Below are 45317 nucleotides of genomic sequence, written 5' to 3'. Positions count from 1 at the left end.
CCACCTCCCCCGCCGGCCCCAGGGCGGGGTGGTGGGGGTGGTTCTCGGGGACCCCGGGGGGGCGCGGGGCCCCCGCCCCCCCCGGGGGCCTGCGCACGAGCGGGCGGCCACCGACCAGGGCGCCGGGCGCTCGTGCTCTGCCCACCAGGGTGGGCAGAGCACGAGCTCTCGCGGGGACACCTGCGCCGGGGGCCGGTTCACCGCTCCGCCACGTCGAGCAGGTCGATGCCGACGAGCTCCGACAGCTCGGCCAGCGCCGCCGCCGGGTCGACGACCTTGATCGTGTGCATCCCCATGGCCCGGGCCGGCTTGAGGTTGATGCCGAGGTCGTCGAGGTAGGCGCAGTCCGCCGCGGCGACCGGCCGGCCCACGGCCTCGGAGAGCCGGGCCAGCGCGCGCCGGTAGATCTCCGGCTCGGGCTTGCGCACCCCCTCCAGCGAGGACTCCACGACCGCGTCGAACCGCTCGAGCAGTTCCCCGAGGGCACCGGTGCGCTCCATGGGCGCGACGTTGTTCGACAGCAGCGCCAGGGGCAGGCCGGCGTCCCGCAGCCGCCGTACGGCCCGCACCATCTCCGGCCGCACGGCCCCGGCCAGGGCGGCGAGCACGCGGCGCGCGTCGAGCCGGTGCCCGGCGGCGAGCGCCTCGGCCTCGAACGCGTCGACGAACCCCGCGGCGTCGAGCTCGTTGCGCTCGTAGCGGGCCCAGGCGTTGGTGTCCGGGTCGACGCTGTTGAGCTGCCGGATCAGCCCGTCGGGCAGCCCGGCCTCGGCCTCGTAGGCGGCGAACGCCGGCATCGGGCTCTCGGTGATCACCCCGCCCAGGTCGAGGACGACGGCGGAGACCCGGCCGCTCACGACCGGACCGCCGCGGCCAGCTCGTCGGCGAAGCCCAGCCGGGCGGCGATGGCGGCGACCATCTCGTCGGCCCACAGGTCGTCGGCGGTCACGATCGTCCGCAGTTGCTCGGCGGGCAGGCCGTCGTCGGCGAACACGTCCAGATCACCGCCGGGCCAGCCGGTCTCGTCGTCGTCGAAGGCCCCGTCGGAGTCCACCGCGATGCCGTAGCGCTCCACCACCTCGGCGGCCAGGATCCACTCCTGCATCGTCGCGTCGGAGATCAGCGCCCGCACCAGCCCGCCGGGACCGTGCCGGAGGACGACGAAGTACAGCCGCGAGTCGACGACGACCACGAACGGGCCCGGCCAGCCCCCGGCACCGGGCTCGCCCAGGGCCCGCTCGAGGACCGGCAGCTCGTCCCCGGCGTCGGCGGCGAGCAGCTCCACCTGCCAGCGCCCGTCCGGACGGCTGACCCGCACCGCCCAGCTGGCGCGCACCTCCGGGTCGGTCATCGCCTGCGCAGCATCGTCAGCCCGTCGGAGAGCGGCAGCAGCACCGTCTCCCACCGGGGGTCGGTGGCCAGTGCGGCGTTGAGCTCGACGATCGCCCGCTGGTTGTCGTTCTGCGGGGCGAGCACCCCGCCGCCGGCCAGGGTGTTGTCGAGCAGCACCACACCGTTGGCGGTCATCCGCGGGTGCAGGTCGTCGACGTAGGCGGCGTACCCGGTCTTGTCGGCATCGACGAACGCCAGGTCGAAGGTGGGCTCCGCCGGCAGCGACCGCAGCGACTCGTGGGCGTCGCCGAGCCGCAGCTCGATCCGGTCGGCCACCCCGGCCCGCGCCCAGTACCGGCGCGCGATCGCCGTCCACTCCTCGCTGACGTCCAGGCACAGCAGCGAGCCGTCGGCGGGCAGGCCGCGGGCGACGCACAGCGCGGAGTAGCCGGTGAAGGTGCCGATCTCGATCGCCCGGCGGACGCCGAGCGCGCCGGTGAGCAGCTGCATGAAGGTGCCCTGCTCGGGTGCGATCTGGAACGTCGGCGGCACCTCCCCGCGGTCGGCCAGGGCGGCGGTCTCGGCGATCAGGTCGGCGACCACGTCGTCCGGCCGCTCGGACGAGGCGCGCACGTACTCGGCCAGCTCCGGGGTGAGGAGGAACGAGCGCGGCGTCATGGCGTGCCGGAGCGGAGGGGCTCGTAGGTCATAGCCTCTGATCATGGCCGATCCCGCACCCGACGACGGTGCCGACGTCGACCCCGCGCTGTTCGCCCGGCTGGCGGCCGACCCGCTGGCCGGGCACCTGGGCATCGTCCTCGAGCAGGTGCGCCCCGGGTACGCCCGCGCCGCGATGACGGTCGGGCCGCAGCTGCTCAACGCCGTCGGCACCGCCCACGGGGGCGCGACCATGGCGCTGCTCGACGTGGTCCACGCCGCGGTCAGCAACAGCCACGGGACGGTCGCCGTCGCGCAGGACGTGCACACCGAGTTCCTCGCCCCCGGCCGCCCCGGCGACCGGCTGGTCGCCGAGGGCACCGAGGTGCACCGCAGCAGCCGCACCGCGGTCTACCGCATCGACGCCCGCGCCCAGGACGGCCGGCTGGTCGCCACCGCGCTGGCCCGCGTGTTCCGCACCGAGCGCCCCTGGGGGACCGCGTGACCGCCTTCCCCGTGCCGACGATGCCCGCGCCGCCGGTGGGCGTCGTCGGCCTGGGCCAGCTCGGCGGGTCGCTGGCCGCCGCCCTGGTCGCGGCGGGGCGCACGGTCACCGGCTGGGACGTCGACCCCGCCGCTCGGGACGCCGCCGCCGCGCGCGGGGTGCGGATCGGCCGGGAGATGACCGGCGTCGTCGTCCTCGCCGTCCCGCTGCCGGCGATGTCCGTCGCGCTCGACGGGCTGGCCGTCGACCCCGACGCCACGGTCACCGACCTCGGCTCGGTGAAGCTGCCGGTGCTGGCCCAGCTGGGGCCCGCGTACGGCGGCCGCTACGTCGGCGGGCACCCGATGTGCGGCACGGAGCGGTCCGGCCACGAGGCCACCGACCCCGCGCTGTTCACCGGCGCGCGGTGGGCGGTGTGCCTGGAGCCGGACACCGACCTGGCGCGGTGGCTGCGGGTCGCGGAGGTCGCGCTGGCCGCCGGCGCGGAGGTGGTGCCGGCCACCGCGGCCGAGCACGACGACGCCGTGGCCGCGGTCAGCCACGTGCCGCACCTGCTGGCCGCCGCGCTGGCGGCGGCGGCCGGGGAGGCCGGCCCCCTGGCGCTGGCCCTGGCCGCGGGGAGCTTCCGCGACGGCACCCGCGTCATCGCCAGCGACCCCGCGTTCGTCACCGCGATGGTGGAGGGCAACGCCGGGCCGACGGCGGCGGCGCTGGCCCGGGTGCAGGCCCAGCTCGCCCGGCCCTGGCCGGAGCTGGTCGCCGCCGGGCACGCGGTCCGGAGCGGGTCCGCGCCGGGGCGCCGCGAGGTCCGCGTGCCGCTGGAGCGGGCGGCGCTGCTGGCCCTGGGTCGGGCGGGCGGGGCGGTCACCCGGCGGCTGGCGGCGTTCGTCGAGGGGTACGTGCCGGGGCGGTGACTGTTTCGCCCGCGCCGCGGAGGGCAGGGAGCGGGCATGGACGACAGCGAGATCCGCAGCCGCATCGAGGCACTGGTCGAGGAGGAGCGCCGACTGCGCGACAGCGGCGAGCACACCGACGAGGAGCGCGCCCGGCTGCGGCAGATCGAGGAGGACCGCGACCAGCTGTGGGACCTGCTCCGCCAGCGGGACGCCAAGCGGCAGTACGGGCAGGACCCGGACGAGGCCACCCCCCGCCCGGAGCAGCAGGTGGAGGGCTACCTGCAGTAGGAGGGCCCCGTCCGCCGGCTCGCCGCGGGCTCTGGACCGGACGCGGAAAGACACTTAGACATCGAAGTGTGTCCCGATGATCTCCGGGTATGCCGCGCCTCGGCGCGGATCGTCGCGCGCCCGGCGATGGGAGCAGACATGGTGCACGCGGCACGGACGATCCGGCGGGCAGTGGTCACCGGCGGGGCGGGGTTCCTCGGGTCCCACCTGTGCGAGCACCTGCTGGACCGGGGTGTGGAGGTGGTCTGCCTCGACAACTTCCTCACCGGCTCACCGCAGAACGTCGTCCACCTCATGGAGCACCCCGGGTTCCGGCTGGTGCGCTGCGACGTCACGGACTTCGTCCACGTGCCCGGCCCGGTCGACCTGGTGCTGCACTTCGCCTCGCCGGCCAGCCCGCTGGACTACCTGCGGATGCCCATCGAGACCCTCAAGGTGGGCAGCCTCGGCACGCTGCACACCCTGGGCCTGGCCCACGAGAAGGGCGCCCGCTACGTCCTGGCCTCCACCTCCGAGGTGTACGGCGACCCGCTGCAGCACCCGCAGGACGAGGACTACTGGGGCAACGTGAACCCGGTCGGCCCGCGCGGGGTGTACGACGAGGCCAAGCGCTTCAGCGAGGCGATGACCACGGCCTACCGGACGTCGAAGGGCACCGACACCGGGATCGTCCGGATCTTCAACACCTACGGGCCGCGCATGCGCCCGGACGACGGGCGGGCCATCCCCGCGTTCGTCGGCCAGGCGCTGTCGGGCCGGCCGCTGACCGTCGCCGGGGACGGCTCGCAGACCCGGTCGATCTGCTACGTCGACGACACGGTGCGCGGCGTCCTCGCGATGGCGTTCTCGGCCGAGACCGGCCCGGTCAACATCGGCAACCCGGACGAGCTGTCGATGCTCCGGCTGGCCGAGTGGATCCGCGAGCTGACCGGCTCCTCCTCGCCCATCGAGTTCATCGACCTGCCCGTCGACGACCCCAAGGTGCGCCGTCCGGACACCACCCGCGCCGAGCAGCTGCTCGGCTGGCGGCCGGAGGTCCCCTCGGAGGAGGGGCTGCGGCGCACGGTGGCCTGGTTCGCCGCGCAGCGGGAGGCGGCCGACGCCCAGGCGGTGTGACCGCACGGTCAGCGGACGCATCTACTCTGTGATGGGCGGTCGCGGGGGTCTCCGACGGCGCCCTGACCGACCGACCGACGGGGAGCTGCGCGCATGGGCCGCCACGCCGACACATCTGCCGGCCGGGGGTTCTCGGGCCTGACACCGCAGGTCCTCATCGCCGTCGCGGTGGCGGCCGTGGTGCTCGTCGCCGCCGGCATCACCTGGTGGGCGGTGGGCTCCGGCGACGGCGACTGCGCGCGCACCGACGTCGTCCGGGTGGCCGTGGCCCCCGAGCTCGCGGAGGTCGCCGAGCAGCTGCTGTCCGGCGCCGAGGGGCTGCGCGCGGAGGACTGCGCCGCCGCCGAGGTGACCGCGCAGGAGCCGCTGCAGACCGTCGGCGACCTGGGTGCCCTGGAGGCCGGCGACCTGCCGCACCTGTGGGTGCCCGACTCCTCGCTGTGGCCGGCCCGGGCCGGCGAGGCGGCGCTGGAGACCGCCGGGTCGGTGGCGACCTCCCCGGTCGTGCTGGCGACCAGCCGCGCCGCCGTCGACGCCCTCGGCTGGGCCGGGGCCGCTCCCGGGTGGGGCGAGGCGCTGACCGGCGGGCAGGCCCTCGCCGTCCCCGACCTGGCCACCAGCGCCGAGGGGCTGGCCGCCCTGAGCGCCGTCCGGACCGCCCTGGGTGCCGACGAGGACGCCGACAACGCCGTCGTCCAGGCGGTGCTGGCCGCGGAGCGGGGGCCGTCGACCTCCCCCGCCGAGGCCCTGGAGGCCGCCGGGGCGAACGCCGCCGACGCACCGCTGGTGCCGGTGAGCGAGCAGGAGGTGGTCGCGACCAACACCGGGGTCGAGGACCCCTCCCTGGTCGCGGTCTACCCGCGCGAGGGCAGCCCGTCGCTGGACTACCCGCTGGTGCGGGTCGGGTCGGCGTCCGGCGCCGATGCCACCGCGGTGGACGCCGCGCTGCGCGCCCTGACCTCCGACGCGGCGCGCGCCGCCGTCCGGGACGCCGGTTTCCGCGACGCCGACGGCGCGGCGCCCACCGGCGCCGGGGCCGCGACCGGCACCCAGGAGGCCGCCCCCGAGGCCCTGCTGCTCGACCCCGCCCAGGTGCAGGCCCTGCTCGGGCAGCTCTCCGAGCTGGCCGCGCCGTCGCGCATCCTCACCGTCTTCGACGTGTCCACGTCCATGGAGGCCCCGGCCGGCGGCGGCACCCGCGCCACCCTCGCCCGGGACGCCGCGAAGAGCGCGCTGTCCCTGGTGCCGGGCAACTTCGCGCTGGGCCTGTGGGTGTTCGCCGACGAACTCGACGGCGAGGAGGACTGGACCGAGCTGGTGCCCACCCGCGCCCTGGAGGCGCAGGCCGAGGGGCGCGAGCAGCGGGAGCTGCTCGACGAGCAGCTCGACACCATCCCGGACCGGCTCACCCCGGGCGGCACCGGCCTGTACGACACGACGCTGGCCGCCGTCCGCGCCGCGCGGGCCGACTACGACCCGACCGCGGTCAACAGCGTCCTGCTGGTCACCGACGGCACCGACGAGGACGACGGCATCCCCCTCGAGGAGCTGCTGGCGACGCTGGCCGACGAGGCCGACCCCGAGCGGCCGGTCAAGGTGATCGGCGTCGCGCTCGGCCCGGACGCCGACCTCGGTGCGCTGGAGCAGATCGCCGAGGCGACCGACGGCGCGGCGTACTCCGCCGTCGACCCGACCGCCCTGCAGACCGTCCTCTTCGACGCCCTCCGCCAGCGCGAGGGCTGAGAGCGCCGCCGGCTCCCCGCCGGCACACCTGTTCCGCGCGCAGTCGTGCTCTGCCCACACGAGTGGGCAGAGCACGAGCATCCTCAGAGCAACCCGTCGAGGGCGGCGGTCACCTCGTCGACGGTGATCCTCCCGAGCGCGGGGTCCAGCTCGGTGCCCCACGGGTCGCCGGTGCCGTCCCCGTGCCAGAGGACGACGTGCAACGGCCCCCCGCCCCGCCCGATCCGCGGCGGCGGGCCCCACAGCGCCGGGGAGACCGGTCCGAACAGCACCACCGACGGACGGCGGTAGGCGGTCGCCAGGTGCGCCATCCCGGTGTCACCGCTGACCACGACGCGGGCACCGGCGACCACCGCGGCCAGCTCCAGCGTCGACGTCCGGCCGGCGAGCACCGCCTCCTCCCCCAGCCCGGCCGCCCCGGCCACCTCCCGGGCCAGCGGCACCTCGGCCGGGCCCCCGGTGATCCGGACGTCCAGCCCGGCCCGGGCCAGGTGGCGGGCGACGGCGGCGAACCGGTCCGGCGGCCAGCGCCGTCCGGGGAACGCCGCCCCGGGGTGCACCAGCGCGACGCCCTCCGGTGCCGGGGCGGCGACGTCGGGCACCGCGAGGTCCAGGGCGTCCGGGTCGACGGCCACCTTCAGCCCCTCGGCGATCAGCCGGCACCAGCGGCGCACCTCGTGCTCGTCGGGGTACCAGGTCGGGCCGGGGTAGCCGGGGCTGGCGAAGGTCAGCAGCCGCTCCGGGTGCAGGTCGGCGACGACGACGTGCGACGCGGGGCCCTTGCCGTGCAGGTCGACGGCGAGCTCGGGGGGCGGGCCGGTCCAGTCCAGCGGCTCCAGCTCGCGGGCGGGCAGCACCTCGTCGACCGCGTCGACCAGCCCGGCGAGGGGCGCCAGCGCGGTCGTCGTCGCCAGCACCAGCCGGTGCCCGGGCACGGCGGCGCGGACCGCACGGATCGCGGGGACGCCGGTGAGCAGGTCACCGAGCCCCAGCGGCCGCAGCACCACCGCGACCGGCCGGTCGTCCCGGCCGATGTGGCCACGAAGGCCTTCTCCGACCGGGCCCTCGTGGCCACATCGGCCGCGGGGGGTGGCGCTCACACGCGGGAGCGCTCGACCAGGGCGGTCGTGGAGTGACCGTCCAGGTAGGGCAGCACCACGGCCTGACCGCCCCAGCGGCGCAGCACGGCCGCCTCGGGCAGGTCGGCGCCCGCGTAGTCCCCGCCCTTGGCCCAGACGTCCGGGCGGAGGCGGTCGAGCACCTCGGCCGGGGTGTCCTCGTCGAACACCACGACGGCGTCGACGAACTCCAGCGCCTCCAGCACCCGCGCCCGGTCGGCGGCGGTGACCAGCGGCCGCGACGGGCCCTTCAGCCGGCGCACCGACTCGTCGGAGTTGATGCACACCACCAGGCAGTCGCCCAGCCCGCGGGCGGCGCGCAGCGTGGCCACGTGCCCGGCGTGCAGCAGGTCGAAGCAGCCACCGGTGGCCACCACCGTGCCGCCGGCGGAGCGGACCCCGGCCAGCAGGACGTCGACGTCCCGGCCCGCTCCGGCGTCCGGCACCGGCTCGGGCCGGGCACCCGGCCGCGGCCGGTCCCAGGACGAGGCGCCACCGCGGCCGACGAACGCCGAGGCCGCGGCCACCGCCGCGGCCACCGCCTCCCCGGTGACCGCGCCGTCGGCCAGCGCGAGCGCCGCCGCGGCGGCGAAGGAGTCACCGGCGCCGCACGGGTCCCCACCGGTGACCGGCACCGCGGGCACCACCATCGGCGCACCCTCGCCGTAGGACAGCAGCGCGCCGCGGGACCCCAGGGTCACCGCGACCGCGCCCACGCCCCAGTGCCGGATCAGCGCCTCGGCGCGCGCGCCCACCGCGGCCAGCCCGTCCCCGTCGGCGGCCACGCCGGCCGCCGCGGCCACCCGGGCCGCCTCGGACCCGTTGGGCGTGACCAGCCGGGTCTGCGGGACCGGGTCGGCACCGCGCGGGTGCGGGTCCCAGACGATCGGGCCGCCGGCCCGCGCCAGGGCGGCCCGGACGTCAGGGGCCGCCGTCGTCCCCCGCCCGTAGTCGGCCACCAGCACCGCCGCGGCGTCGCGGAGCACCGCGGCCGCCTCCTCCGGCAGGGCGCCGAGCGTGGCGACGGGGTCGCCGCTGTCCAGCCGCACCACCGAGTGGTCGCCGACGCGCACCCGCTGCTTGACCGCGGTGCCGCCGGAGGCCGGGATGGCCACCAGCCGCACCCGGCCGTCGAGCAGCGCCCGCAGCCGGGCCGCACCCTCGTCGTCGGCCATCGGCGCGACCAGCACCACCTCGCGGCCGGTCAGCCCCGCCGCGACCACCCCGGCCAGCGCGGCACCGCCGGGGCGCTCGCGGGTCTCGACGTCCTCCACGACGGGCACGGGGGCGTCCGGGGTCAGCCGGGACGCCGTCCCGACCAGGTCGACGTCGAGCAGCGCGTCGCCGACCACCACCAGCGGCCCCGTCACTGGACCACCCCGATCCGGCTGGCCGGCACGCGGGCGGGCTCGGCCAGCACCGCGGCGTCGAAGGCGGCGCAGACCAGGTGCAGGGCGACCAGGTGGCACTCCTGCACGGTCGCCGTCCACGGGGAGTCGATGCACACCGCGTCGTCGGCCGCCGCGGCCAGCGGGTTGGGCGCCGGGCCGGTCATCGCCAGCACCGTGATGCCGCACTCGCGGGCGCGGCGGGCGGCGGCGACGGCGTTGGGCGAGCGGCCGGACGTCGACAGCAGCACCAGCACGTCACCGGCCCGCCCGTGCGCCTCCACCTGCCGGGCGAACAGCTCGTCGGCCGGGTAGTCGTTGGCGATCGCGGTCAGCGAGGAGGTCTCCGCGGTGAGGCAGATGGCGGAGAACGGCGGCCGGTCGGCGCGGTAGCGGCCGACCAGCTCGGCGGTCAGGTGCTGGGCCTGCGCGGCGCTGCCGCCGTTGCCCGCGGCCAGCAGCCGGCCGCGGGACTCCCCGCACAGGACGTCGGCGATCAGCCGGCCCCACCGGTCCAGCGCGTCCAGCTGCCCGTCCAGCGACCCCAGCGCGGCGGTCAGCGAGGCGACGTGGTCGGCGCCGGTGAGGTGGGTGCAGGTGTCCGGTGACACGACCTCGCGGGCCTCCGACAGCGGGGCGGGGTTCATCGGGCGACCTCCACGGGGCGGCGGCTGGCCAGGACCTGCCGGTAGACGGTTTCGGTGTCGGCGACCACGCGGGCCCACCGGTAGCGGGAGCGGGCGCGGCGGACCCCCGCCGCGCCGTAGGCGGCCCGGCGGGCGTCGTCGGCCAGCAGCGCGGCGAGCACCGCACCCAGCTGCTCGGGGTCCCGCGGCGGGACCAGGTCGCCGGTGACGCCGTCGGCGACGGAGTCCTGCAGCCCGCCGACGGCGGTGGCGACCACCGGCCGCCCGCACGCCATGGCCTCCAGCGGGGTGATGCCGAACGGCTCGTACCAGGGCACCGCGAGGACGACGTCGGCCGAGCGCACCCACGCCGGGACGTCGGCCCGCGCCACCGCCCCGGTGAACACCAGGCGGTCGGCGACGCCGATCGACGCCGCCAGCGTCCGCAGCCGCCGCACCTCGGGGTCGGCGTCCAGCCGGTCGGCGGGCGGGCCGCCGACGACGACCAGCTCGGCGCCGGGTACCGCGGCCAGCGCGCGGACGGCGTCCTCCTGGCCCTTGCGCTCGACCAGCCGGCCCAGGACCAGCAGCCGCTGCCGGCCCGGGGTGCGCGGGGCGACCGGGCCCTTGGGCGTGAAGACGGCGGTGTCCACGCCGCAGGGCACGATCGAGGCCCGGTCGCTGTCCAGGCCCAGGCGGCGCAGCTCGAAGACCTCGTCGGTGCACGTGGCGACCACGTGGGTGACGGTGCGGCACAGCGACCGCTCGAGCTCGATCCGCTGCGGCGGCGAGGTGTCGGCCGCGCCCTGGTGGCGGCGCTTGACCGAGCCCAGGGCGTGGAAGGTCTGCAGGACCGGGATCGCCCCGGCGGCCGCGACCGAGGCCAGGCCGCTCATCCAGAAGTGCGCGTGCACCAGGTCCGGCGGGTCGGCCGCCCAGCCGCGGCGCAGCACGGCGGCGAACTCGGGCATGTGGCGCAGCAGGTCGTCCTTGGGCAGCACCCGCTCCGGGCCCGCGGTCACGTGCGCGACGGTGTAGCCGTCGACGGTGGGGACGCGGTCGGGCTGGTCGGGGTCCTCCCGGCGGGTGTGCACGGTGACGTCGTGCCCGCGCTGGGCGAGCCCGGCGGCCAGGGCCGCGACGTGCACGTTCTGCCCGCCGGCGTCCACGCCGCCGATCGCGGCCAGGGGACTGGCGTGTTCGCTGACCAGGTCGACCTTCATCGGCCAGGCGCCCAGCAGGTCGGTCTTCACCGCGTCACCTCCTCGAGTAGCGCATCCCAGTCGGAGAGGAACCGGGCCAGCCCGTACCGCTCCAGTGCGGCGGCGCGGGCCGCCTTGCCGGCCAGCCGGGCGGCGTCCTCGTCGTGCAGGTACGTGCGCACCGCCGCCCAGAGACGCTCCGGGTCGGTGGAGAGCACGCCGGCCTCGCGCGGCACCGCCTCCACCGCCTCGGTGGTGGCCAGCCCGACGACCGGCATCCCCAGGTGCATCGCCTCCAGCAGCGACAGCCCCAGCGACGTCCACCGGACCGGGTGCACGTAGACGCGGCGGCGGGCCAGCTCGGTGTGCATGGCCGCCTGGGGCGGGTCGTCGTGCAGGGCGACCCGCGCGGGGTCGAGGCCGTAGCGCTGGTGCAGGCCGGACAGCCCCATGCCGAAGACGTCGACCGGTGCGACCGCGGCCAGCCCGGGCAGCAGGTCCGCGCCGACGGTGCGGCCCCGCCGGACCGGCTCGTTGGTGACGACGGCGGCCCGGGCGAGCTCACCGGTCCAGCGCTCGCCGGGGTCGACGATGCCGTGCTCGACCACCGTCGTCGGGGCCCGGCCGTTGTCGTAGAAGAGCCGGTTGAAGTGGGTGACGTGCGCGATCGGGATGTCCGAGCGGTCCGCGAGGGGGTGCCGGGTGTGCGGGACCGGTCCGTCGTCGGGCTCCAGCCCCGGCGCGTTGTGCTCGAGGAACACCGCGGGCAGGTCGCGGCCGGGCTCGCGCCCGAGCCACTCGCGGACCAGCTCCAGGTCGCGCACCCGCTGCAGGACGACGACGTCGACGTCCTCGTCGCGCAGCTGCTCGGGCGTCACCTCGCGGGCCGAGGCCGGCCAGTCCCAGGTGCGCGCCCGGCCCAGCCCGTCGGGGCTGCGACTCCCCCCGGGACCCGCCACCACCGGCAGCAGGTACTCGTGCGTCCCCTGGACGAACGCCGTCGTCCACGACCCGTGCACGTGCCAGAGCAGGACCTTCACCGGGCGACCACCTTCTCGACGGCTGCGACGACGTCGGCGGCGCGCACCGACGACAGACAGGGGTGACCGGGCACGGGGCACTCGCGGGCCCGGGTGTCGCGGCACGGGGCGGACTGGTCGCCGAGCAGCACGGTGGGCACGCCGTAGGGCGCCCAGCGCGCGGCGGGGACGACCGGGGAGAACAGCGAGACGACCGGCGTCCCGACCGCGGCGGCCAGGTGCGCCGGGCCGGTGTTGCCGACGACGACCGCGGCCGCGCCGTCGAGCAGCGCGGCCATCTCCGCCAGCGACGTGCCGCCGCCGAGGTCGACGCCGTGCGCGCCCGCGACGGCGGCGGTGAGCTCCCGCTCCCCCGGGCCCCCGGTGACCAGCACCCGGTGGCCGGCCGCGGTCAGCGCCTCGACCGCCTCGGCGCAGCGCTGCGCCGGCCAGGCCCGCGCCGGCACCGACGCCCCCGGGTGCAGCACGACGTACCCGGGCTCGTGCGCGGCCGGGGGCAGGGGCCGGCGCACCTCCAGCCGGCCGTCGTCCCCCGGCGGCAGCTCGAACCCGGCCGCGCGGGCGAGGGACAGGGCCCGCTCCGGCTCGGGCAGGTCGTCGTCCACCCGGTGGCGGACGTCGAGCAGCGCGCCCGGGTAGTCGACGCTGATCGCGGAGATCCGTGGGACACCGGCCGTGCGGAGCACCAGCGCCAGGGGCAGGGGCGACTGGTGGAAGGACGTGGAGACGACCGCCTCGTCGGGCGCGAGGGCCCGGACCCGCTCGGTGAGCGCGGTGAGGTCGGCGGCGTCGACCGGGGGCGGGTCGCCGAGGATCCAGGGGCAGGACCAGGTCCAGACCTCGTCGACCCCGGGGAGCAGCCCGGCGGCCTCGGCGCCGGCGGGCCCGGCGAGGAGGACGACGCGGTCGGCGCCGGCGGCCACCGCCCGCACCATCGGCCCCTGCACGAGCACGTCGCCGGCAGAGTCCAGTCGCGCGACGAGCACGGTGCGGGTCATGGGCCCGCCCCGCTCACCACTCGCCCGCCAGGACGAGGTCGACCGCCTCGGTCAGCGTGCCGGCGCGGCGCGGGGCGGCGGCGACCTCGGACCTCCGGGTGACGGGGGTCGGCACCATGATCGCCGACGCGCCGGCGGCGGCCGCGGCGTCGACGTCGGCGGCGATGTCGCCGATCACCACGCACCGCTCGGGGAGGACGCCCAGCTCGGCGCACGCCGCCTTGACCATGCCGGGTGCGGGCTTGCGGCAGTCGCACCCGTCGTCGGGGCCGTGCGGGCAGACCTGGAGGGTGTCGAAGGGCCCGAGCAGCTCGGCCAGCCGTGCCATGCAGGCGTCGACCTGCTCGCGGGTGATCAGCCCGCGCGCGACGCCGGACTGGTTGCTCACCACGCCGACCCGCACACCGCGGGCGCGCAGCGCGTCGACCGCCGCCTCGGCGCCCGGCACCGGCCGCACCAGCTCCGGGTCGCCGTTGTACGGGTAGTCGCGGACGAGGGTGCCGTCGCGATCGAAGAGGACGAGGTCCGGCAGCCCCCGCCAGGGCCGCACCCGGCGGTGCCGCACGACGCCCCGGAGGAAGTGCCAGGTGGCCAGCGGGGGGATCGCCGCGCTGGTGGCGAGCATCGTGGCCACCTCCGCGCGGTCCCGCGGGCCGGGGGCGATCCGGGCCCAGGCGAACTCGGCGGTGCCGGCGGCCCAGGCCAGCGCGGCGGCAGCCGCGGCCCGCGGCCGGCGGGCGGCCGCCAGCCCGACGGCGGTCAGGCCGGCCGCGGTGACCGCGAGGTGCTGCGGACGGCGGCCCAGCGGGGCGTCGGCGCGGTCGCGCCAGTCCGGCCCGTGCAGCCGTCGCATGAGGACGTCGTCGGCGTTGCCCGCCTGGACCCGCAGGCTCACCCACCGGTCCACCGGCCGCACCGGGTGGGTGATCCAGCGGGTGCCGCGGGTGAGCCGGGCGCCGGTGCCCATGACCCGAAGCGCCAGATCGGAGTCCTCGCGGAAGGCACGGGGGAAGCGCTCGTCGAAGCCGCCGACCGCGGACAGTGCGGCGCGGCGGTAGGCGAGGTCGGCGGTGATCCAGGAGCTGGTGGCCAGGCCGGCGGTGCCGCGCTCCCAGTCGGTGGGCCGACGGTCCGCCGGCAGCGGCACGCGGACCCGCCCCTGACTGCCCGCGACGTCGGCGGGCAGCGCGGCGAGGTCCTCGGCGAGCCGCTCGTACCAGTCGGGGTCGGGGACGACGTCGTCGTCGAGGAAGGCGATCCACTCGGTGCGGGCGGTGCGCCAGCCGAGGTTGCGCGCCCGGGCCGGGCCGCCGCCCCCGGTCCGCACCACGCGCACCGGCGGGAGCCCCGGCCGGTCCGGCTCCAGCGGGGCGCCGCTGGGACGGTCGTCGACCAGCACCAGCTCGGCAGGGCGGGGGCCGGGCGCGGCCGCCAGGGCGTCGAGCAGCACGTCCAGCGACGGCCGGCCGACGGTCGGCACGACCACGGAGCACTGCTCGATCCCCACCTGCATGATCACGTCCCTGCCCGGGTACCCGTGCCGGGAAACACTACGAGCTCGAAGTGTTCTCCGGGCAGGCTGCGCCCGCTGGCCATCCGGCCGGCGTCTGCGCAGGTCAGCGGCGGATACGGGTGGCCGCGGAAACCCTGGCGAGGGCGTCGGTGACCACCGCGGCGTCGTCACCCAGGAGGGTGAGCAGGTGCGCGACGAGGTCGTCGTGCGTGGGCGCGGCCTCGGCCACCCGGGCCCGACCGGCCGGGGTCAGCCGGGCGTGCAGCAGCCGCCGGTCGTCCGCGGCCCGCTCCCGGACGACGAGCCCCTCGGCCACCAGCCGGCTGACGGTGCTGGTCACCCCGGCCCGGGACAGGCCGAGCGCCTCGGCCACCTCGCTCATGGTGGCGCGCTCGCCCGGCGCCTCGGCGATCCGGCGCAGCGCCTCGAACCCGGTGAGGGAGATGCCGTGCTGGCGGTGCAGGGCGGAGTCCACGCGGTGGGTGATCCGGTCGTGCACCTGCACGATGCGCAGCCACGTCTCGGCCGGCCGCGGCCCGGCACCGGGCACCCGGGCGACGTCGGCGGGAGGGAGGTCCTGCGTGACGGCGTCCTCGGGGCGGGGCACCGTCCCATCGTCGCCGACGACGCGCTCAGGCGCTCCCGGGAGACGTGGGACCCGGGCTCCGCCGGGCCCGCCGGCCGGTGACGGCGGCCAGGCCGGCACCCGCCCCGAGCAGGACGATCCCGGCGACGACGACCGGCAGCGCGACCCCGTCGTCCGGCCGCGGGAGGGCGGTCGGCTCCGCGGCGGCCGCCGGGAGCACGTCGAGGGCGTCCGCGGGGCCGGCGTCGTCGGGGACCGGGACACCGGGCACCGGTGCCGCCTCCACCTCGGGCAGCTCGGTCCCCGGGATCGCCGCCCCGGCCGGGGCCGCGGGGGACGGCACGGCGGCGGCCGCGGTCGGCGGGGCGATGGCCGCGCAGTCCTCGGCGGCGGGGCGGGTGAAGCTGTAGCCGTCGAGGTCGTCGACGTAGTGCGTGCCGGATCCGTCCAGAGCGGTGTACTCCAGGCCCGGGTCGATCGTCTCGCCCCAGTCGACGTCGCCGGTGCCGAGCACGACCACCTCGCCGGGCCGCACCTCCGCGTCGTCCTCCCCCGCGGGCAGCCGGGTCGTCGTCAGCGTGACGGCGTAGGCGACGGTGCCCCCGGTGACCTCGACGACGACGCCGCCGGGGCGGCAGCTGGGCCCGTGGGTGACCCGGGCGTCGGGGCGGGTGGGGTCGTCGACGGCGAGCGCGGGTGCGGCGGCCACGACGCCGGCGCAGGTGAGGAGAGCGAACAGGCCCGCGATGTTCGCGGCCCTGGTGAGGACCGGCACGTGTACTTCCCCCTGGATCGTGCTGACCCGCGTCATCCGCGATGCGCCGGTGCGGCTCCCATCATGACCGGCCGAACACCCCGCTGACCGGGGGTTACCGACCAGTCGCGCGTGTCGCTGCGGCGTGTCGACAAATATCCTCCGCGGCGCCGTCCCGGGGCCTGTGACCGCGCTCTCACTACGGTGGCCGGGTGGACTCAGCAGCGGGTACCGGTCGCCGCCGGCAGGACGAGGTCTACCGCGCCGGGGTGTACGGCCGGCGGCCTCGGGTGCCGACCTCGGCCCGGGAGCTGCAGCGCCGCGCGCGCCGGCACCTGAGCGCCCGCGGGTACGCCTACGTGGCCGGCAGCGCCGGCGACGAGGCGACCGACCGGGCCAACCGCGCCGCGTTCGACCGGTGGGCCGTGGTCCCGCGGGTGCTGCGCGACGTGAGCGTCCGGGACACCTCCGTGGAGCTGCTCGGACGGCGGCTGCCCGCGCCGCTGCTGCTCGGCCCGGTCGGCGCGCTGGAGCTGGTGCACCCGGAGGCCGACCTGGCGGTGGCGCGGGCGGCGGCGGGGCTGGGCGTGCCGATGGTGTTCTCCAACCAGGCGTCGGTGGCGATGGAGGAGTGCGCGGCGGTGATGGGCTCCTCGCCCCGCTGGTTCCAGCTGTACTGGTCGACGTCCGACGAGCTGGTGGAGAGCCTGGTGGCCCGGGCCGAGGCCAGCGGGTGCGAGGCGCTCGTGGTCACCCTCGACACCACGATGCTCGGCTGGCGCCCACGCGACCTCGACCTCGGGCACCTGCCCTTCGCACTGGGCAAGGGCATCGCGCAGTACACCTCCGACCCGGTGTTCCGGCGGCTGGTGGAGCAGCGGGCCGCCGCGGCACCGGCGCCCGTCGAGGCCGGGGCCGCCGCCACCCGGGACCGGCAGCCGCGGCCGACGGTGGCGGCGGTGCGGGCGCTGGTCGGGATGGCGCGGGCGTGGCCGGGGCCGCTGCGGGAGAACCTGCGCTCGCCGCTGCCGCGGGCCGCCGTCGAGACGTTCCTGGCCATCTACTCCCGGCCCTCGATCACCTGGGCCGACCTGGCCTGGCTGCGCGGCCGCACCCGGCTGCCGATCCTGCTCAAGGGCGTCCTGCACCCGGACGACGCGCGGCGGGCGCTCGACGAGGGCGTGGACGGCGTCGTGGTGAGCACCCACGGCGGGCGCCAGGTCGACCGGTCGATCGCCGCGCTCGACGCCCTGCCCGACGTGGTGGCGGCCGTCGCCGACCGCGCGCCGGTGCTGCTCGACAGCGGGGTGCGCAGTGGCGCCGACGTCCTGACCGCGGTCGCCCTGGGTGCCCGCGCCGTCCTGCTGGCGCGGCCGTTCGCCTACGGCCTGGGGCTGGCCGGTGAGGAGGGCGTGCGCCAGGTGGTCTCCGACGTGCTCGCGGAGTTCGACCTCACCCTCGGTCTCACGGGGCACACCGCGGTCTCCCAGCTCGGCCCCGAGGTGCTCCGCCGGGTGGGCTGAGCCCGCTCTCCGCGCGCCGCGCCGGGTCCGGGACGACACGCCCGGCCGCCCTTGACCCCCCTCTGTGGCGTGAGTCACAGTGGGTCCGGGCGGGGGCAGCCGGCAACGAGTGGCCTCCCACTGCTGGGAGGACCGACCAACGCGGCCAGACCGTCAGGACCGGCCCCCCGCCCCTCATCCTTCCCAGCGCGGGCGCGCCCCGCGCCCCGGCATCTCCTTCCGCGCACGCTCGTGCTCTGCCCACCAGTGCGGGCAGAGCACGAAGGGCTCGGCCGGACACCTCCCCCGCGGACGCTCGTGCTCTGCCCACCAGCGTGGGCAGAGCACGACCTTGCCGAGAGGGAGGTCCCGGCTGCCCGGCTCGCGGGCACCCCCGGCTCAGGTGCGGACGGCGGCCACGACGTCGTCAGCTGGGCGCGGAGCCGGCAGGGCCGGCGCCGGGACGGCGGCCGGCTCGTGCTCCAGGCGCGGCAGCCAGCGCAGCCACCGCGGCAGGTACCAGTTGGCCTCGCCGAGCAGCCGCATGACCGCCGGCAGCAGCACGGCCCGCACCAGGGTCGCGTCGAGCAGCACCGCGATCGCCAGGCCCAGCCCGATCTGCTTCATCGACGTCATCGACAGCGCGACGAAGCAGAGGAAGACCAGCACCATGATCCCGGCGGCGCTGGTGACCACCCCGGCCGACGAGGTGATCCCCGCCCGGACCGCCTCCCGGGTGGACAGGCCGCGGTCGTACCCCTCCCGGATCCGGCTGAGGATGAACACGTGGTAGTCCATCGACAGGCCGAAGAGGACCACGAAGAGGAACAGCGGGATCCAGTTCACGATCGGCCCGGTGGCGTCAAGCCCGATGAGCCCGGCGCCCCAGCCCTCCTGGAAGACCAGCACCAGTGAGCCGTAGGCCGCCGCGACCGACAGCAGGTTGAGCACGATCGCGGTGACCGCGGCGACCACCGACCGGAACGACACGAGCAGCAGCAGGAACGCGAGCACCAGCACGAAGCCGAACACCCACGGGGTCCGGTCGGCCATGAGCTCCTCGAACGCCACCGAGTAGGCGGTGCTGCCGGAGGTCACCACGGTGACGTCGTCCAGCGCGCCCACCGTCGCGGGGACGACGTCGTCGGCGAGGGCGGCCAGCGCGTCGCGGGATGCCTGCTCCTCGCCGTCCCCCACCAGCGGCACGGAGACGACGGCGACGGTGCCCGCGTCATTGGCCTCGACGGTGATCGGCTCGTTCATGCGCCCCGTGGCCAGCGCCGCCGTCCGCAGGTCGGCGATCGCCGCCTGCACGGCCGGTGCGGTCACGTCGTCGGCCTCGATGACCACCTCGGCGGGGTCCGAGCCACCGGGGAACGCCTCGGCGATGCGGTCGTGGGTCTGGATGACGGCGAGGTCCTGCGGCAGGTCGGTGATGCCCTCGTTGCGCAGCGACAGCCCGAACGCCGGCACGGCGAGGCCGACCAGCAGCGCGCCCGAGACGACCGCAGCGACCAGCGGGCGGCGCAGCACGACGCCGAGCACGACCGGCCAGAACCGGCCCTCCGCGGCGGCCCGGCCGCGGCGCAGGAACGGTAGCCGGCCCTTCTCCACCCGGTCCCCCAGCCAGCTCATCAGCGCCGGCAGGACCGTCAGCGAGCCGAGCACCGAGGTGAGGACGACGAGGATGGTCGCGACCGCCATGCCGGTGAACACCGCGAACCCGGTGAGGAACATCCCAGCCATCGCCACCACGACGGTGATGCCGGAGATCAGCACCGCCGGGCCGGAGGTGGCCGCAGCGACGTCGAGGGCGGCCTCGGCCGACCGCCCGCGGGCCCGCTCCTCCCGCTCGCGCTTGAGGTAGAACAACGAGTAGTCCACGCCGACGGCCAAGCCGATGAGCAGCATGACGGTCTGGGCGTTGCCGTCGACGTGCCACAGCTGGCTGGCGAACCCGAGCAGCCCGAGGGCGCCGACGAACGCGGTGAGCGCGAAGACCAGCGGGAGGACGGCGGCGACGAGCGCGCCGAAGGTGAGCAGCAGCACCGCGAGGATGATCGGGATCGAGAGGTACTCGGCCCGCTGGAAGTCCGCGTCCAGGGCCGCGTCCAGGGCGAGGTCGGCGCTGGTGCCGCCGAACTGCTCGACCCGCACGTCGTCGTGCCGGTCGGAGACCTCGGCGACGACGTCGGCGATCGGTCCGATCCGGTCGGCGGCGGTCTCCGGGTCGCCGGTGATGTCGAAGGTCACCAGCGCCGAGCGCCCGTCCGCCGAGGTCAGCGGGGCGCCGTCCAGCGGACTGACCAGGTCGGTCACCTCGGGGGTGGCCGCGAGCCCGGCCACGAGGTCGGTGAGCGCGGTGGTCGCGGCGGCCTCGGGGACGCCGTCCGCCCGCTGGACCAGCACCATCTCCGAGGCCGGCTCGCTCCACCCGTTGCGGTCGAGGATCCGCTGGGCCTCGGCCGGGGCGCCGACCATCTGCTCCGCGCGGGTCAGCTCGCCCTGGGGCAGCATCCCGCCGAGGACGACGGCGGCGACCACGAAGGCCAGCCAGCCGGCGATCGCCGTCTTCCGGTGGCGAGCGCTCCACCGGCCCACGCGGGCGGCGAGGTTGCCGCGTCCGTCCACTCTCGTCTCCTGTCAGCTGCATGCGGGCGTGCGCGTCCGCGGACACGCACCGTGTCGTCGTCGAATCTGCTGGTCAGCCGGCGCGGAGCCGATCCCGCCAGCTGGCCTGCGGGTGTCGGGCCAGCCCGACAACCGACCGGAGGCAGCCTCCCCGCGCACCGGGGCCGGGCACATCAGGGACCACCCGGAGGTCACCCCTGGTCCTGACCTCCGGCCGCCCCCGGGGGCTCAGGCGGCGGCGGTCCGCAGGTCGCCGCGCTCCAGCAGCACGGAGACGACGCCGCCGGCGACCAGCCCCCAGAACGCCGAGCCGATGTTCAGCAGGGTCACGTCGGCCACGGTGACCAGGAAGGTGACCAGCGCCCCCAGCGTCAGGTGGCCGGCGAACGCGGTGACGAAGGAGGCCTGCAGCACCCGGAGCATGGCCAGCCCGGCGAGGGTGGCGACGAACGCCGCCGGCGTGCCCAGCAGGAGGTCGGTGAACAGCGGCGCGAGGACGCCGAAGACCATCGCCAGCAGCCCGCAGACCAGGCCGGCGGTGTAGTGCCGCGACCGCTCGCCCGAGGCCGACAGCAGCGCGTTGGTCGGGCCGGTCAGGCAGGTGGACACGCTGCCGACGGCGGCGGTGAGCAGCGACCAGACGCCGCAGGCGACGGTGACCACGGTGACCGGCGGGGTGTGCCCGGCCGCGCGCAGGACGGCGATGCCCTGCCCGTTCTGCACGACGATGACGGTGATCGCCAGCGGGACCACCAGCTCCAGCAGCGCCTGCACCGACCAGGCCGGCGCCTGGAACACCGGCGCGGCCACCCACGAGGTCGCCGCCGGCCCCGCATCGAACCGGCCGGAGACCGCCACCGCGGCCGCGCCGACGACGAGGACGGCGATCAGCGGCGGCACCCTCCGCGCGAGCCCGGGCAGGGCGCTGACGAGGAGGAAGGTGAGCACCATCGGCCCGGCGAGGGCGAGGTCGTCCTGCAGCGCGTGCACGAGGTCCAGGCCGAAGCGCAGGAACACCCCGGCGACCATCGCCATCACGATCGGCATGGGGATGACCGCCATGAGCCGCCGCACCCAGCCGGTGAGCCCGAGGACGACGATCAGCAGCCCGGTGGCGACGAAGGCGCCCACCACCTCCGGCCAGGGGAGGTGGGTCAGCGCCGGGCCGACGAGGACGGTGCCGGGGATGGTCCAGAAGAACGACAGCGGCTGCCGGTAGAGCCAGCAGGCCAGCACGGTGAGGACGCCGTTGAGGAAGAAGCAGCCGAACAGCCAGGACGCCAGCTGCTCGCGGGTGAGCCCGCCGGCGCTCCCGACCGCGAGGATGACCGCGACCGGGCCGGTGGCGGCGAAGACGAAGCCGATGAGGCCGTTGGCCGCGTAGACGGTGCCCAGGTCGCGGGCCACCTGCCGGAGACCGGGCAGCGGTCGGGCGGGGCGCTCGAGCAGGTGCTCGGGATCCGCCATGCCCACCCCCGGAGGTCCGCGTCGGTCCCGGGCATCATTGCGCGCGCCCGACCCCCTCAGGGGGCCGAGACGTCGCGCCGCAGCTGCTCGAGGGTGGCCGCCACCCGGGCGACGTCGCCCGGGTCGAGGCCGGCGCCGGCCTTCCCTCCGCCCCGGGGGACGGGTACCTGCGCGGATGCTCGTGCTCTGCCCACCACGGCGGGCAGAGCACGAGCATCCGCAGGAGAGGTCCTGGAGCGGCTCCGGGAACGCCGCGGCGCCCGACCGGGTCCACCAACACATCGCGGCCCCGACCTCAGTGAGGGCGGGGCCGCGGTGCTGTCTCAACCAGACGTGCACCCGAAGGGATTCGAACCCCTAACCTTCTGATCCGTAGTCAGATGCTCTATCCGTTGAGCTACGGGTGCCTGGTGTTCAGTTGTCGTGCGCGGAGGCTCCGGGATTTGAACCCGGGATGGGGATTAACCCAAACCGCATTAGCAGTGCGGCGCCATAGACCGGACTAGGCGAAGCCTCCCGGGGTCCGAGTCCCCCCGGAACCACCGAGGAGAGAGACTACCAGCGCCTCGGACGGCGGTTCACGGGGGGGCCTCCCCGGCCGGTCGGTCAGGCCGCGACCGGCTCGGCTGCCACGGCCCGGCGCCGGCCGGGCAGCAGGGTGACCGTCACGGCCAGCGCCGCCCCGGCGACGGCCAGCAGCAGGCTGCCGGTGACGCCGGACGGGCCGTCGATGAGCGCGCCACCCAGCGCCGCGCCGACCGCGGAGGCGCCGGTGGCCATCGTGGACAGCCAGGTGAACGCCTCGGTGGTGGCGTGCGCGGGGGCCAGCGTGCCGACCAGCGAGCTCTGCACGGTGAGGGTCGGCGCGATCGCCGTCCCGCCGAGGAAGAGCAGCGCACCCAGCACCCACGGGCCGGACGCCGCGGTCAGCGGGGCCAGGCCGATGGTGACGCCGAGCAGCAGCCAGCGGTACTGCCGCGGCAGGGAGACGCTGACCACGCGGGCGCCGAACCACAGCCCGCCCGCGACCGAGCCCAGCGACCACAGGGCCAGCAGGACGCCGGACATCCCCGGGCTGCCGGCCTGGTCGGCGTACGCCGGGATGGCGACCTCGAGGGCGCCGAAGCCGAGCATGAGGGCCGCACCACTGCCCAGCAGGCGGGGCATGCCGGGGCTGAGCACCGTGGCCAGCGGGTGCGCCCGCTCGGCGGCCGGCGCGGGCACCCAGCCGCGCATCGCCCGGGACGTCGCGATGCCGAGGGCGCCCGCGACGGCCAGGACCCCGGCGACGCCCAGCGCCCACGCGGGGGCGGCGAGCACGGCGAGCGCGGCCACCAGGGTGGGGCCGGCGACGAAGACCAGCTCGGTGGCCGTGGCGTCCAGCGCGTAGGCGGTGGTGCGCACCCGCGGGTCGACCCGCGACCACAGCGCCCGGACGGTGCCCGACACCAGCGGCGTGCCGGCGCCGGCGAGGGCGGCGGCCGCCACGATCACGGCCGTGGGGGCTCCGCCGAGCACGACGGCGACCAGCAGCGCCAGCAGCAGCGGGTAGGCCGCGGCCTGGACGAGGAGGACCGGGCGCGGTGTGCGCTGGTCGGCCAGCCGGCCGAGGACCGGGGCCATGACCGCCATCGCCAGGCCGTAGGCGGCCGAGGCGACGCCGGCGACGGCGTAGGAACCGGTCTGCTGCTGCACCATGAGCAGCAGTCCCAGCGGGACCATCGCCGACGGGAGGCGGCCGGCGAAGCCGGCCACGAGCAGCACCGGGGCGGACGGCAGCCGCCAGACGCTGAGGTACGAACGCACGACGAGATCCACTTCGGACGAGCAGGCACGGAAGAGTAGGTGGCCAAACTGCGTTGGCCCCCTACAGGTTAGAGACGCGGCAGTAGGGAGTCAAATGAGATACGCCACCTACGTGTCGCGCGGAGCCCGAGGGGAGCGGAGAGCCTGATGGACTACGACACCTACGGGTCCAGCGCCGTGGAGCTGGCCATCGACCTGGCCAACGCCGACCGGGACGCCGACTGGCTGGCCGGGTTCCTGCGCGCCCACGACGAGTGGTTCGAGCCCGGCACCGACCTCGCCCTCTCCCCCGCCGAGGCGACCCAGGCCGCCGAGACCGCCGACCTGGTGCGCGCCGTCGCCGTGGCGGGGTCGCAGCCGGAGGTGATCGAGCGGCTCAACGCGCTGCTCGCCCTCGCCTCGCCCCAGCCGTACGCGACCGACCACGACGGCGAGCTGCACCTGCACTACGCCCGCGCCGACGCACCGGCCCTCGAGCAGCTGACGACGACGGTGGCGATGGGCCTGTCGCAGGTCGTCGTCCAGCACGGGTGGCAGCGGCTGGGCGTGTGCACCGCCGAGGGCTGCGACAACGTCTACGTCGACACCTCGCGCAACGCCAGCCGCCGCTACTGCTCCAACACCTGCGCCAGCCGGTCGACCGTCGCCGCCTACCGCGCCCGCCGCAAGGCCTGAGGCAGGACCACCGCCCGCGAGCTCACCGCGTGCCTCTGGACGGGGCCGCGGAGCCGGAGGACCGCTAGCGTCCGCTGCATGAGGGGCGCGCGGCACTGGGACGCCCGGCTGCACTCCCTCGTCGGGGGCCTGCCCACCTCACCGGCCGACCGCTGGCTGCGCCGGCTCACCACCGCCGCCGACCACGGGAAGCTCTGGATGGCCGTCGGCGCGCTGCTCGCCTCCCGCCGCGGTCGGCTGCGCCGGGCCGCGATCCGGGGGCTGGGTTCGATGGCGGTGTCGAGCTCGGTCGTCAACGCCGTCCTCAAGCAGGTCTTCGGCCGGCGCCGTCCCGACCTGGCCGGGCACGCGCTGGAGAAGCTGCTGCACCGGTCGCTGAGCACCCACTCCTTCCCCAGCGGGCACGCCGCCTCGGCGGGGGCCTTCGTCACCGGCGTGGCGCTGGAGAGCCCGGTCGCCGGGGCGGCGCTCGCGCCGGTCGCGCTCGCCGTCGGCTACTCCCGCGTGCACGTGGGCGTGCACTACCCGGGGGACGTCGTCGCCGGTCTCGCCGTCGGCACGGCCGTGGCGGCGGCCAGCCAGGCGTGGTGGCGGGTGCGGCCCACCACGCCGGCGCGGGTGCGGCCGGCCCGGTCGGCGCCGGCGCTGCCCGAGGGCGAGGGGCTGGTGGTTGCGGTGAACCCGCGGTCGGGCCCGGACGGGTACGACCCCGCCGAGGACATCCGCCGGCTGCTGCCCCGCGCCGAGGTGCGCGAGTCCTCGCCGCAGGCCGGCGTCGGCGAGCTGTTGGAGGAGGCCGCGCGCTCCGGGCGGGCCCGGGCGCTGGGCGTGGCCGGTGGCGACGGGAGCGTCGCGGCCGCCGCCGCGGTCGCCGTCGAGCACGGCCTGCCCCTGGCGGTGCTGCCGGCCGGCACGCTCAACCACTTCGCGCGGGACGTCGGCGTGCACACCCTGGAGCACGCCGCCGAGGCGGTGGCCGCCGGGCAGGCCGTCGAGGTGGACGTCGCCGAGGTCAACGGGACGCCGTTCCTCAACACCGCGAGCATCGGCAGCTACCCGGAGATGGTGCGCCGCCGCGACGCGCTGGCCGGGCGGATGGGCAAGTGGGCGGCGATGACCGTGGCCGCCGCCCGGACGCTGCGGCGCGGGACGCCGGTGTCCCTGCTGCTCGACGGCCGCCCGGTGCTGGTGTGGATCCTCTTCGTCGGCAACTGCCGCTACACCCCGCGCGGGCTGGCTCCCGCCTGGCGGCCGCGGCTGGAGGACGGGCTGCTCGACGTCCAGTACCTGCGCGCCGACGTCCGGTTCAGCCGCACCCGCGCCGTCCTCGGCTCGCTGCTGGGCATCAGCGACCGCAGCTCCGGCTACGCCGACCTGCAGGTGCGCGAGGTGCGGGTGGTGTCCCGCTCGGGTCCGCAGCAGGTGGCCTACGACGGCGAGACCGGCGAGCGGGCCACGGAGTTCGTCTTCCGCAAGCGCGCCTCCCTCACCGTCTACTGCTGCCGCACCGACTGACGCGACGCCGGCCGCGGCTCTGCGGGCGGTCCTCGTGCTCTGCGGGCACTGCAGCACCGGCAGAGCGCGAGGAACACCGGCAGTGCGGTCCACCCGGCACCGTCGGCCGGTCCCCCACCCGGAGGCTGCGGGGGACTCGGTAGGCGGAGCGGCGGTGATCTCACTACGGTCCGAGCAGGGGTGTCCCGGCGGCGTCCGGGGCACCGGAGAACACGACGTCCCCGACGAAAGAGGTCCCTCTCATGCTGGTCCGCCGGATCGCCCGCCCGTTGCTCGCCGCCCCGTTCGTCGCCCTGGGCGTCGATGCACTGCGCAACCCCGGCAAGCGCGTGGAGATGGCGCAGCCGGTCGTGGAGAAGGTGGCCGGCGTGGCCGACAAGGCGCTGCCCGTGCAGATGCCCCAGGACGCCGAGCAGTGGGTGAAGATCAACGCCGGCGTGATGGTGGGCGCCGGCAGCCTGCTGGGCCTGGGGCGGTTGCCGCGGCTCTCGGCGCTGCTGCTGACCGGGTCGATGGTCCCGACGACGCTGGCCGGGCACCGGTTCTGGGAGGTCGACGAGCCGCAGGGCCGGATGCAGCAGAAGATCCACTTCCTGAAGAACGTCGGCCTGGTCGGCGCCCTGCTGCTCGCCGCCGTCGACACCGAGGGCAAGCCGTCGGTCGGCTACCGGGCCCGCCGGGCGGCGAGGCGGGCGGCCGGCGCCACCGAGAAGAGCTACGCGAAGGCGCAGGAGCGCGCGGCCAAGGCGCACCGCAAGGCCGAGCGGCGGGCGAAGAGGGCCGCCCGCTGAGCGCTCCCCTCCCACCCGCGGCCGCGCTCCGGAGGATCGCCTTCCTCCTGGAGCGCGCCCGCGAGCCCACGCACCGCGTCGCGGCGTTCCGCACCGCGGCCGCCGTCGTCGACACCCTCGGGCCCGAGGAGCTCGACCGGCGGATCCGCACGCGGACGCTCACCGACCTGCGCGGCATCGGCCCCAAGACGGGCGCGGCGATCGTGCAGGCCCACGCCGGCGAGGTGCCCGAGTACCTGGCGCGCCTGGAGGAGGCCCACGGCGAGCTGGTGCCGCTGGCCGACGACGTCGCCGAGTTCCGGGCCGCGCTGCGCGGGGACCTGCACGTGCACTCGGACTGGTCCGACGGCGGCAGCCCGATCCGGGAGATGGCGGAGGCGGCGATCGGGCTGGGCCACGAGTACATGGCCCTCACCGACCACTCGCCCCGGCTGACGGTCGCCAACGGGCTGTCCCCGGAGCGGCTGGAGCGGCAGCTGGACGTCGTCGCGGAGCTCAACGAGGAGCTGGCGCCGTTCCGGATCCTCACCGGCATCGAGTGCGACATCGACCTCGACGGCTCGCTGGACCAGACCGACGAGCTGCTGGGCCGGCTGGACGTCGTCGTCGCGAGCGTGCACTCCGACCTGCGCGCGGACCGGGCGGCGATGACCGAGCGCATGCTGACCGCCGTCGCCGACCCGCACACCGACGTCCTGGGGCACTGCACCGGCCGGCTGCTCATCCCCCGCGAGCAGCGCGAGGGACGGCGGCAGCGGCCGCGGCCGGAGAGCGAGTTCGACGCCGAGGCGGTGTTCGAGGCCTGCATCGAGCACGGCACCGCCGTGGAGATCAACTCCCGGCCGGAGCGGCTGGACCCGCCGCTGCGGCTGCTGGCCCTCGCCGTCGAGCTGGGCTGCGAGTTCGCGATCGACACCGACGCCCACGCCCCCGGTCAGCTGGACTGGCAGGGCAACGGCTGCGAGCGCGCGGTGGAGGTCGGTGTCCCGATGGAGCGGGTGGTCAACACCTGGCCGGCCGACCAGCTCCTGGGCTGGACGACCGGCTGAGCGCCGGCGGTCGATCCGCGGCGGCGCCCAGCCGGCGTCCGCAGTCCCGCCCGGGTGCACTGCCGGCCACCCCCGTGCTGGCAGGCACACCCGGGCGGGAGGTCACCCGCGGCGGACGGCGCTCACGCGCCGCCCCGCGGTTCGGGCACCGTCACCTCCGGCAGGGTGACGCGGCGCCCGTAGGCGCGCACCAGCCGCGGCAGGGGCACCTCGCCCACCGGCTCGCGGGCCGGCTGCTCCGCCGGGCGCGTGGTGGCCGGCTGCCCGTCGGCCGGGACCTCGCGGGCCACGTTGTCCTTGAAGGACACCGGGGGCCGGGCCGCCAGCACCTGCGCCACGTTGTCGGCGAAGGTGACCGGCCGGGGCGCGGCCGTGACCGGCCGGGGCGCCGGCACCGCAGCGGCCGGGCGGACGCGGTCCCACGGCAGCAGTCGGGGCCGCCGCGCCGCCGCGACGTCCTCGACCCAGCCGACGGCCAGGACTGCGACGAAGATCAGCGCCCACGCCGTGAGGTACTCCAGGACCATGCCGCGGGCGTCGTCGGTGTCCCACCCGGCGATCGGGGTGTAGGCCAGGACGACGGGGGCCATCGCGATCGCGACGTTGCCCCAGAGGTAGATCGTCATCGCCCGGCTGTTGAACAGCGAGACGATCGCCCCCAGGGTCGGGAGCCGGTCCAGCCAGGTGAACGTCGGGTACACCCGCAGCAGGATCAGCACCGCGCCCAGGCAGTAGGGCATGTTGGCCAGCGGGACGTCATCGATGTTGTACGTGCCGTACTGCTCCTGGTGCGTGAACGCGTACCAGAGGCCGATGCCCATCAGCGCGACGCCGGCGAGCAGCGTGCGCTTGAGCGGCAGCGCGCGCAGCTTCCCGTCGTGGTGGGCGAAGCCGATCATCCAGCAGCAGGCGTAGATCGACAGCTCGACGACGTTGTCGTAGGTGCGCCCGCCGAGCTCCACCAGGCCGAGGACGGTCACGATCAGCACGACCGGCGGGATCGCCATCATCCGCACCGGCCAGCGGCGGAACAGCCAGAGCATCGCCGGGCTGAGCAGGATGAACCACAGGTAGACCCGGATGTACCAGAGCGGCACGACCCAGTCGAAGGCGTCGGCGGAGTACGGCGGGTCCGACAGCGGCAGCAGCCACAGCCAGGCGGTGCTCCAGCTGAACGAGTGGTAGTTGCTCTCGACCTGCCAGCCGACGGCGAACATGGCGGCCACGACGACCGCACCGAACACCCAGAACGGCGGCAGCAGCCGGCGCACGCGCTTGCGCCAGAACGCCCGGGCGGAACCGGCCCGGTCCAGCGACGCGGCGGCCAGCCCGCCGCCGAGGGCGAACATGATCCCCATGGACGGGAATGCCATGGGCAGCCAGGCCCAGCCGAACGTGTGATAGGTCATCACACGGATCAGCGCGAAGGTCCTGAGGAAGTCGATGTACCGGTCCCGCTGCCGCATCACTGTTCCACCCCCTTGCTCGTAGTGGTCGTCACGGTTCTCCACACCTGCGGGTCCTCCCCGCCGAGACTCCAGATCGCCACGCCGCGCAGCCGCGCCTCGACGGCGATCTCCTGTTTGCGCTGCAGCGAGCGCGCGTCCTCGTACCAGACCGTGTGCTGCTGACCGTCCTGCTCGTAGCGGAAGGTCCACGCGGCGGCGTCGTCGTCCCACCGGGGCTCGGCGCCGACCCGCTGGGCCAGTGCCTCGGCGTCGGTGGCCTCCACGGTGGTGCCGGTGTCGCCGACCCAGTCGTAGCCGTAGGTGGGCAGCCCGAGCATCAGCTTCTCCCTCGGGACCCGGTCGACGGCGTGGTCGACGACGTCGCGCACCCACTCGACCGGGGCGATGGGCCCGGCCTCGCTGGTGCTCCAGTGGTGGTCGTAGGTCATGACCCGCACCTCGTCGACGATCTGCCCGATCACCCGGTAGCTGTAGGCCAGGCCGGTGGGGTCGTCGTCGCCGGTGCGCGCCGGCACGGCGACGGTCAGCTGCATGCCGTGCTCGTCCAGGTCGTCCCGCAGCTCCTCGAGGAACTCGGTGAACTGCGGGCCGGCCGTGGCCGGCAGCGACTCGTAGTCGACGTCGATGCCGTCCCAGTCGTTGGCCACCGCCAGCTCGACGAGCTGGGCGCGGTGGTCGGCGGCCCGTGCCGGGTCGGCGAGCAGGTCGGCGGTCGCCTGGCCCTGCCACTGACCGTCGCTGAAGTTCTGCACGGTCGGGATCAGCGCGACGTCGTCCTCCCCCGCCAGCCGGCCGAGCACGTCGGCCGGCGGCGGGGTCAGCGTGAGCGTGCCGTCGGGGGCGACGGCCGCCCAGGTGGGGCTGACCTCGGTCAGCCCACCCTCCTCCAGTGCGGTCTCGAGCGACCCCGTGGCGCGCTCGTCCCACACCGGCAGCCAGGCAGCGGTGACCAGCGGCTGCGTGCCGGGGAACAGCCGCGGCCGCAGGACGACGGCCCCGACGACGAGGACGACGACGGCGGCGGCGACCCCGAGCCACAGCAGCGGGTCGCGACGGTGGTGGATCACGAGCCCACCCCCACCGGCACCGGCTGCGGCTGGGGCGCACTCGCGGTGGCGACCTCGTCCATGCGCGCGGTGCGGGCCAGCTTGCCCCAGCCCAACCGCACGCCGCGGATCGCCGTCCCCAGCGAGGCGTACAGCAGGTACACCCGCAGCGGCTCGTAGATCAGCCGGTACACCGGCACCATCAGCAGGTGCTCGGCGCGCTCGTCGAGCAGCTTGACCGCGATGACCGCGAGCAGCCCGTAGACCACGGCGAAGATGCCGAAGTAGAGGGCGAGCATGAGCGGGCCCTGGTCGGTGAGGGTCTGCACGATGCCCAGCAGGATCAGCGGGGTGAACACCAGCGGGACGACGATGGTGACCACCGTCATCGGCATGAACAGCATGCCCAGCCAGCCGAAGCGCGGGCGCAGCAGCATGTTCCTGTGCCGCCAGACCGCCTGGATGGTGCCGTACATCCAGCGCACCCGCTGCTTGAGCAGGGCGTCGAGGGTCTCCGGCGCCTCGGTCCAGGCGACGGCCTGGTCGGCCTGCTCGACCTGCCAGCCGTGCTGGTGCAGGGCGAGGGTGAGGTCGCAGTCCTCGGCGAGCGTGGCGTTGTCGTACCCGCCGGCCTCGAGGACGGCGGCCTTGCGCCAGGCCGCGCACGCGCCGGGCACCACCATCACCGCGTTGAGCAGCGCACCCGCGGCGCGCTCGAGCCCGATCTGGGTGACGTACTCCAGCGCCTGCCACCGGGTGATGACGTTGGCCTTGTAGTTGCCGACCTTGATGACCCCGGCGACCGCGCCCACCCGCGGGGAGTGGAACTGCTCCATGAGGCGGGCGACGGTGGTCGGGGTGAACAGCGTGTCGGCGTCCAGGGTGACGACGAAGTCGTACCGGGCCTCGGCGAAGCCGTTGTTGAGCGCGGCCCACTTGCCGGCGTTGTTCTGCCGGATCAGCCGCACCCGGTCGTCGCGGTCGCCGACCGAGCGCACCGCGGCCGACGTGCCGTCGGTGCTGCCGTCGTCGACCACGATGATCTCGCCGATCGGGTAGCGCGAGGCCAGCAGGTAGTCCAGCGTGCGGACGATCACCCGCTCCTCGTTGTACGCGGCGATGAGCACGGTGACCGGCGGCCGGCCCATGTTGACCGGCCGGATCCGCCGCTTCGCCCGGGCGACGGCGAGCACCGCGTTGAACAGGCCGAAGCCGAGCATGGTGACCAGCGCGACGACGAAGAGGACGTAGAGCAGGTCCGGCGGGAGCACGAACAGCGCCTCGGCGCCCCACAGCGCCAGCCGGTCCCAGAGGCTGACCGACACCCCGGTGACCGTGTCGATCGACGGCTGCGACTGCGGCATCGTGGTGAACGTGTAGCCGGCCGCCCGGGCCTCGGCGATGAGGTCCTCGACGTAGGCGATCGTCATCGACCGGTCGCCGCCGGCGTCGTGCAGCAGCATCGTGATGTTGTCCTGCTCGCCCAGCGGCGGCATCTCGATGGGCCCGTCGATCTCCCCGCTGGCGTGCGCCCAGTCCAGCGTGTCGAAGTCGTGCGAGGCGACCGTGTAGCCCAGCTGCTGGGCCCGCAGGATGCCGGCGGTGTCCCCGCGGAGGGTCTCCTCGTCGGGGCTCTCGTAGGGCAGCCGGAAGAACGGGGCGGCCTGGCCGGTCTGCGCCCGCATGATCCGGTCGGCCACGGCCAGCTCGAGCTTCTCGCGGAACGCCGTCGCGTCGCTCACGTCGACGTGGGACAGCGAGTGGTTCCCGAGCGCGTGCCCCTCGCGGACGATCCGCTGCATGATCGCCGGGTTCTTGGCGACCTGCTCACCGGTCACGAAGAACGTGGCGGGCACGCCGTTCGCGCTCAGCAGATCCAGCAGCTGCGGGGTCCAGCGCGCGTCGGGGCCGTCGTCGAAGGTCAGCGTGATCGTCCGGTGGACCTGGGGCCCGTAGCCGTAGAACTGCAGGGCGTACTCGGAGTCGCCGACGGCCCGGTTCTCGTCGCGGGTCAGCTCGCCGACCACCTCGCCGGTGAACGGCTCCTGCGCGTAGGTCTGGCCATCGGCCCGCAGCACCTCGACCACCCGCACCAGCGGACCGGTGCCGATGATCGGGGCGTCGTCGCCGACGTCCTCCGGCGCGGGCCCGTCGGGGACGGGCGCGCCGGCGAGGGTCGGCGCGGCCAGGACCCTGGGGACGGCGACGACCGCGAAGCCGACGGCGAGGACGAGCAGGGTCAGCAGGACGGCGCGCAGCCGTCGCCACCGCCGCCCGGACGGGCTGGCGAAGACGGGGTTCGTGGCCGTGCCACGGCCGAGGCCGGGCGTGGATCGCCTCATGGTTCGAAGTCCTTGGGTGCAGTGTGCGTGCGGGCGGTGAGGGGCGTTCGTACGCGACCGCTGAGACGGTCCAGCGGGTCGACGGGGCCGCGCATCGAGGAGCGGGCGCGCCGGAGCCCCGGCTGCCCTCGGGCGTGTCGCTCAGGACGCGCGGGGGATCAGCCGGTCGGGATGTGGGTCAGTCGGGTCGGCAGCCCGGGGCGTCGGCATCCCCGACGACCGATCCGGCGATGCCGGAGGTGAGGAGCACGGCGTGCCCGGCGGGCGGCGCGACCCAGGAGACCGGCAGCACCGCCGCCGGCAGGCCGACCGCATCGTTCTGGCTCCCCGAGCCGGCCGAGGACGAGCAGGCGTGCGCCCCGCCGGTCGACGGCGCGGCCGGCGCGGGCGGGACGGGCGCGACAGGGGTCACGGGCGTGGGCGCCACGGGCGGCGCGACCGGGGCGTCCCCGGCGTCGGAGACGGTCGCGGGCGCGACGGCGCGGGCGCCGGTGGCAGCACCGGGACCGACCGCGGCGCTGCCCTTGACGCGCAGGTCGCGCGCCTCGGGTGCGCTGAGGGCCTCGGACAGCGGCGTCGGGGACACCGTGTCGAGCGGCGGCCCGACCGGACCCACGGCGACGTCGACGACGACCAGGGCCGCCGAGGGGTCGGGGGCCGGGGTGGTCGCCGCCTTGGGCGCCGTGGCGTCGGTCGCGGGCTGGACCGTCTTCACCGGCTTGGTGGTGGCCGCGGCGGGGTCCTTCGCCGGCGCAGGCGTCGTGGTGTCGGCGCACAGCGGAGCGGCGGCCGGGGCGGCGGTCGGGTCGACGACCGGGACAGCGGTCGCGTCGGCGACCGGCGCGGCGCGCCGCTCGGCGGTGGCGCGGTCGGTCACGGCGCCGAGGAGGGCGGCGGCCGCGGCCCCGGCCGCCGTGGACCCGGTCGCGTCCGCGGCCTTCGTCACCGGGCACGACGGAGCAGGGGCCGCCGGCGGAGCAGGCTCGGACGCCGGCGGCTGGTCGGGAGCGGGGAGCGGCTGGGCGCCGCCCGCGGGCGGGGTGGCGCCGTCCTCGACCGGCGGGGTCGCGTCCTTGCCGCCGGGCGGCGTCGCGCCGTTGCCGGCCGGTGGGGTCGCACCGGTGCCGGGCAGCGGCTTGGGGGCGCCGTCGCCGGTGGGCACCTTCGTGCCGCCGTTCCCGGGGGCCGGCGCCGACGGCTCGTCGACCGGGCACGGCAGGGCCTCACCCTGCGGGAGCTCCGGGAGGACCTCGTCGACCGGCAGGACGCCGTCGACGACGTCGCACGCGGGCGGGAGGACGTCGCCGTCCGCCGGCGGGGTGCCGGGGTCGGGCTGCGGCGCCGGAGCCGGAGCCGGCTGGTCGGGAGCGGGGGCGGGCTGCTCGGGGGCCGGGGCGGGCTGGTCGGGCGCCGGCGCGGGGGCCTCGCCGGCCGGCTCCGCGGGCGGCGGACCGGCGGGCTCGGGCAGCGACTGCGGCGTGCCGACCGCGCCGCCGGCCGAGGGCTGGCCGGCGCCGCCACCAGCGGGGGGCGTGGCGGGCTCGGGCGCGGGGGGCTCGACGACGACCGGGGGCGCGGGGTCCTCGACGGGCGGCGCATCGTCGGCCGGCGGGACGGCGTCGATGTCGGCGGTGAGCGAGTCGTACGTGACGGCCGGCTCGGCGTCCCGCTCGTCCCGCGATGCGCGGTCCCAGGCGGCGTCCTGCCAGCGGTCGGTGTACCCGGAGTGACCGTCCCAGCGGTGCGCACCGCCGGCGAAGCCGGGGGCGTCCCAGGTGTGGTCGTGCCAGGTGCCGGAGTGTGCGCCGGGGCTGGCCGAGGCGGTGCCGGCCATGAGCGCCGACAGGCCGATCAGGAAGAGGACGGCGAGCAGCAGGCGGAGGGCCCAGGACGGGCGGCGGAGAGCGACGGGGGCACCGGAGGACGGTGACGCGGAGTGATCGCGCACCCCCTCGTCGACCCCAGCACTCAGCACGTCCACTCCCCCACGCCACACCCGCACGGACGGCGATGTGGCTGGTGGCGGGCATCTGGCCCGCACTCACCCAGGAGCGACTGTTCGACGACTGGATGTGCAGGTCAACCGCTGGGAGTGTGACTCACAGCTAATTTCGGCGCTGTATCACTCAGAGTCACGGCGCGACCCGGGAGAGCGTCGAAACACCCGAAGTGCCATACAGCATGGTCGGGTCATCGTGCAAGGACACGATGGCTTGAATCGCCCGTGACGGCCGATTCATGCGGTGAGTGATGAGTCAGCTACGTGCTGTATCCGGACGGGGCTGCGGGGCGTCGAGGGTGGCGGCGTCGGCCTCGCGGCGCAGCGCCCACTCGGCGGGCAGGACCAGGCGCGGGGCCACCCCGATGAGCACGGCGACCAGGACCGCGACGCCGGCCAGCGCCTCCCCCGACTCCTCGAGGAAGGTCGCGGTGATCGCCAGGCGGCCGGTGACGGCGGCGGAGACGGCGGAGAGGCCGACCGAGGCCGCGGCGTAGCCGGCCAGGGAGCTGAGCACCCGGCGCCGGTCGCGTCGTTCGGCACGGCTGACGAAGGCGAGGACGGCGATCACGCCGGCGGCGAGCAGCACGCTGACGGCGACGGCGGCGGGTTCCCCCACGGCCCTCTCGAGCGCCCCCATCCCCTCCACGTGGACGGTGCTGCCGACCTTGACGACGCTGATGAGCGCGGCCACGACACCGACGGCGAGCCACCAGGTGCGCCGTCCCGGCGTGCGGGCGGCACCGGCGACGGCCACGACCGCGGCGGCGGCGAACAGCGCGGCGACGAACATGCGGGGCACGGAGTACGGCGCGTCCATCGACAGCGCCCGCGCGGTGGGGCCGGTGGCGCCGGTCAGCCGGCCGACGTAGCCGATCGTCTCCAGGACGACGGCGGTGGCGGCGAGGGCGACCCCGACCGGCGGGAGGGGGATGCGGCGGCGCGGCGTGCGCTCGACCGGGAGGGCGTGGCCCTCGCGGACGTCGGCCACGCGGACGCCGCGGCCCACGACCACGGCCACGACGAGGGCGAACAGCACCCAGACGGCGAGTCCGCCGACAACCCAGAGCCACACGTCCTGACCATCGGCAGGTCAGCGGAGGTTCGTGACCGTCCCGTCACCCTCCGGGGTGAGGTCGGGCGTCAGTTGCGGGAGGTGCTGGCCTCCGGGGTGAAGCCGGCGGGCAGGTCGGCGGTCGTCAGGGGCGCCGGGGCGGCGGAGCGCTGATCGGCCAGCCGGATGCCCCGGCCCACGACGACGGCGACCACGACCGCGAGCAGTACCCACACGAGAACGATGCCCACGAGTGCCTCCATGCCGACCGGTATCGGCAGTCCCCATGCCCTCCGGTACCGCCGGGTGAAACGTAGGGGGCCGGAGGTGTCCGTGGGGCGGATGAGCTCGCGAGACGTCAGCCCGCGCGACGGCCGAGGGCCCGGTAGCTCCAGCCGGCGGCGGTCCAGGCCTCGCGGTCGAGGGCGTTGCGGCCGTCGAGGACCCGCTTCTGGGCGACGACGTCCCCGAAGGCGACCGGGTCGAGCTCGCGGTACTGGCGCCACTCGGTGAGCACCAGGACGGCGTCGGCGCGCTCGGCGGCCTCCTCGGCGGTGGCGGCGTAGTCCAGCTGCGGCCACAGCCGGCGGGCGTTGTCCACGGCGGCGGGGTCGGTGACGCGGACGACGGCGCCCTGCAGCTGCAGCTGCGCGGCCACGTTGAGCGCGGGGCTGTCGCGGATGTCGTCGCTGTCGGGCTTGAACGCCGCCCCCAGGACGGCGACCCGCTTGCCGAGCAGCGAACCGTCGCAGACCTCGCGGGCCAGCTCCACCATCCGGATCCGGCGGCGCATGTTGATGTTGTCGACCTCGCGCAGGAACGTCAGCGCCTGGTCGGCGCCCAGCTCCCCGGCGCGGGCCATGAAGGCGCGGATGTCCTTGGGCAGGCAGCCACCACCGAAGCCGAGACCGGCGTTGAGGAACTTGCGGCCGATGCGGTCGTCGTAGCCGATGGCGTCGGCCAGCTGCTTGACGTCGGCACCGGTGGCCTCGCACAGCTCGGCCATCGCGTTGATGAAGCTGATCTTCGTGGCGAGGAAGGAGTTGGCCGCCGTCTTCACCATCTCCGCGGTGGCGTAGTCAGTGACGACCTTCGGCGTGCCGAGGGCGACGATCGGCCCGTACACCTCGTCCAGCAGGGCGACGACGGCCTCGGCGTCGTCCCCGTCCGGGACCCCGTAGACCAGCCGGTCGGGGTGCAGGGTGTCCCGGACGGCGAAGCCCTCGCGCAGGAACTCGGGGTTCCAGCCGAGCATCGCCCCCGGCACCTTCTCGCCGAACATCGCCGCGAGGTCCGCGGCCGTGCCGACCGGGACCGTGGACTTGCCGACGACGAGCTCGCCGGGACCGAGGACCTGGAGCAGGGACTCGGCGGCGGCCTGGACGAACCGCAGGTCCGCGCCGTACTCACCGTGCTTCTGCGGCGTCCCGACGCAGATGAAGTGCACGCGTGCGCCTGCGGCGCCCGCGATGTCGGTGCTGAAGCTGAGCCGCCCGGAGGCCAGCGAGTGGCCGAGGAGCTCACCGAAGTCCGGCTCGAAGAACGGCGCGCGGCCCGCGCAGAGGGCGGCGATCTTCCGCTCGTCGACGTCGATGCCGACGACCTCGTGCCCCAGCTCGACCAGTGAGGCGGCATGGACGGCCCCGAGGTACCCGCAGCCGATGACGGAGATCCGCATGATCGCTGCCTTCCCTCCGACGTCCCCCTCAACCACTTAGAGATCGAAGTGGATCACGGAAGGGTGAACCGCGCCCGGTGACCGCCGCCGGCCCCCCGTCCGTCGAGCAGGGCCGCGGCCCCCGGTGCGTCGGGCAGCGTCGCCGACAGGAACGGACGTGCCCGTCGGTCACCCGGACCGCGGCGCGTCCCGTTCCCCCGACGTTGGGGGGCGGACAAGGAGCCGCTTTCCCGTTTGACTCGACACTGCGAGGCGGCACCGGGGCGCGCCTCCTGCAGGGCGGATCGGAACGTGCACGGCGTTCAGGGGGGCTCATGAGCTGGGTGGTGGTCGTCGGCGCCGGATGGCTGCTGATCGCCGTCACGGGAGCGGTGGTGATCGGACGCTCGATCCGGCTGGCCGAGCACCGTGAGATCGCGGCGCCATCCGCGCGCCCATCCGTCCACGCATCCCGCCCCCGCGCCTACGCGGGCTGCCCGCGCGGACGGCGCCGGGCGTCCACGTCCCGCGCCGTCTCGGCCTGCGTCTCGCGGGCACACCGGTCACCGTCGTCGTGGGAGAACGAGACGACCTGACCTGCGCCGATGCCTCACCCGCACGGGTGGTGGGGCATCCCCATCGGCCATCAGCGTCCATAGCGTCGACCCCGTTGCCTGTCAGACGGGGGTCCCATGAGCGCTGCCACGACCACGGAGCCGGAGCAGCACACGGACGAGCCGGCGCCGCGACGCCACACGCTGCGCCGGGTGCTGATCAGCCTGGGCGTCCTCGGGCTCGTACTGGCACTGGTCATCGGCGGCGGCCTGTGGTTCCTCACGAACCGGTACGCCGGCAACGTCGACCGGGTCTCTGACGTCTTCGCCGACCTGGACGAGGAGGCGCGCCCGGCCCCGGCGACGCCGGTACAGGAGGCCGGCGCGGAGCCGGTCACCTTCCTGCTGGTGGGCTCCGACACGCGAGCAACGGCGGAGGAGGGCGTCGCTGCGGGCGGCCGCTCCGACGCGATCATGATCGCTCGCTTCGCAGCCGACCGGCAGCACGCGCAGCTGATCTCGATCCCGCGCGACTCGTGGGTGGACATCCCCGGGCACGGCAAGGACAAGATCAACGCGGCGTACGCCTTCGGCGGGCCGCCACTGCTCATCCAGACCGTCGAGCAGCTCACCGGCGTCCGCCTCGACCACTACGTGGCCATCGACTTCCAGGGCCTCATCCAGGTCACCGACGACCTGGGCGGGGTGGACGTCGTCGTCGCGGAGACGACGAGCAACGGGCCGTACACCTTCCCGGCCGGCGTGAACCACCTGAACGGCGACCAGGCCCGCTGGTACCTCGGGCAGCGCTACGGCCTGGCCGGCGGCGACTTCGACCGGGTGAAGCGGCAACAGCAGTACCTGCAGTCGATGTTCGCCAAGCTGTTCGGCTCCGACACCTTCACCGACCCCGCCCGGCTGGACGGCGCCCTGCTGGCCGTGACCAGCGCCGTGGCGGTCGACGACCAGCTGGGCAACGCCGACATGCTCGCGCTCGCCTACTCGCTCCGCGGGCTGAACCCGGACAACGTCGAGTTCTTCACCACGCCGGTTCTCGGGACAGGCACGGAGGGTTCGGCGAGCGTCGTCTACCTCGACACCGTGTCGGCCGACCGGATGTGGACCTACCTGCAGACCGACTCGCTGGGCGCCAACGCCGCCGAGTTCGACGACGAGGCCCTCCCGCACGTCCCGCGGTGATCGAGCCCCGCGGGCCCCAATCAGCGATCCGAAATCCGTGTCGATCACTCCGACAGCTCAGCATCACGCCACCATTCCAAGGTGTCGTGCATCATGAATGGCGAGCCCCACGGTCGCGGAATGCATGGCAACCAGTTTTTCCAACGCGGCCAACTCGACAGCCGGATCCCCTCCGTCATGTGCGAGCACCGTGCTCGGAGAATCGTTGCCTGGATCAACAAGGTTAACGCCGATCCACGCCGGAACCCTCTTTTCAGCCGCCAGTTCCACTGCCCTGTCGGCCGCAGACATCACGGCAGCCGCGCGCGAGCGATAGGCCATCACCGTGACGGAATCGCACCGCTCCAGGATCTGCTCTAGCCAAGAGTGCCCATCCACGACTCGTGGGATCCCAAGGTGCACCGAACAGTGCCGAGCGCCTGGCGTGTCGCCCGGCCGCAGGCCGGAGCGGCATGGCCACTCACGTTCCTCATGTGGCCGCCGGTGGAGCAGCCTCAGAGGAGCGCCGAGCCTTCGCAGATCCCGTCCTCTGACCGCGACGTTCTTGCACTGGACTTCGCTACGGCACTGTGTGGATCCAGTTGACGGCGCACCAGTGGTCAGACACCTGGACGGCAGCCAGCTCAAGCGTCCGTAGACACGCCTAGAACAACCACTGTGACGTTGTCCCGGGCTCCTTGTTGACAAGCCTCGTCTGCCAAGCGCCGAGCCCACCGTGCTGAGGAGAGCTCATCCGCCAGCAGGCGGGTGAGCACGTCGTCGCTCAGTTCGCCGGTCAGACCGTCCGAACAAGCCACGAAGTGCTCCCCCGTCACAACGGGCAACAGGGCGATGTCCGGTTCGTTGCGCTGCCCTACGCCGAGCGCCCGCGTGATGATGTGACGCTGCGGGTGGCTGGCGGCGGTTTCGTCAGAGATGTACCCCGCGTCGATGAGCTCCTGCACCACCGAGTGGTCCGTGGTGAGCAATTCGAGCTGTCCCTCGTGCCAGCGGTACACACGTGAATCGCCGACGTGGAACACCGCCCACTGCGGGCCGTCCCCCTCGTCGACCAGCGCCACGCCGGCGACCGTCGTCCCGGCGCCCTCCTTGTCCGGGCCGCGGAAGGCGCGGATCTCGCCGTCGGCCCGCTGCAGCGCCAGGCGGATCTCCTCCACCGTCGTCGTTTCATCGCCGGTCAGGGAACGCAGCGCCTCGATGACGGCCTCGGCGGCGGCCGCACCGCCGGCGTGGCCGCCCATACCGTCAGCAACCGCGAAGATCGGCGGCTCCGCGAGGTACCTGTCCTGGTTGTCCTCGCGTTGACCAAGGGCGGTGGCCGCTCCCCACGTCAGCTGGACCGGCGGCATCCACACTCCACAACACGCGTCGACGACAGGGCGGCCCGCGGGGAAGACGGGTGCGACGAGCGTAGAAGCTCCGCGGTCGGTCAGCAGGTCGCGGTGCCGGACTCGCCGGAACCCAGCCGACCAGTCCCATCGACGGGACAATCGGGGCGATGCGGTCGTCCGTTTCCCGTTGCTCCGTCGTCACCTCGCTCGGCAGTGCAGTGCTTCTGGCGGTCACCGCCTGCTCCGGTGAGGCACCGGTCGCGGGCCCGCCTCCGAGTTCGTCGACGATGACGTCACACCCCACTCCCACACCCGACCCCGTGCAACAGCAGGTCGACGCATCCCTTGCCGCCCTCGACCGCCGCCAGCAGGTCGCTCAGCTGTTCGTCGTCGGCGTCCCACTGCTCGACCCGTCCTCCGCCGACGCCCTCGTCGCCGAGACCGGTGTCGGTGGTGTCTTCCTCCAGGGCCGCAGCTCCGCCTCCGCCGAGGAGCTCGCCACCTCCACGGCCCGATGGGTTGATGGCGCCGCCGCCACCGACCCGTGGGTCGCCGTCGACCAGGAGGGCGGCGCGGTGCAGAGTCTCTCCGGCCCCGGCTTCGCCGACCTCCCACCCGCCGTGGACCAGGGCCGACTGCCACCCGACGAGCTCGGCGCGCTCGCCGACGGCATCGGCGCCTCCCTGGCCGCCGCGGGGATCACCCTCAACCTGGCACCGGTCGTCGACGTCGTCCCCGAGGGGACCGAGGCCGGCAACGCCCCCATCGGCGCCTACGGCCGCCAGTACGGGAGCAGCGCGGCCGAGGTCGTCCGCGCGGCCGGGGCAGTCGTCGACGGGCTGACAGGCCACGGGGTCACCGCCACCCTCAAGCACTTCCCCGGCCTCGGCCGGGTCCAGGGGAACACCGACGAGAGCGCCGACGTCACCGACACCGTCACGACGCCCGACGACGAGCAGGTGGCGGCGTTCGGCGAGCTGGCGGACAGCGAGGCCGCGCCGTTCGTCATGATCTCCTCGGCCATCTACGCGCAGATCGACCCGACCGCCCCGGCCGCCTTCTCCCCCGTCGTCGTGACCGACCTCCTCCGAGAGCATCTCGGGTTCGCGGGGGTGGTCATCTCCGACGACCTCGGCGCGGCCGAGGCCGTGCAGGACGTCCCGGTGGGCGAGCGCGCCGTCCGCTTCCTCGCCGCGGGCGGCACCCTCGTGCTCACGGTCGACCCGAGCACCGTGCCGGAGATGATCGACGCCGTCCTCGCGCGCGCCGACAGCGACGCCGCCTTCTCCGCGCAGGTGGACGACGCCGTCCGCACCGCCCTCACCGCCAAGGCCCGCGCCGGCCTGCTGCCACCGCCGTGACCCGGTCAGGCGACAGAGCAGGCCGATCCCGGCTCTGAGCCCGGGCACCCGCATACCGTGGACCGGTGCTCCGCTGGCTGTTCGCCCTCGTCGTGGCCGGCATCCTGTCGGCGTTCGCGTTCCTGCTGCTCACCGGCCAGTACACCAACGACGGACCGGTGCTCCTGACGCTCAGTGCTGACCACGGCATCCACCGCGGGGACGTCTTCGTCATGACCGGGTGGGCCGCCGCGCTGCTCTCAGAGATCGGCCTGCTGATCACCACCGGGCGCGCCAGCCGGTGAACCGCTAGACTGCCGCCTGGGGGCGCAGGTCCCGCCACCACTCGTCGTGGGCGGCGAACCAGGCCACCTCCTCGGCCAGCCCCTGCTCCAGGGGCACCATCGGCCGGAAGCCCAGCTCCTCGCGCACCCGGTCGGTGCAGCACACCAGGTCGGCCGCGTTCGGACCCGGCACGTGCTGCGGCGCCGGCGGCTCGGACCCGGCCTGCGCGGCCACCGCCCGGCACACCTGGTGCGCCAGCGCCACCGTCCGCACGACGGTGCCGCTCCCGGTGTTGACCAGCCGGAACGCCGACCCACCGGTGGCGCCCGGCGGGCGGGCCAGCGCCCGCACCACGGCCTGGGCCGCGTCACTGACGTGCAGGTAGTCGCGGCGCTCCAGCCCGTCCCCCGCGATCGTCGCGGGCAGCCCGGCCAGCCCGGCCCGGACGAACGCCGGCACCGCCCGCGACACCGTCTCCCCCGCCCCGTACAGGGTGGTGAACCGCAGCACCGTCGCGGCCGGCCCGCTGCCGGCGGCGACGATCCGCAGCAGGTCCTCCACCGCCAGCCGGGCCGCGCCGTGCGCGTCGTCCGGTGTCGGTCGCAGTCCCTCGTCCACCGGACCGCCGGGGTCGTGCCCGTACACCTCCACCGAGCTGCCCAGCACGACGTGCCCGAGCCGGTCACCCAGCGCCGCGAGCAACTCGAGCGTTCCGGCCAGGTTCACCACAGCCTCGTGGCGGGCGCGGCCGGTCGGCGTCGCCGTCCCCGGCTGGGGCGGTGCGTACGCCAGGTGCACCAGGTGCTCGGCACCCGCCGCCCGGCGGGCGATCCGGCGGGCGGCCGCCGGCTGCCACCACTCGTCCTCCGCCAGGAGCCGCACCGCGCCGTCCCGGATCGACTGCCGCAGGGGCTCGCGCCAGCCGGCGTCGGGGCCGACCACCGTGACCTCGCAGCCGGCCGCCACCAGCCGCGGGACGACGTACGCGCCGAGGAACCCGGTGCCACCGGTCACCAGCACCGGGGTGCCGGCCAGCCGGATGGCCGGGGGGACGTCGCCGACCGGGAACAGCTCCTGGACGGTGTTGTCCCCGGGGGTCGACGGGGCCACGCTGCTCCTCCTGACGGCACAGCAACACCCGGGCACTCCCGCTCGGGCGCCGAATCCGGAACGCCCCCGTCCGCACTCGAGGACGCTAGGGAGACGACCCCGGTCGTAGGAGGGACGTAGGGCCCCTCGTCGGCGCGTCCTCACCCGCCGTGTACTGCTCTGTTGCGCGCGACCGTCCCTCAGCGCCCGGCCGACGGGGACCGCTCCAGCTGCGGGCGGCGCGGCCGCGGCGCGTGCACTCCCGGGAGGTCGGCACGGAGCGCGGGCCGTCCGGCGGTCAGCTCGGCCCGCAGCGCCTCGGCGAACCGGCGGGCCGAGCCCAGGGCCGGCACGCTCGCCCGACCGACCGGGACGCCCAGCACCCGGCTGCGCTCGACCAGGTAGTCCCCCACGGTGAGGTGCACCCGCCGGCGTCCGCCGCCGACCTCCTCCCACGCGACCCGCAGCGCCATCTGCCGCTCGAACCCGCCCGGCCCCTGCGCCAGGTAGCGGATCCCCGACGTGGTCGCGCGCACCTCGCTGATCGTCGTCCGCAGGTAGCGGCGGGCTGCCTCGGCCGCCCGCCGTCCGGCCGCCCGGATGAGCTCCGGGCCCAGTGCCGTCTCCGCCGTGAACGCCACGGCGGCGACGTCGTCCTCGAGTGCCACCTGCTCCCCCGTTGCCCGTGCCACGCCTGCTCGCCTCGCGGGGAGCGTAGGGCCCCTCCACGCGGAACGACGGGGTTCCGTTCCCGAGCGCGACCGAGTCGTGACATTCCGCACTCATCCGTCCGGGTGGCGACGCCCTCACCGGCCCTCACCCGCGCCCTCGGCGGATCCGATCCCCTCGCCCATGACCATCGCGCACAACCCGCTGGGCGTCTCCCTGCCCGTCTCCGACCTGCTCCCGCCCGAGGACGACGTCACGAGCCTGCTGCCCGGGCCGAACTCCGTCCTCGCCCACCTCACCGAGCGCCTGGCCGTCGCCACGGACGTGCCCGGCGCCCTGGTCGTCGTCGGCCTGCTCCGCCGCGACGACACGTGGCCCACCGCGGTCAGCAGCCTGGCCGCCGCCACCTCCGTCGTGGCCCGCTCCCTCCGCGGCGACGACTGGCTCGGCCGCTCCGGCCCCAACGAGTTCGCCGTCCTCCTCAGCGGCACCGCCGTCGCCGCGCAGACCGCCGGCACCCGGCTGGCCGGCACCATCACCGGCCTGGGCATCCCCGGCCTGGGCGCCTGCGCCGGCGTCGCCGCGCTCGAAGCCGGCCAGACCGCCCGCGAGACGATGCGCCGCGCCTACCTCAGCCTGCACACCGCCCGCTCCACCGGCCCCGGCACCGTCATCCGCTACAACGGCACCCGCTGACTCCGATGGCGGCCGCAACGGCGCGGACCGCCCCCGTCAGCCCTCCTCGGTGCACCCGTCCGGGTGGAGATGCCCCGGATCCGTTCAGCCCCGGCGACCCGCCTGCCGATGTGCCGGACATGGACACGGTGACCGAGCTCACGACCGCCGCACCCCCGCAGGACGACGCCGCGAGCCTCCTGCCCGGCCCCGACGCGGTGCTGGCCCACCTGACCGAGCGGCTGGCCGCGGTCGACCAGGCGCCCGGCTGCCTGGTCCTGTTGCGCCTGCACCGGCCGGACGACGCCGCCCCGGGTGCGCTCGCCACCGCCACCTCCATCATCGCCCGCTCCGTCCGCGGGGACGACTGGTTCGGATCCGTCGCCCCCGACGAGTACGCCCTGCGGCTCGGCGGCGGCCTCAGCGGCGCCATGACCGCGGCCGCCCGCGTCGTCGGCGCGGTCAGCGCCCTCGACGGCACCGACCTCGGCGTCTGCGCCGGCGTCACCGTCCTCGAGGCCGGCGTCCCGGCCCGCGAGGTGCTGCGCCGGGCCCGCGCCGGACTCGCCGCGGCCACCGCTGCCGGCACCGGGGCGGTCTGCGTCAGCTGATCCCCCGGCCCCGCGACCGGCGCCGCCGCAGGAACCGCAGCAGCGCCCACGTCACCCCGGCCAGCACCGTCAGACCGGTGAGCCAGCCGACCAGCTCCGGCGCCGGGCCACCGACCGCCGTCCACAGCGCGTGGCCGACGACGTAGCCGAGGACCACGACGAGGAGCGCCGGCACCGCGACGACGAGGACGAACACACCCGCCCTTCGCGCCCGGCGCCCCCACCGGACGCGCTCAGCGGGTGATCGTGCCGGCGTCCTCCCGGGCCTTGATCCGCTCCCGCTGCGGGATGACGGTGTACTTCGGGTCCTTGGCGCTGACCAGCCCGGCCTCGAACACGCCGAAGCGGGTCAGCAGCGACCCGGCGGCCAGCAGCACGCCCGACGCCACCGCGCCCGGCCGCCGGCGTCCGGCGACCACGGTCAGCGCCGCGCCCGCCGCGGTGCAGGCCTTCGCCGCCCGCAGCAGCGCCCCCGGCCGGCCCTCGTGGTACGGCTCGCTGACGATGCCGTGGTCGTTCTCCACCCGGTGCGTCACCGCCAGCTCGATCGCCGCGCCGGCCACCGCCATCTTGCGCGCCGGGCCGGCCTCGTCGACCGGGGTCAGCGCCATCGCGAGCCCCCCGCCGGCGGCCATCCCCGAGGCGCCGAAGAGGTACGGCAGCTGGGTGTGCGCCGCGTGCCAGGACGGGACGGCGGTGTTGGCCAACAGCACCCCGGTGTAGGTGGCCAACGGCCCACCGAACAGCGCGGCCACGGCGCCGCCGAAGCGCTTGAGCCGGGGGAACCAGCCCAGCAGC

Annotated in this window: 44 protein-coding genes and 2 tRNA genes (1 of these 46 cut by a window edge); 16 read left to right on the top strand and 30 right to left on the bottom strand. The window is 75.6% G+C overall.

The genetic code is table 11. From position 1 onward, the window contains the following. Positions 1 to 197: 197 nt before the first annotated feature. The 3 genes from ACI79E_RS08925 to ACI79E_RS08915 are packed head-to-tail and all read right to left on the bottom strand — an operon-like array spanning position 198 to position 2010. A complete protein-coding gene (locus ACI79E_RS08925) occupies positions 198 to 857 on the bottom strand; it encodes an HAD-IA family hydrolase (protein ID WP_456932167.1) in 660 nt (219 codons plus the stop codon). Further along, positions 854 to 1351: a tRNA adenosine deaminase-associated protein gene (locus ACI79E_RS08920; RefSeq protein ID WP_456932166.1), complete on the bottom strand. Its 498-nt coding sequence runs from the start codon at positions 1349 to 1351 to the stop codon at positions 854 to 856. Before ACI79E_RS08920 ends, ACI79E_RS08925 begins: the two co-directional genes overlap by 4 nt. Then, positions 1348 to 2010: an O-methyltransferase gene (locus ACI79E_RS08915; protein WP_456932165.1), complete on the bottom strand. Its 663-nt coding sequence runs from the start codon at positions 2008 to 2010 to the stop codon at positions 1348 to 1350. Before ACI79E_RS08915 ends, ACI79E_RS08920 begins: the two co-directional genes overlap by 4 nt. A 43-nt stretch (positions 2011 to 2053) precedes the next feature. Here ACI79E_RS08915 and ACI79E_RS08910 point away from each other — a divergent pair, with 43 nt between their 5' ends. From ACI79E_RS08910 to ACI79E_RS08890, 5 genes are all read left to right on the top strand, one after another. Further along, positions 2054 to 2494, top strand: coding sequence for a PaaI family thioesterase (locus ACI79E_RS08910; RefSeq protein ID WP_456932164.1), 441 nt, complete (start codon positions 2054 to 2056; stop codon positions 2492 to 2494). Continuing rightward, on the top strand, positions 2491 to 3408 hold the full coding sequence (locus ACI79E_RS08905; protein WP_456932163.1) for a prephenate dehydrogenase: 918 nt from the start codon (positions 2491 to 2493) through the stop codon (positions 3406 to 3408). Before ACI79E_RS08910 ends, ACI79E_RS08905 begins: the two co-directional genes overlap by 4 nt. 36 nt (positions 3409 to 3444) lie before the next feature. After that, positions 3445 to 3678 carry a DUF2630 family protein gene (locus ACI79E_RS08900; protein ID WP_456932162.1) on the top strand — a complete coding sequence of 78 codons (234 nt, stop codon included), beginning with the start codon at positions 3445 to 3447 and terminating at the stop codon, positions 3676 to 3678. A gap of 138 nt (positions 3679 to 3816) precedes the next feature. Further along, the gene (locus tag ACI79E_RS08895; protein WP_456932161.1) at positions 3817 to 4794 is read left to right on the top strand and encodes a UDP-glucuronic acid decarboxylase family protein; all 978 of its coding nucleotides are present in this window, start codon (positions 3817 to 3819) and stop codon (positions 4792 to 4794) included. A 93-nt stretch (positions 4795 to 4887) separates the two neighbouring features. Continuing rightward, on the top strand, positions 4888 to 6537 hold the full coding sequence (locus ACI79E_RS08890) for a VWA domain-containing protein (RefSeq protein WP_456932160.1): 1650 nt from the start codon (positions 4888 to 4890) through the stop codon (positions 6535 to 6537). Positions 6538 to 6620: 83 nt separating this feature from the next. Here the strand turns inward: ACI79E_RS08890 and ACI79E_RS08885 are convergent, their stop codons facing one another. From ACI79E_RS08885 to ACI79E_RS08845, 9 genes are all read right to left on the bottom strand, one after another. Beyond that, positions 6621 to 7541, bottom strand: a complete 921-nt coding sequence (locus ACI79E_RS08885; RefSeq protein WP_456932159.1) for a glycosyltransferase family 9 protein — start codon at positions 7539 to 7541, stop codon at positions 6621 to 6623. A gap of 92 nt (positions 7542 to 7633) precedes the next feature. After that, the gene (gene rfaE2 / locus ACI79E_RS08880) at positions 7634 to 9025 is read right to left on the bottom strand and encodes a D-glycero-beta-D-manno-heptose 1-phosphate adenylyltransferase (RefSeq protein WP_456932158.1); all 1392 of its coding nucleotides are present in this window, start codon (positions 9023 to 9025) and stop codon (positions 7634 to 7636) included. Continuing rightward, entirely contained in the window at positions 9022 to 9690 is a 669-nt protein-coding gene (locus ACI79E_RS08875; protein ID WP_456932157.1) for a D-sedoheptulose-7-phosphate isomerase, read from the bottom strand. Before ACI79E_RS08875 ends, rfaE2 begins: the two co-directional genes overlap by 4 nt. After that, entirely contained in the window at positions 9687 to 10922 is a 1236-nt protein-coding gene (locus tag ACI79E_RS08870) for a glycosyltransferase (RefSeq protein WP_456932156.1), read from the bottom strand. The genes ACI79E_RS08875 and ACI79E_RS08870 overlap by 4 nt, the downstream gene beginning before the upstream one ends. Next, positions 10919 to 11911, bottom strand: coding sequence for a glycosyltransferase (locus ACI79E_RS08865; protein ID WP_456932155.1), 993 nt, complete (start codon positions 11909 to 11911; stop codon positions 10919 to 10921). Before ACI79E_RS08865 ends, ACI79E_RS08870 begins: the two co-directional genes overlap by 4 nt. Then, positions 11908 to 12909, bottom strand: coding sequence for a glycosyltransferase family 9 protein (locus tag ACI79E_RS08860; protein WP_456932154.1), 1002 nt, complete (start codon positions 12907 to 12909; stop codon positions 11908 to 11910). Before ACI79E_RS08860 ends, ACI79E_RS08865 begins: the two co-directional genes overlap by 4 nt. A 13-nt stretch (positions 12910 to 12922) precedes the next feature. After that, complete coding sequence (locus ACI79E_RS08855; RefSeq protein ID WP_456932153.1) at positions 12923 to 14422, bottom strand: HAD-IIIA family hydrolase; 1500 nt, start codon at positions 14420 to 14422, stop codon at positions 12923 to 12925. A 103-nt stretch (positions 14423 to 14525) separates the two neighbouring features. Further along, a complete protein-coding gene (locus ACI79E_RS08850; protein ID WP_456932152.1) occupies positions 14526 to 15029 on the bottom strand; it encodes a MarR family winged helix-turn-helix transcriptional regulator in 504 nt (167 codons plus the stop codon). Positions 15030 to 15054: 25 nt separating this feature from the next. Beyond that, positions 15055 to 15783: a hypothetical protein gene (locus ACI79E_RS08845; RefSeq protein WP_456932151.1), complete on the bottom strand. Its 729-nt coding sequence runs from the start codon at positions 15781 to 15783 to the stop codon at positions 15055 to 15057. Positions 15784 to 15974: 191 nt separating this feature from the next. Here ACI79E_RS08845 and ACI79E_RS08840 point away from each other — a divergent pair, with 191 nt between their 5' ends. Continuing rightward, positions 15975 to 17285 (top strand): alpha-hydroxy-acid oxidizing protein, encoded by a 1311-nt coding sequence (locus ACI79E_RS08840; RefSeq protein WP_456932150.1) that lies wholly within the window; start codon positions 15975 to 15977, stop codon positions 17283 to 17285. 378 nt (positions 17286 to 17663) lie between these two features. On the opposite strand, the gene ACI79E_RS08835 is transcribed toward ACI79E_RS08840, so the two are convergent. The 5 genes from ACI79E_RS08835 to ACI79E_RS08815 all read right to left on the bottom strand — a co-directional run bounded on the left by ACI79E_RS08835 (position 17664) and on the right by ACI79E_RS08815 (position 23168). Further along, complete coding sequence (locus ACI79E_RS08835; RefSeq protein WP_456932149.1) at positions 17664 to 19895, bottom strand: MMPL family transporter; 2232 nt, start codon at positions 19893 to 19895, stop codon at positions 17664 to 17666. 228 nt (positions 19896 to 20123) lie between these two features. Beyond that, positions 20124 to 21362, bottom strand: a complete 1239-nt coding sequence (locus tag ACI79E_RS08830) for a benzoate/H(+) symporter BenE family transporter (protein WP_456932148.1) — start codon at positions 21360 to 21362, stop codon at positions 20124 to 20126. 334 nt (positions 21363 to 21696) lie between these two features. Continuing rightward, positions 21697 to 21769: transfer RNA gene (locus tag ACI79E_RS08825), tRNA-Arg, on the bottom strand. Positions 21770 to 21790: 21 nt separating this feature from the next. Next, positions 21791 to 21879 (bottom strand) — tRNA-Ser (locus tag ACI79E_RS08820). Positions 21880 to 21968: 89 nt separating this feature from the next. Next, the gene (locus ACI79E_RS08815) at positions 21969 to 23168 is read right to left on the bottom strand and encodes an MFS transporter (protein ID WP_456932147.1); all 1200 of its coding nucleotides are present in this window, start codon (positions 23166 to 23168) and stop codon (positions 21969 to 21971) included. A 147-nt stretch (positions 23169 to 23315) separates the two neighbouring features. On the opposite strand from ACI79E_RS08815, the gene ACI79E_RS08810 reads away from it, so the two are divergent. From ACI79E_RS08810 to ACI79E_RS08795, 4 genes are all read left to right on the top strand, one after another. Beyond that, positions 23316 to 23843 carry a CGNR zinc finger domain-containing protein gene (locus tag ACI79E_RS08810; protein ID WP_456932146.1) on the top strand — a complete coding sequence of 176 codons (528 nt, stop codon included), beginning with the start codon at positions 23316 to 23318 and terminating at the stop codon, positions 23841 to 23843. Positions 23844 to 23921: 78 nt separating this feature from the next. Next, on the top strand, positions 23922 to 25358 hold the full coding sequence (locus tag ACI79E_RS08805; protein WP_456932145.1) for a phosphatase PAP2 family protein: 1437 nt from the start codon (positions 23922 to 23924) through the stop codon (positions 25356 to 25358). A 242-nt stretch (positions 25359 to 25600) separates the two neighbouring features. After that, positions 25601 to 26149: a DoxX family membrane protein gene (locus tag ACI79E_RS08800; RefSeq protein WP_456932144.1), complete on the top strand. Its 549-nt coding sequence runs from the start codon at positions 25601 to 25603 to the stop codon at positions 26147 to 26149. Further along, positions 26146 to 27198, top strand: a complete 1053-nt coding sequence (locus ACI79E_RS08795) for a PHP domain-containing protein (RefSeq protein WP_456932170.1) — start codon at positions 26146 to 26148, stop codon at positions 27196 to 27198. The genes ACI79E_RS08800 and ACI79E_RS08795 overlap by 4 nt, the downstream gene beginning before the upstream one ends. Before the next feature lie 122 nt (positions 27199 to 27320). On the opposite strand, the gene ACI79E_RS08790 is transcribed toward ACI79E_RS08795, so the two are convergent. The 7 genes from ACI79E_RS08790 to ACI79E_RS08760 form a co-directional block, all read right to left on the bottom strand. Further along, the gene (locus ACI79E_RS08790) at positions 27321 to 28664 is read right to left on the bottom strand and encodes an acyltransferase family protein (RefSeq protein WP_456932143.1); all 1344 of its coding nucleotides are present in this window, start codon (positions 28662 to 28664) and stop codon (positions 27321 to 27323) included. Next, positions 28664 to 29734, bottom strand: a complete 1071-nt coding sequence (locus ACI79E_RS08785) for a glycosyl hydrolase family 18 protein (protein WP_456932142.1) — start codon at positions 29732 to 29734, stop codon at positions 28664 to 28666. The genes ACI79E_RS08790 and ACI79E_RS08785 overlap by 1 nt, the downstream gene beginning before the upstream one ends. Then, positions 29731 to 32055 carry a bifunctional polysaccharide deacetylase/glycosyltransferase family 2 protein gene (locus ACI79E_RS08780; RefSeq protein WP_456932141.1) on the bottom strand — a complete coding sequence of 775 codons (2325 nt, stop codon included), beginning with the start codon at positions 32053 to 32055 and terminating at the stop codon, positions 29731 to 29733. The genes ACI79E_RS08785 and ACI79E_RS08780 overlap by 4 nt, the downstream gene beginning before the upstream one ends. A gap of 178 nt (positions 32056 to 32233) precedes the next feature. Further along, positions 32234 to 34030, bottom strand: a complete 1797-nt coding sequence (locus tag ACI79E_RS08775; protein ID WP_456932140.1) for a hypothetical protein — start codon at positions 34028 to 34030, stop codon at positions 32234 to 32236. A gap of 280 nt (positions 34031 to 34310) precedes the next feature. Further along, complete coding sequence (locus ACI79E_RS08770; RefSeq protein ID WP_456932139.1) at positions 34311 to 35129, bottom strand: hypothetical protein; 819 nt, start codon at positions 35127 to 35129, stop codon at positions 34311 to 34313. 68 nt (positions 35130 to 35197) lie between these two features. Further along, positions 35198 to 35359 (bottom strand): hypothetical protein, encoded by a 162-nt coding sequence (locus ACI79E_RS08765; protein ID WP_456932138.1) that lies wholly within the window; start codon positions 35357 to 35359, stop codon positions 35198 to 35200. A gap of 107 nt (positions 35360 to 35466) precedes the next feature. Beyond that, a complete protein-coding gene (locus ACI79E_RS08760; RefSeq protein ID WP_456932137.1) occupies positions 35467 to 36786 on the bottom strand; it encodes a UDP-glucose dehydrogenase family protein in 1320 nt (439 codons plus the stop codon). Between the two features lie 314 nt (positions 36787 to 37100). On the opposite strand from ACI79E_RS08760, the gene ACI79E_RS08755 reads away from it, so the two are divergent. Together ACI79E_RS08755 and ACI79E_RS08750 are read left to right on the top strand one after the other, a co-directional pair. Next, a complete protein-coding gene (locus tag ACI79E_RS08755; RefSeq protein WP_456932136.1) occupies positions 37101 to 37361 on the top strand; it encodes a hypothetical protein in 261 nt (86 codons plus the stop codon). Positions 37362 to 37457: 96 nt separating this feature from the next. Then, on the top strand, positions 37458 to 38519 hold the full coding sequence (locus tag ACI79E_RS08750) for an LCP family protein (RefSeq protein WP_456932135.1): 1062 nt from the start codon (positions 37458 to 37460) through the stop codon (positions 38517 to 38519). A gap of 63 nt (positions 38520 to 38582) precedes the next feature. Here the strand turns inward: ACI79E_RS08750 and ACI79E_RS08745 are convergent, their stop codons facing one another. Both ACI79E_RS08745 and ACI79E_RS08740 read right to left on the bottom strand, forming a co-directional pair. Next, complete coding sequence (locus tag ACI79E_RS08745) at positions 38583 to 38840, bottom strand: hypothetical protein (RefSeq protein ID WP_456932134.1); 258 nt, start codon at positions 38838 to 38840, stop codon at positions 38583 to 38585. Between the two features lie 302 nt (positions 38841 to 39142). After that, positions 39143 to 39868 carry a PP2C family protein-serine/threonine phosphatase gene (locus ACI79E_RS08740; RefSeq protein ID WP_456932133.1) on the bottom strand — a complete coding sequence of 242 codons (726 nt, stop codon included), beginning with the start codon at positions 39866 to 39868 and terminating at the stop codon, positions 39143 to 39145. A 302-nt stretch (positions 39869 to 40170) separates the two neighbouring features. Here ACI79E_RS08740 and ACI79E_RS08735 point away from each other — a divergent pair, with 302 nt between their 5' ends. Beyond that, on the top strand, positions 40171 to 41211 hold the full coding sequence (locus tag ACI79E_RS08735; protein ID WP_456932132.1) for a glycoside hydrolase family 3 N-terminal domain-containing protein: 1041 nt from the start codon (positions 40171 to 40173) through the stop codon (positions 41209 to 41211). A 65-nt stretch (positions 41212 to 41276) separates the two neighbouring features. Continuing rightward, complete coding sequence (locus tag ACI79E_RS08730) at positions 41277 to 41495, top strand: hypothetical protein (protein WP_456932131.1); 219 nt, start codon at positions 41277 to 41279, stop codon at positions 41493 to 41495. A gap of 4 nt (positions 41496 to 41499) precedes the next feature. Here ACI79E_RS08730 and ACI79E_RS08725 read toward each other — a convergent pair whose 3' ends face one another. After that, positions 41500 to 42585 (bottom strand): NAD-dependent epimerase/dehydratase family protein, encoded by a 1086-nt coding sequence (locus tag ACI79E_RS08725; protein ID WP_456932130.1) that lies wholly within the window; start codon positions 42583 to 42585, stop codon positions 41500 to 41502. A gap of 179 nt (positions 42586 to 42764) precedes the next feature. Further along, the gene (locus ACI79E_RS08720) at positions 42765 to 43256 is read right to left on the bottom strand and encodes a hypothetical protein (RefSeq protein WP_456932129.1); all 492 of its coding nucleotides are present in this window, start codon (positions 43254 to 43256) and stop codon (positions 42765 to 42767) included. A gap of 160 nt (positions 43257 to 43416) precedes the next feature. On the opposite strand from ACI79E_RS08720, the gene ACI79E_RS08715 reads away from it, so the two are divergent. Both ACI79E_RS08715 and ACI79E_RS08710 read left to right on the top strand, forming a co-directional pair. Continuing rightward, complete coding sequence (locus tag ACI79E_RS08715; protein ID WP_456932128.1) at positions 43417 to 43929, top strand: hypothetical protein; 513 nt, start codon at positions 43417 to 43419, stop codon at positions 43927 to 43929. A gap of 119 nt (positions 43930 to 44048) precedes the next feature. Continuing rightward, positions 44049 to 44519, top strand: a complete 471-nt coding sequence (locus tag ACI79E_RS08710) for a hypothetical protein (RefSeq protein WP_456932127.1) — start codon at positions 44049 to 44051, stop codon at positions 44517 to 44519. Here the strand turns inward: ACI79E_RS08710 and ACI79E_RS08705 are convergent. Next, a complete protein-coding gene (locus ACI79E_RS08705; protein ID WP_456932126.1) occupies positions 44512 to 44715 on the bottom strand; it encodes a hypothetical protein in 204 nt (67 codons plus the stop codon). The genes ACI79E_RS08710 and ACI79E_RS08705 overlap by 8 nt on opposite strands. A 37-nt stretch (positions 44716 to 44752) precedes the next feature. Next, a protein-coding gene (gene nrfD, locus ACI79E_RS08700) for an NrfD/PsrC family molybdoenzyme membrane anchor subunit (RefSeq protein WP_456932125.1) crosses the window boundary here: on the bottom strand, positions 44753 to 45317 show its 3' portion. Its footprint extends 476 nt past the window's final position; 565 of the gene's 1041 nt are visible here — the last part of the coding sequence; the start codon falls outside the window, past its right edge; it ends in the stop codon at positions 44753 to 44755.

The organism is Geodermatophilus sp. SYSU D00079, from assembly GCF_054050635.1.
Note: the sequence above shows the minus strand (reverse complement) of the source record. Positions and strands in the feature narration are given on the sequence as shown.

What these genes read in the sequence shown, in the direction of transcription:
- ACI79E_RS08855 (WP_456932153.1), bottom strand. Translation starts at nt 14,422, where the DNA reads ATGCAGGTGGGGATCGAGCAGTGCTCCGTGGTCGTGCCGACCGTCGGC.
- ACI79E_RS08810 (WP_456932146.1), top strand. Translation starts at nt 23,316, where the DNA reads ATGGACTACGACACCTACGGGTCCAGCGCCGTGGAGCTGGCCATCGAC.
- ACI79E_RS08920 (WP_456932166.1), bottom strand. Translation starts at nt 1,351, where the DNA reads ATGACCGACCCGGAGGTGCGCGCCAGCTGGGCGGTGCGGGTCAGCCGT.
- ACI79E_RS08915 (WP_456932165.1), bottom strand. Translation starts at nt 2,010, where the DNA reads ATGACGCCGCGCTCGTTCCTCCTCACCCCGGAGCTGGCCGAGTACGTG.
- ACI79E_RS08740 (WP_456932133.1), bottom strand. Translation starts at nt 39,868, where the DNA reads ATGCCGCCGGTCCAGCTGACGTGGGGAGCGGCCACCGCCCTTGGTCAA.
- ACI79E_RS08800 (WP_456932144.1), top strand. Translation starts at nt 25,601, where the DNA reads ATGCTGGTCCGCCGGATCGCCCGCCCGTTGCTCGCCGCCCCGTTCGTC.
- ACI79E_RS08760 (WP_456932137.1), bottom strand. Translation starts at nt 36,786, where the DNA reads ATGCGGATCTCCGTCATCGGCTGCGGGTACCTCGGGGCCGTCCATGCC.
- ACI79E_RS08900 (WP_456932162.1), top strand. Translation starts at nt 3,445, where the DNA reads ATGGACGACAGCGAGATCCGCAGCCGCATCGAGGCACTGGTCGAGGAG.
- ACI79E_RS08755 (WP_456932136.1), top strand. Translation starts at nt 37,101, where the DNA reads ATGAGCTGGGTGGTGGTCGTCGGCGCCGGATGGCTGCTGATCGCCGTC.
- ACI79E_RS08710 (WP_456932127.1), top strand. Translation starts at nt 44,049, where the DNA reads ATGGACACGGTGACCGAGCTCACGACCGCCGCACCCCCGCAGGACGAC.
- ACI79E_RS08790 (WP_456932143.1), bottom strand. Translation starts at nt 28,664, where the DNA reads ATGCGGCAGCGGGACCGGTACATCGACTTCCTCAGGACCTTCGCGCTG.
- ACI79E_RS08745 (WP_456932134.1), bottom strand. Translation starts at nt 38,840, where the DNA reads ATGGCCTATCGCTCGCGCGCGGCTGCCGTGATGTCTGCGGCCGACAGG.
- ACI79E_RS08780 (WP_456932141.1), bottom strand. Translation starts at nt 32,055, where the DNA reads ATGAGGCGATCCACGCCCGGCCTCGGCCGTGGCACGGCCACGAACCCC.
- ACI79E_RS08895 (WP_456932161.1), top strand. Translation starts at nt 3,817, where the DNA reads ATGGTGCACGCGGCACGGACGATCCGGCGGGCAGTGGTCACCGGCGGG.
- ACI79E_RS08830 (WP_456932148.1), bottom strand. Translation starts at nt 21,362, where the DNA reads ATGGCGGATCCCGAGCACCTGCTCGAGCGCCCCGCCCGACCGCTGCCC.
- ACI79E_RS08910 (WP_456932164.1), top strand. Translation starts at nt 2,054, where the DNA reads ATGGCCGATCCCGCACCCGACGACGGTGCCGACGTCGACCCCGCGCTG.
- ACI79E_RS08750 (WP_456932135.1), top strand. Translation starts at nt 37,458, where the DNA reads ATGAGCGCTGCCACGACCACGGAGCCGGAGCAGCACACGGACGAGCCG.
- ACI79E_RS08875 (WP_456932157.1), bottom strand. Translation starts at nt 9,690, where the DNA reads ATGAACCCCGCCCCGCTGTCGGAGGCCCGCGAGGTCGTGTCACCGGAC.
- ACI79E_RS08890 (WP_456932160.1), top strand. Translation starts at nt 4,888, where the DNA reads ATGGGCCGCCACGCCGACACATCTGCCGGCCGGGGGTTCTCGGGCCTG.
- ACI79E_RS08805 (WP_456932145.1), top strand. Translation starts at nt 23,922, where the DNA reads ATGAGGGGCGCGCGGCACTGGGACGCCCGGCTGCACTCCCTCGTCGGG.
- ACI79E_RS08715 (WP_456932128.1), top strand. Translation starts at nt 43,417, where the DNA reads ATGACCATCGCGCACAACCCGCTGGGCGTCTCCCTGCCCGTCTCCGAC.
- ACI79E_RS08860 (WP_456932154.1), bottom strand. Translation starts at nt 12,909, where the DNA reads ATGACCCGCACCGTGCTCGTCGCGCGACTGGACTCTGCCGGCGACGTG.